At 34.2% G+C, this 43056-nt stretch carries 38 protein-coding genes; 32 read left to right on the forward strand and 6 right to left on the reverse strand.

The features are described 5' to 3' along the window. The first annotated feature begins 195 nt into the window (after positions 1 to 195). The 21 genes from EKG35_RS12375 to EKG35_RS12475 all read left to right on the forward strand — a co-directional run bounded on the left by EKG35_RS12375 (position 196) and on the right by EKG35_RS12475 (position 23419). Positions 196 to 567 (forward strand): CpsB/CapC family capsule biosynthesis tyrosine phosphatase, encoded by a 372-nt coding sequence (locus tag EKG35_RS12375; RefSeq protein WP_126294773.1) that lies wholly within the window; start codon positions 196 to 198, stop codon positions 565 to 567. Between the two features lie 360 nt (positions 568 to 927). Further along, a complete protein-coding gene (locus tag EKG35_RS12380; RefSeq protein ID WP_126294774.1) occupies positions 928 to 2157 on the forward strand; it encodes a GNAT family N-acetyltransferase in 1230 nt (409 codons plus the stop codon). A 418-nt stretch (positions 2158 to 2575) separates the two neighbouring features. Beyond that, on the forward strand, positions 2576 to 3928 hold the full coding sequence (locus tag EKG35_RS12385) for a UDP-glucose dehydrogenase family protein (RefSeq protein WP_126294775.1): 1353 nt from the start codon (positions 2576 to 2578) through the stop codon (positions 3926 to 3928). Further along, on the forward strand, positions 3928 to 4623 hold the full coding sequence (locus EKG35_RS12390; RefSeq protein ID WP_126294776.1) for a sugar transferase: 696 nt from the start codon (positions 3928 to 3930) through the stop codon (positions 4621 to 4623). The genes EKG35_RS12385 and EKG35_RS12390 overlap by 1 nt, the downstream gene beginning before the upstream one ends. A 77-nt stretch (positions 4624 to 4700) precedes the next feature. Next, the gene (locus tag EKG35_RS12395; protein ID WP_126294777.1) at positions 4701 to 5798 is read left to right on the forward strand and encodes a glycosyltransferase; all 1098 of its coding nucleotides are present in this window, start codon (positions 4701 to 4703) and stop codon (positions 5796 to 5798) included. Positions 5799 to 5824: 26 nt separating this feature from the next. Next, on the forward strand, positions 5825 to 6937 hold the full coding sequence (locus EKG35_RS12400; protein ID WP_126294778.1) for an EpsG family protein: 1113 nt from the start codon (positions 5825 to 5827) through the stop codon (positions 6935 to 6937). A 31-nt stretch (positions 6938 to 6968) separates the two neighbouring features. Further along, a complete protein-coding gene (locus EKG35_RS12405; protein ID WP_185807744.1) occupies positions 6969 to 7787 on the forward strand; it encodes a glycosyltransferase family 2 protein in 819 nt (272 codons plus the stop codon). Positions 7788 to 7977: 190 nt separating this feature from the next. Continuing rightward, complete coding sequence (locus tag EKG35_RS12410; protein ID WP_126294780.1) at positions 7978 to 8859, forward strand: ATP-grasp fold amidoligase family protein; 882 nt, start codon at positions 7978 to 7980, stop codon at positions 8857 to 8859. A 55-nt stretch (positions 8860 to 8914) separates the two neighbouring features. Beyond that, positions 8915 to 9793 (forward strand): ATP-grasp fold amidoligase family protein, encoded by an 879-nt coding sequence (locus tag EKG35_RS12415; protein ID WP_126294781.1) that lies wholly within the window; start codon positions 8915 to 8917, stop codon positions 9791 to 9793. Between the two features lie 113 nt (positions 9794 to 9906). Further along, positions 9907 to 11160 carry a flippase gene (locus EKG35_RS12420; protein ID WP_281274616.1) on the forward strand — a complete coding sequence of 418 codons (1254 nt, stop codon included), beginning with the start codon at positions 9907 to 9909 and terminating at the stop codon, positions 11158 to 11160. 65 nt (positions 11161 to 11225) lie between these two features. Beyond that, the gene (locus EKG35_RS12425; protein ID WP_246020338.1) at positions 11226 to 12536 is read left to right on the forward strand and encodes a glucose-6-phosphate isomerase; all 1311 of its coding nucleotides are present in this window, start codon (positions 11226 to 11228) and stop codon (positions 12534 to 12536) included. A gap of 25 nt (positions 12537 to 12561) precedes the next feature. Next, complete coding sequence (galU, locus tag EKG35_RS12430; RefSeq protein ID WP_126294783.1) at positions 12562 to 13452, forward strand: UTP--glucose-1-phosphate uridylyltransferase GalU; 891 nt, start codon at positions 12562 to 12564, stop codon at positions 13450 to 13452. Positions 13453 to 13492: 40 nt separating this feature from the next. Next, positions 13493 to 14464 (forward strand): UDP-glucose 4-epimerase GalE, encoded by a 972-nt coding sequence (galE, locus tag EKG35_RS12435; protein ID WP_126294784.1) that lies wholly within the window; start codon positions 13493 to 13495, stop codon positions 14462 to 14464. A gap of 164 nt (positions 14465 to 14628) precedes the next feature. Continuing rightward, the gene (locus EKG35_RS12440) at positions 14629 to 15354 is read left to right on the forward strand and encodes a YveK family protein (protein WP_126294785.1); all 726 of its coding nucleotides are present in this window, start codon (positions 14629 to 14631) and stop codon (positions 15352 to 15354) included. After that, on the forward strand, positions 15355 to 16071 hold the full coding sequence (locus EKG35_RS12445; protein ID WP_126294786.1) for a CpsD/CapB family tyrosine-protein kinase: 717 nt from the start codon (positions 15355 to 15357) through the stop codon (positions 16069 to 16071). A gap of 308 nt (positions 16072 to 16379) precedes the next feature. Next, positions 16380 to 17177: a TIGR00282 family metallophosphoesterase gene (locus EKG35_RS12450; RefSeq protein ID WP_126294787.1), complete on the forward strand. Its 798-nt coding sequence runs from the start codon at positions 16380 to 16382 to the stop codon at positions 17175 to 17177. 165 nt (positions 17178 to 17342) lie between these two features. Then, a complete protein-coding gene (locus EKG35_RS12455; protein WP_097072367.1) occupies positions 17343 to 17609 on the forward strand; it encodes a stage V sporulation protein S in 267 nt (88 codons plus the stop codon). Between the two features lie 309 nt (positions 17610 to 17918). Next, positions 17919 to 19658 carry a 2-oxoacid:acceptor oxidoreductase subunit alpha gene (locus EKG35_RS12460; RefSeq protein WP_126294788.1) on the forward strand — a complete coding sequence of 580 codons (1740 nt, stop codon included), beginning with the start codon at positions 17919 to 17921 and terminating at the stop codon, positions 19656 to 19658. After that, entirely contained in the window at positions 19658 to 20524 is an 867-nt protein-coding gene (locus tag EKG35_RS12465; protein ID WP_126294789.1) for a 2-oxoacid:ferredoxin oxidoreductase subunit beta, read from the forward strand. The genes EKG35_RS12460 and EKG35_RS12465 overlap by 1 nt, the downstream gene beginning before the upstream one ends. 153 nt (positions 20525 to 20677) lie before the next feature. Next, positions 20678 to 22228, forward strand: coding sequence for a methyl-accepting chemotaxis protein (locus EKG35_RS12470; protein ID WP_126294790.1), 1551 nt, complete (start codon positions 20678 to 20680; stop codon positions 22226 to 22228). Between the two features lie 102 nt (positions 22229 to 22330). Then, on the forward strand, positions 22331 to 23419 hold the full coding sequence (locus EKG35_RS12475) for a glycosyltransferase (protein WP_126294807.1): 1089 nt from the start codon (positions 22331 to 22333) through the stop codon (positions 23417 to 23419). A gap of 221 nt (positions 23420 to 23640) precedes the next feature. On the opposite strand, the gene EKG35_RS12480 is transcribed toward EKG35_RS12475, so the two are convergent. The 6 genes from EKG35_RS12480 to EKG35_RS12505 form a co-directional block, all read right to left on the reverse strand. Then, on the reverse strand, positions 23641 to 24747 hold the full coding sequence (locus EKG35_RS12480) for a polysaccharide pyruvyl transferase family protein (protein WP_126294791.1): 1107 nt from the start codon (positions 24745 to 24747) through the stop codon (positions 23641 to 23643). A gap of 24 nt (positions 24748 to 24771) precedes the next feature. Then, on the reverse strand, positions 24772 to 25806 hold the full coding sequence (locus EKG35_RS12485; protein WP_126294792.1) for a glycosyltransferase family 2 protein: 1035 nt from the start codon (positions 25804 to 25806) through the stop codon (positions 24772 to 24774). Continuing rightward, the gene (locus tag EKG35_RS12490) at positions 25807 to 26292 is read right to left on the reverse strand and encodes a hypothetical protein (RefSeq protein WP_126294793.1); all 486 of its coding nucleotides are present in this window, start codon (positions 26290 to 26292) and stop codon (positions 25807 to 25809) included. It abuts the gene before it with no gap. 72 nt (positions 26293 to 26364) lie between these two features. After that, positions 26365 to 26739, reverse strand: a complete 375-nt coding sequence (locus EKG35_RS12495; RefSeq protein WP_246020340.1) for an alpha-helical endospore appendage domain-containing protein — start codon at positions 26737 to 26739, stop codon at positions 26365 to 26367. Positions 26740 to 27184: 445 nt separating this feature from the next. Next, a complete protein-coding gene (locus EKG35_RS12500; protein WP_126294794.1) occupies positions 27185 to 29305 on the reverse strand; it encodes an alpha-helical endospore appendage domain-containing protein in 2121 nt (706 codons plus the stop codon). Between the two features lie 488 nt (positions 29306 to 29793). Further along, entirely contained in the window at positions 29794 to 30096 is a 303-nt protein-coding gene (locus tag EKG35_RS12505; protein WP_126294795.1) for an alpha-helical endospore appendage domain-containing protein, read from the reverse strand. 262 nt (positions 30097 to 30358) lie between these two features. On the opposite strand from EKG35_RS12505, the gene EKG35_RS12510 reads away from it, so the two are divergent. The 11 genes from EKG35_RS12510 (at position 30359) to EKG35_RS12560 (ending at position 42912) form a co-directional block, all read left to right on the forward strand. Continuing rightward, positions 30359 to 30724, forward strand: a complete 366-nt coding sequence (locus tag EKG35_RS12510) for a hypothetical protein (protein WP_126294796.1) — start codon at positions 30359 to 30361, stop codon at positions 30722 to 30724. A 152-nt stretch (positions 30725 to 30876) separates the two neighbouring features. Further along, positions 30877 to 32409, forward strand: coding sequence for a tRNA (N6-isopentenyl adenosine(37)-C2)-methylthiotransferase MiaB (gene miaB, locus EKG35_RS12515; protein WP_126294797.1), 1533 nt, complete (start codon positions 30877 to 30879; stop codon positions 32407 to 32409). Then, complete coding sequence (locus EKG35_RS12520) at positions 32409 to 32846, forward strand: YlbF/YmcA family competence regulator (RefSeq protein ID WP_126294798.1); 438 nt, start codon at positions 32409 to 32411, stop codon at positions 32844 to 32846. Before miaB ends, EKG35_RS12520 begins: the two co-directional genes overlap by 1 nt. 259 nt (positions 32847 to 33105) lie before the next feature. Then, the gene (gene cotE / locus EKG35_RS12525; RefSeq protein ID WP_126294799.1) at positions 33106 to 33714 is read left to right on the forward strand and encodes an outer spore coat protein CotE; all 609 of its coding nucleotides are present in this window, start codon (positions 33106 to 33108) and stop codon (positions 33712 to 33714) included. 380 nt (positions 33715 to 34094) lie between these two features. Beyond that, positions 34095 to 36689: a DNA mismatch repair protein MutS gene (gene mutS / locus EKG35_RS12530; protein WP_126294800.1), complete on the forward strand. Its 2595-nt coding sequence runs from the start codon at positions 34095 to 34097 to the stop codon at positions 36687 to 36689. Between the two features lie 103 nt (positions 36690 to 36792). Further along, complete coding sequence (gene mutL / locus EKG35_RS12535) at positions 36793 to 38703, forward strand: DNA mismatch repair endonuclease MutL (RefSeq protein ID WP_126294801.1); 1911 nt, start codon at positions 36793 to 36795, stop codon at positions 38701 to 38703. Between the two features lie 36 nt (positions 38704 to 38739). Then, positions 38740 to 40377 carry a glycerol-3-phosphate dehydrogenase/oxidase gene (locus tag EKG35_RS12540; RefSeq protein WP_126294802.1) on the forward strand — a complete coding sequence of 546 codons (1638 nt, stop codon included), beginning with the start codon at positions 38740 to 38742 and terminating at the stop codon, positions 40375 to 40377. A gap of 12 nt (positions 40378 to 40389) precedes the next feature. Beyond that, positions 40390 to 41304, forward strand: a complete 915-nt coding sequence (locus EKG35_RS12545) for an alpha/beta fold hydrolase (RefSeq protein ID WP_246020342.1) — start codon at positions 40390 to 40392, stop codon at positions 41302 to 41304. Continuing rightward, complete coding sequence (gene miaA, locus EKG35_RS12550; RefSeq protein WP_126294803.1) at positions 41301 to 42233, forward strand: tRNA (adenosine(37)-N6)-dimethylallyltransferase MiaA; 933 nt, start codon at positions 41301 to 41303, stop codon at positions 42231 to 42233. The genes EKG35_RS12545 and miaA overlap by 4 nt, the downstream gene beginning before the upstream one ends. A gap of 51 nt (positions 42234 to 42284) precedes the next feature. Next, positions 42285 to 42521, forward strand: a complete 237-nt coding sequence (gene hfq / locus EKG35_RS12555) for an RNA chaperone Hfq (protein WP_126294804.1) — start codon at positions 42285 to 42287, stop codon at positions 42519 to 42521. A gap of 88 nt (positions 42522 to 42609) precedes the next feature. Next, on the forward strand, positions 42610 to 42912 hold the full coding sequence (locus EKG35_RS12560) for a rhodanese-like domain-containing protein (protein ID WP_126294805.1): 303 nt from the start codon (positions 42610 to 42612) through the stop codon (positions 42910 to 42912). Positions 42913 to 43056 lie beyond the last annotated feature (144 nt).

Consider the following 43056-nt stretch of genomic DNA (forward strand, 5'->3'; position numbering starts at 1 on the left):
TAGACAATCCTTTTTCATTTCTTAAAGTTTTGATACAATTAATTTCAGACATTGCTAGCATCCTTTCAAACCTCCACTGGTAAAATTCGACACTTTAACAGTAGAGTGACTTGGGGTGGCTTGCAAGTCTATTTTTTTGCACTAAAAAAGTGCTAGACTCTGTACAAATTCGTTGCACTAGTCTGCACTTTTATTATGCAATACACACCAATCATTGCCCACCCTGAAAGAAACCATGAAATTTTTGAAAACCCACTGCTTTTAGAAAAGCTAGTTAGAAATGGTGCATTAGCTCAAATAACAGCTGGTAGTTTAACCGGACACTTTGGGCGAAAAGTACAAAAATTTCCCTTAGATTTAGTCAAAGCAAATTTAATACATACCTATGGTTCGGATGTTCATAATTTAAAAGCACGTCCTTTTTTATTTAAGGAAGGGCTATGCTTCTTAGAAAAAAAAGGTCTCTTGGATTATGTTGACATATTGATTGGAAATAATAAAAATATAATAAAAAATAAACAATTAATAATTCTTGAACCAGAGAGGATAAAAAAACGGAGATGGTAAACTTCAACCCTTGAAATGAAATGAAAAATTTTAGTATTCTTGAAGAAGGAGCTTCTCCTAATTCTTTAATAAGTATAATATGAAATTTTAGTTTAGCTTATTCGTATGACCTAAAAGCAATTTACTATCCAATAATAGAAGAAAGTGGAAAATATGTATTCAACTCGAAGTAAATTATTATTTTAATGCCGATATTAATAATAGATGTGATGTTATAATCCATTGCTTTAGGTTCACACAAGTGATTCATGGCTGCTAAACATTTAAATATGTAAAGCAGCTGCTTTTCTAAAGGGAGCTCGAGTTTTTCTTAAAGCAGTATTCACATAAAATAAAATCCAAAAATAATAGGTGATAATAGTGAATCAGCGTAAAGGTTTAGTAATGCGAGAAATTAGAATGGATGAAATGGGACAATCAATTGATTTATTAAATTATGTTTTCCAAATGTCGATGTCCTTAAAAAAAGATCGTCGTTTCGTAACAGAAAAAAGTAGACAATTTAATGTCGGGCATGCACTTGGCTGGTTTGACGGTGATCAGCTTGTATCTCAAATTCTTAGTTTGCCATTTCAAGTAAACGTTTACGGGGTCGCTTATGAAATGGGTGGGATTACTGCAATTGGTACTTATCCTGAGTATTCAAAGCAAGGACTAATGGATCAATTAATTAAAGAAACATTAACGATTATGCGTAACGAGGGTCGTTATATTTCATATTTATTTCCATTCTCTATTCCATATTATAGAAAAAAGGGCTGGGAAATTATGTGTGACATTGTCGAGTTCCAGGTTAAGGACACACAATTCCCCAATTATACTGAATTACCAGGAAAAATTCGTCGTGTAGATACGAGAAATAAACATGTTGTAAATATTTATGAAAAATATGCTTCACGAACTCACGGTGCAATGATTCGAAATACGATTGCGTGGAATGAAAAATTCCATGAAGACTATTGGGAGGAAAAATTCGTCGATACCGATGTACAATTACAGGCAGCGGTTTATTATGATGAAGATGACGAGCCTCAAGGGTATATGTTTTATCGTATTATGGAAGAAAATTTTTATATTGATGAAATTGTTTATTTACAGGAAGAAGCGCGTAAAGGTTTATGGAATTTCGTTTCTGCCCATAAATCAATGGTATACAATGCATACGGAAAAACTGCGGGTAATGAACCTGTTGCCTTTTTGCTAGAAGATAGTGAAATTATTCAAGAAGTATCTCCATATTTCATGGCTCGTATAGTAGATGTAGAAAAATTTCTAGCAACATTCCCATTCGATGAACCGACATTTCATATTCGTTTTACCGTGACAGATCGTTTAATTGAATGGAATAATGGAACATATGATATTTCTTCTACTGATTGGAAAGTAACAGTGAAGAAAGTGGATCATTCCGACGATCAGGAACATATTAACGTCCACATGTCCATTCAAACATTAGCAACAATGTTATTAGGCTATAAACGCCCAAAATACCTTGAAAAAATCGAACGACTAAAAGGAAAGACTGACACAATCTCCGTTCTTGAGGATATACTTCCAGTTGGAATTCCTACGTTTATTGATTATTTTTAAACTCTTCTTTAAACAGTTGTCTGATATCAAATCAGACAGCTGTTTTTATTGTATAGAAGAGCAAACCACCAGTTATACTGGTGGTTTTGACTTTTTTTTGTTAATAAATACAGTCGTGTATGCCTAGTAATTTTTTATTAGTAGTTTAGGCATAAAATTAAAGAAATTTTATATTAATTATATATAGAATGACGAATTATTAAATAATATAAATAATTTTTACCACTAGCCAAGGAATTATGTATTATAAAAAAACATATTGTGTAAAAAGAAAAAAACAAATGAACTATTGATTAGATGATACTTTAGTTAGATTTATATGCAAGTTTTTAAAACCTCCTAAATCGCTTACTTATTATTAGTTCAAATGTTTAGAAGGAAGGCGAAAAAGGCTAAGAAAAATCTCGGAGGGGAAGAGTTGGAGTTAGCAGTAGTAGGTGCAGGATATGTTGGTTTAGTGACTAGTGTATGTTTATCAGAAATCGGACATCACGTGACATGTATTGAACTTGATAAGAGTAAGGTTGACAAATTGAAAAAAGGAATCTCCCCTATTTATGAACCTGGATTAACGGAACTAATGATGAAAAATGTTAATTTAGGTCGTCTCTCTTTTACAACAAATTATTTAGAAGGATTTAAAAACAAGGATGTTATTTATATAGCGGTAGGCACACCTGAGAATGAAGATGGTTCTGCAAATTTATCCTATGTTGATGATGTAGCTAAGATAATAGCTAAAAATGTGAAAAGAGATGCGATTGTTGTAACTAAAAGTACTGTACCAGTTGGCACAAATAATCGAATTCAAACAATAATTAATAATCATAAGCCTAGTTACATATCAATTGAAGTCGTTTCCAATCCAGAATTTTTAAGAGAAGGATCAGCCATTTATGATTCATTTCATGGAGATCGAATTGTTATTGGGGCAAATAGTGAAAAGGCCGCAAAACTAATAGAAGAAATCAATAAACCATTTAACATTCCTATTTATATAACAGGTATTCGAAGTGCAGAAATGATTAAGTATGCTTCCAACGCATTTTTGGCGACGAAAATAAGCTTTATAAACGAAATTGCTAATATATGCGAAAGAGTGGATGCAGATGTGGAACAAGTGGCCTACGGTATGGGGTTAGACCACCGAATTGGCTCTCATTTTTTAAACGCAGGTATAGGCTATGGCGGCTCATGTTTTCCAAAGGATACAAAAGCTTTAATTCAAATTGCTGGAAATGTCGCATATGATTTCGAATTATTGCAAGGTGTCGTTAACGTAAATAAAAAGCAGCAGCGAATATTGCTTGATAAGTTATACGATAGGTTCGGTAATCTGAAGGGCAAAAAAATAGCACTTCTCGGATTAGCCTTTAAACCGAACACTGATGATATGCGGGAAGCACCATCGATTAGTATTTCAAGTGAACTAGTTAAGGCAGGTGCTATTGTATATGCATATGACCCTATTGCCATTGACAATGCAAAACAAATATTAGATTCATCCATTCACTTTGTTTACAACATTGAACAGGCAATTGGAGGTGCTGATGCAGCACTCATACTTACCGAGTGGGATGAAATAAAGAATATGGATTTTAATTTAATAAATACAATGAAATATCCTCTTCTCATCGACGGAAGAAATTGCATTAAATTAAAGGACATAAAACCCTATCAAATAGAGTACCACTCTATCGGGAGATCTAGTGTTAAAAATATAAAATCCAATAATTCAGAAGTAGTATGCCAAGTGGGTGAATCTAAATAATGTCGAAAGATGTGTATGAACCATCCACTTCTCTTTCGCATAATATCAATTCTAAAATTATTCATAAAAAGAGGCTATCAAGGAATTATGCTTTTATAAAACGGAGTATGGATATTGTATTTGCTATTTTAGGATTAATAATAACCTCACCAATTTTCTTAATTCTAGGAACTCTTTATTTTCTCGGAGAGGCTAGAGGGCCGTTATTCTATAAACAACGAAGATTTGGAAAAGGTGGTAAATTATTTTTTGTTTATAAGTTCAGATCCATGGTTGTAAATGCCGATGAGACATTGAAGAGAAATCAATTTCTTTATAAAAAGTATATAGAAAACAATTATAAACTTGAACAAGATGAAGATCCAAGAATAACAAAGCTCGGAAGGTTTTTAAGAAAAACGAGTATAGATGAGTTACCCCAATTAATTAATGTACTTATTGGGGATATGAGCTTAGTAGGACCAAGACCAATTGTTGAGGAGGAATTAATGGAATATAAAGAAAGAAAAAATGTTTTTCTTTCTGTAAAACCAGGCATCACAGGATATTGGCAAGTAAACGGGAGGAGTACTATCGGATATCCTGAAAGGGTAAATGTAGAATTGTATTATGTATATCATCAATCATTAAAGTTAGACATCTACATATTATTAAAAACTATATACGTTGTTATTCAAAAGAAGGGTGCATATTAGAATTTCTTTCATACCTATTGAATAATGAGATTTCAACTACTATTTTTCGTTCTTATAGAATTTTTAGGGGGAAATCTTTGAAAAATATTCTATTATTATGTGAAGCATATGGTGGGGGAGTTAAAACATATGTTGATGGAATATCCTCGAATAAGGATAAATTAAGCAATGTCCAATTAATAGTTCTAGTTAGTACTAAAAGACTTGAAAGTAATGTGCTTAATTCAAATAACGAATTTATTATCGACAATAATCTTTCTTTTAACAAATCTTTTTTTAAGTTTATTAAGGCTTTGAAAACAATTAATAAAATCGTTAAGGAAAAGGATATACATGTAATCCATGCTAATAGCTCAATATCAGGAGTTTTAATCTTTTTTTATAAAGTGTGTTTTAACTCGAAAGTTAAGTTTATTTATACTCCACACGGTTACTTCTCTTTTAAATCAATGGGGAAGATTAAAAAATACTTAGTTAAAAAAGTGGAAAAAAGAATAAATAGTATTTGTCTAAAAGTTATTCATGTGTCAAAAAGTGAAGAACGAATGGCAGTGAGTAATAAAATTGTAAACAATAAAAACTCGATAGTTATTTACAATGGTTCACAATTACCAGAGAAGGATGAAATAAAGAAGTTAAATGGAATTTTTACAATTGTAAATTTAGCTCGAGTAGATAGTCAAAAGAATCCATTTGGATTTATTGAGTTTGCTAAATTTATTATTGAGAGAAATCCTAGTGTCCAATTTGTTTGGGCAGGTAGTGGAGAGCACTTAAACTCTGCTAGAAAGACAGTTGCTGAGCTAAAATTGGAACACAAAATAAAATTTATTGGATATTTAGAAAATAAAAATGATCTACTCTCAAACGCAAATTTATTTTTTTCAACATCATTTTACGAAGGATTACCATTTTCTGTGGTGGAGGCTCTTTCTTATAAGCTGCCAGTACTTTTAAGTGATATTGTCGGTCATCAAGATTTAATAATAGACAATAAAAATGGATTGCTCTTTAATTTCCAAGACTACGAAAAAGTAAATAACTTTATTACCATGTTAATAAATGATAAAGAAAAATATAATTATTTATCATCTAATTCATTTGAAATATTTAAGAATCATTTTAGTCTGGATAAAATGATTAAAAATATAGCAGAACTTTATGAAACGGTTTAAGTATATTAATTGTTAAGGAGAGGTAGATGTTAGTATATACATTACTACCTATATTAGTTTTTTATGGACTAGTGTTGCAACGTTTAACTATTAAAAAGAATTTTTATAATTTGCAGACAGAAAGATATACTTCTCAAAAGAAAAATACATTAATGTTTTGTTTTTTGTTATTATGGCTGTTGGCAGTTTTCAAAGGATTAACAGTAGGTACAGATGCATCGATGTATTACCAATTTTTTAAAAGCGAAAACTATGAAATATTTGAACCTGGAATTTCATTTATATATAATATTGCAAATAAGTACAATAATTATATACTTTTTTCGTTTATTGTTTATTTAATATTTTTATTTTTTATCTCTAAAGGGATTGAGAAGAATTGTCCCAATTATTTAATTAGTATACTTTTCTTTATTTTAACTTATGTATACTTAACCAGCTTTAACCAAGTACGTCAACTAATAGCTGTATCATTGATATTTTGTTTTATTAATTTCCTCTTGTCAAAAAAAGATAGATACAAATTCGTAGTTATCATTTTAATTGCCTTATTATTTCATAGGAGTGCAATATTTTTATTTCTATTATTTCTAGTTCCAAAAAGTAAATTTAATATTAAATATATTATTCCATTTTTTATATTAACTATTATTTTATATTTCATCTCAGATTTTAAAGATTTTGTAGGAAAATTTATTATAAACTTTTCAGGATTTTATGCAGAAAAATATGAAGTTAATACTAAGCATTTTTTTTCTGTGAATAAGGAAAAAGGCATTGTAGAATTAATGCCTGTTATTTTTCAAATGGGGATTCTAGTATTTACCCATTTTTATTTAGATGCAAAAAAAAATCTTAATATAAATTATCATTTGTTTTACTTCTCTTATAATATCATCACTATAAATTTATGCTTATATGCGATAGCTGGTATTGAAGCAGTCGATAGAATCCAATTATACCTCTCTGTTTTTAATATTTACTTTTACTCACTACTTTTTCATCAACTCTTAAATGATACAAATAAATATATGGTTAGGTTAGTACCGTTTCTCATTTTATTATTTTGGTTAGTCTATTATTTCCTCAGAATTTTAACTAATAATCAGGGGATAGTTCCATATACTTTTTTAAATTAGCAAAATATTAAGGGATAAAAGGGGTTATAAGTTGCCGGAAATATCAATCATTTTAACAATCTTTAACGGTGCAAATACGATTAGGGATACATTAAATAGTATTAAATCGCAAACGTTTAAAAATTATGAATTGATTATAGTAAACGATGGCTCAAAAGATAATACAGGTGAACTTGTTGAACAGTTTGTAGAAAATAATAAAATGATGACTATTAAATTTTTAAACCTAAATCAAAATATTGGTAGATCAAATGCATTGAATTTAGCGTTAAAGAACGCATCTTCAGATTTTATTGCAAATATAGATGGAGATGATTTATGGTCAAAAAGACATTTAGAATTACAAGTAAATAATATAAAGACACATTCTGAGTTTGATGTCATATGTTCAGATTACTATTTGTTAATTGGAAATGAGAAAACTATAAATAATTTTATACAAAGTGAAATAGGGGATCGGATGATTGATATTACAAAAAAGGTTGGTAGGTTTAACCCGATAAATCATAGTACAGTCATCTTTAAAAAATTATTAATTGAAAAAGTAGGAGGATATAATGAAGACTTAAAAAAATTAATAGATTATGATTTGTGGTTAAGACTTAAACAGCAAAATGTAAAAATTGGCTTTTTCCCAGTTAAAACATGTATTAAAAGAATACACAAAAATCAAAATTACGAAAATAAAAATCCAGTAGATTATGCTTATAAGATATTCCAAATGTCTGCAAAATCACTTATTAACACCAGAGATTATATTGGGTTTTTCTTTGCAGTAAGCAAATTCTTTTACGGTCTAGCACCCCAACATTTCAGACAATCTTTAAAGAAAGTGCTTTACGGAAAGTAAAAATAAGAGAATCGCAAAGGATCTTTAAGGAATAGGTTAAAAGAAAAATTTAAATTTACACGATGAATATTAACACTAAATCCTCTAAAATTTAATATCATTATTGTTATTATTACGTGATAAAGTTTTAAATTCATTTATAGGAAGTTTAATTAATGAGCAAATGATAACAACATATGTGGGGGATTAAATGTCAATTATAAAAAAGGTATTAAGACCTAGTTTTTCACTATTGGTAAAAACCTCTCCAGTATTTGCTAGTAAAGTTATATACTATAAAACCTTTAGGGAAAAATTAGATTTAAAAAATCCAACAACATTCAATGAAAAATTAATGTGGCTTAAATTAATGGAAGAGGATACTCTCAAAACTAGATACACAGATAAATATTTAGTAAGAGATTATATAAAAAAAAATGGGTATGAAAAAATTTTAATTGATTTATATAAAGTTTACGATAGTGCTGAAGAGATTGATTTTGAAGAATTACCAAATAGTTTTATTTTAAAATGTACACATGGCTCGGGTTTTAATATTATCTGTTCGAACAAAGAAAAACTTGATATAAAAAATACAGTCTTACAAATAAAAAAATGGATGAAAACAGATTATTCTTTAATCAGCTGTGAGCCTCATTACTCTAAAATTAAACCTAGAATAATTGCTGAAAAATTTTTAGGGAACTCAGATGGCAAAGTGCCTATTGATTATAAAATCCACTGTTTTCATGGAGAGCCAAAAATTATAGAGTTAATTTTTGATCGAGGAACTACTCAAAAGAAATGTATTTTGCTAGATTTGAACTGGGACATATTACCCTATAATGAACAAAGTATTAACTTCAAGGAAGAAATTAAAAAGCCTGAAAAATCTAATGAAATGCTGAATATCGCTAGAAAGCTAAGCAGCATATTTACGTATGTAAGAGTAGACTTATATTACTGTAATAGAGAGATTTTTTTTGGAGAGCTTACTTTTACACCGGATGCCTGCTTATTCACAGATTTATCAGATGAAGCAGGATATAAAATTGGCAACTTATTAGATTTGACAAAATCCTGCGTAAAATAATTTTTGTAAGGGGTTAATATCAATTATTAAAAGAACTTTAAGAATAGTTTTTTCAATGTTAGTAAAAACCTCACCAGAGCTCGCCAGTAAATTAATCTATTTTAAAACTTTTAAAAAAAGATTAAATTTAAAGAACCCTAAAACATTCAATGAAAAATTGATGTGGTTAAAACTTAACGAAGACGATTCCTTAAAAACTATTTATACGGATAAGTACCTAGTAAGGCAATATATTCAAGAATTAGGATATTCAAATATATTAATTGATTTATATAAAGTGTATGAAAGTGTTGAAGAGATTGATTTTCGAGAGTTGCCGAATAGTTTTGTATTGAAATGTACACATGGATCTGGATTTAATATTATTTGTTCAAATAAAGAGAATTTGGATAAAGAGCATACTATTCAACAAATAAAAAAATGGATGAAAACCGATTATTCACTTTACTGTTGTGAACCTCATTACTCTAAAATTAAAGCTAGAATAATTGCTGAAAAATTTTTAGGGGGATCTGATGGGAAGCTGCCAATGGATTATAAGTTCCACTGTTTTCATGGAGAACCGAAAATTATAGAATTAATATTTGATCGTGGAACTGCTCAAACAAAATCCATTTTATTCGATTTAAACTGGGACATATTACCTTATGATCAGCAGAGTCTTAGCTTTAAAGAAGTTATTGCACCGCCGGAAAAAGCGAATGAGATGCTGGAAATTGCAAGAAAGCTAAGCAGCGGATTCACTTATGTAAGAGTGGATTTATATTTTTACAATAAAAAGATTTATTTTGGAGAACTTACTTTTACGCCAGATGCCTGCTTATTTACCGATTTATTTGATGAAGCAGAGCATATCATTGGTAATTTAATAGATTTGGCAAAGTCTACTAAAGGAACATCCGGAAAAATGTTAGAACAAAATATAAATTTTTAAATTTAGGATTCTATCCAAAAGTATTACTCAAATAAGTTGATTATAAAATTCTATAAAGGAAGTTTATTATAGTACAGCTTTCATTAGTAAAAAATAAACTTAATACAAAATTTATAAGAAATACTGGTTGGTTATTATTTGAACAGATTTTTAGGATGGGCCTGTCGCTAATAATTACATCACTTATGGCTCGATACCTTGGTGCTCAAGATTTTGGTTTACTTAATTATAGTTTAGCTTATATTATAATTTTTACGACAGTAAGTAATCTTGGAATTGATTGTATAATCGTAAATGAAATTATTAAAAAAAGAGAAGATACTGGCAAGATTATCGGTACAACTATTTATCTTAGATTATTTTCTTCACTAATTTCATTTTTCTTAATCTACTTAATCGTTAGCTACTTAAACCCCAATGATACTATTCTTCTAATTATAACATTACTTCAGTCTATCTCATTACTCTTTATTATTTTTGATACAATCGAATATTGGTTTCAATCAAATTTGCAATCAAAATATATTGTGATTGCAAAATCGACAGCTTTTATTATCGTGACAATTTGGCGGTTAGCTTTAATTATTTTCGAAAAACCTATACAATATTTCGCTATTGCAACGGTGATTGAAGCTATTGTTATAAGTTTATTTATCGTGGTGTTTTATATAAGATTTAACGGGCCAAGACTGCAGTTTTCATATCAAACAGCAAAACGATTGTTATTTCAAGGTTATTATCACTTTATTGCCGGATTACTTATTATGGTGTATACCCAAATCGATAAAATTATGCTGGGACAGATGACTGGTGGTGCAACGGTAGGAATTTATTCAGCAGCACTAACGATATCTAGTTTATGGATGTTTATACCAAATGCACTTATAGAGTCAGCAAGGCCGATTATAATGAATTCTAAAGATCAAAATGAAAAATCATACATTAAGAAAAATAAGCAGCTATATTGTTCCATAATGTGGATAGGGATTGTAGCTTCTGTAGTAATTACTCTACTTGCCAAACCTATCATTTTATTAATTTATGGAAATCAATTTATTGAGTCAATAAATGTACTTATCATATTGATTTGGTCACGAATTTTTTCATTAATAGGGACTACTAAAGCTATATGGTTAACTGTAGAGAATTTAGGAAAATATCAAGTTTACTTTGTAGGAATTGGAGCTTTATTAAATATAGTACTGAACTGTCTATTTATTCCTAAATATGGAGCGGTTGGTGCTGCAATTGCTACTTTATTTGCGGAAATAGTTTCTACACTTATTGCTTGTTTATTTTTTAATAAAACACGTCCTTTGTTTAAATTAATAATTGAATCATTGTGTTTTAAAGATATAAAGAATTAAGCAAAAAGAAATGAATAAAGCTGCAAAAATTGAAAGCAATGTTGCTATATTTCAACAAATAGGAAATGAGGGAAAACTTGACAATTCCATTGCTTCATACTGGTATTTTAAATGAATCATTAGTTTATATTGACTGGTTAAGTTATTCTTCAATGGTAGCTTCAATTCATCATTACATTGAAGGAATAGAAGATGAACAAACAGGTTGGCTTAATTTACCTATCGAAACAGAAGATGATTTGTTGAATTCAATTGGAAATGTAGCAAATGAAATAAAATGCAATGCCGACATATTAGTAGTAATCGGTATAGGTGGTTCATTTTTAGGTGCGCGGGCAATACAAGATGCACTAACTCCATATTTTGGGCAACATCAAAATGGTGTTGAAGTTGTTTATGTTGGTCAAAACATGAGCGGTGCTTATATTCAGCAATTATTAAATAGTCTTAAGTTCAAAGACATATATGTAAATGTTATTTCGAAATCTGGAACAACACTTGAACCTGCTTTAGCATTCCGTGTATTTCGTCAATATATGGAAAAACGCTATGGGGAACAGGCAAAGGAACGTATTATCGTCACAACGGATTCTAAAAAAGGATTGCTAAGAAACATAGCTCAAAATTCAGGCTATCGCCAATTTGTCATACCTTCAAATATTGGCGGACGTTTTTCTGTTTTTACACCAGTTGGACTTTTACCAATTGCGGCTGCGGGGGTGGATATAAATCATTTAATTGAAGGTGCTAAAAAGGCAGCAATACATTTAAAAGAAGAGAAATTAGAAATGAATGAAGCATACCGTTATGCAGTTATTCGACATGCATTATATAAACAAGGCTACCAAATCGAATTGCTCGCATCTTTTGAACCTAGTCTTGCTAGATTACATGAATGGTGGAAGCAATTATTTGGAGAAAGTGAAGGAAAAGATAAAAAAGGTCTTTTTCCTGCAACAGTTAATTACTCTACTGATTTACATGCCATAGGCCAATTTATTCAGGAAGGCAACCCAATACTTTTTGAGACATTCCTTCATTTTAAAGAAATTATAGATGATTATCGAGTACCTTTTGACAATCGAAACGAGGATCAGCTTAACTTTTTATCCAACCTTAGCTTTAATGAAATAAATGCTACCTCTAAAGAAGGGGTTGCTTTTGCACATTCCAATGGGGGAGTGCCTGTTATTCAATTGGAGTTGCAACGTCTTGATAGTTATCATCTAGGATACCTCATTTACTTTTTTATGAAGGCATGTGTAATGAGTGCGTATTTGTTAGAAGTAAATCCATTTGATCAACCAGGTGTTGAGGCTTATAAAAATAAAATGCTTGAATTGTTAAATACAAAATTAGCAACTGAACAAATTTAAAATAACAAATGAGGAGATTAATAGGATGAAAGTTAAGAAAGCAATAATTCCAGCTGCAGGTCTTGGTACTCGTTTTCTACCAGCTACAAAAGCAATGCCAAAGGAAATGTTGCCGATAGTAGATAGACCTACAATTGAGTTTATCGTTGATGAAGCGATTCAATCAGGAATTAAAGATATTTTGATTGTCACAGGCAAAGGCAAACGTGCAATTGAAGATCATTTTGATATAAACCTAGAACTTGAACAGAATTTAGTAAAAAAAGAAAAGCATGAGCAATTAAATAAAATTAAATATTCTTCTGAAGTAGAAATTCATTATATTAGACAAAAGGAACCAAAAGGGTTGGGGCATGCTATTTGGTGTGCAAGGAACTTTATTGGAAATGAACCTTTTGCTGTCTTATTAGGAGACGATATAGTTGAATCACCAAAACCGTGCTTAGCACAATTAATTGACCAATATGATAAAACACAGTCATCGATTGTAGGAGTTCAAAAGGTCTTAGGAAAGGATACTGAACGTTACGGCATTATAAACCCGCTTAGTATGGATGGAAGACTATATGAAGTGCGAAATTTTGTTGAAAAACCAAAACGTGGTACAGCGCCCTCTAATTTAGCTATCGTTGGTAGATATATATTAACTCCCGAAATTTTCCCAATTTTATCTTGTCATGAAATGGATAATAACGGGGAAATCCAGTTGACAGATGCAATTGAAAAACTAAATAAAATTCAAAGTGTTTTTGCATATGAATTCGTAGGAAATCGATATGATGTTGGAGAGAAGATTGGCTTTATTCAAGCTACATTGGAATTTGCTTTAAATAATGAGGAAATTGGTCAAAAAGTAGAAGAGATGTTAAAGGAATTATTAATAAAGAGATTAAGTAAAGACAAAGTAAACTTATAGCGTCTTATATAAATTCTGAATTAGTGAGGGAGATTATTTAATGATTCTTGTAGTTGGTGGTGCTGGTTATATTGGCAGCCACCTAGTAAAAGAGCTGGTAAAGTCACATAAAGTATTAGTTTTAGATAATTTATCAACCGGCCATCAAGAAGCAATTGATGAGAAAGTAATTTTTATACATGGTGAACTAGGTGACCAACAATTATTAAATGAAATCTTTTCAACGTTCTCTATTCAAGCTGTTATGCACTTTGCGGCGAACAGTTTAGTAGGAGAATCTGTTATAAATCCACAAAAGTATTATATGAATAATGTAGTTGCGACACTCTCACTTTTAAATACAATGATAAAACATAAGGTGAAAAATTGTATTTTCTCATCCACAGCAGCTACATATGGCATTTCAAATTCACAACTAATTGATGAAGCTGTCCCCACATGGCCGATAAATCCGTATGGCCGATCTAAACTCATGATTGAACAAATATTATCTGATTACGCACAAGCATATGATTTACATTATGTTATTTTAAGATATTTTAATGCTGCGGGTGCTTATACAACAGGTGAAATTGGAGAAAGCCATCATCCAGAATCTCATTTAATTCCCATCATATTGCAGCACCTTGCTGGCTCTCGAGAAAAAGTATTCATCTATGGCGATGATTATGATACCCCCGACGGTACTTGTATTAGAGATTTTATTCACGTAATGGATTTGGCAACTGCTCACATTATTGCACTTGAGTCATTGTTAAATGGAAAGAACAAGGCTGCTATTTATAATTTAGGGAATGGCACCGGTTATTCAGTAAAGGAAGTTATTAAAACTTGTGAAAAAATCGCTCAATCAAAATGTAATTTTGAAATTGCACAAAGACGTGCAGGTGACCCAGCAATATTAGTGGCTTCTGCAAAAAAAATTCAGCAAGAGCTTGGTTGGAAAGCAGAAAAAGACTTAGAGTCAATCATTGAGAGTGCTTGGAAATGGCATAAACATCAAAAATATTAGCAGGCTAATAAAGTTGGGGTCTCTGTTGTAAAGACACCCCATATTGAAGAATAAACAAACTATTGGGTACATATTAATAATTGTACAAACCATATACTTTTATAATAAATGCTGGATTTCTAAAAGTTTTCTTTTTTAACTATAAGCACTAGGGAGGACACTCATTGGATGAAGCACTTAGTTTACAGGAAATATTAAAAATAATAAAAAAACGACTTTTTCTTATTATTAGCTTTGTTGTTATAAGTGCTGGAGTTACTGCGCTTCTTCTTTTTTATGTAATTCCACCAATCTATTCAGCGCAAACACAAATTTTAATAAATCAAAATAATATAAATCAGGAAGTTTACGGTTGGGCAGAACTTGAAACGGATTTACAATTAATCGATACGTATAATGTGATTATAAAAAGTCCAGCTATCTTGAATAAAGTAATTGAAGAATTAAACTTGGATATAACAACAGAATCGCTTTCAAATCAAATTTCCGTTTCAAATGAAGATAACTCAAAGGTTGTCAATATAATAATAGAAAACAAAGATTATGGACAAGCAGTGATAATAGCCAATAAAGTTGCAGAGATATTTAAAGAGGAAATTCCAACTTTAATGAATGTTGATAATATAAATATTTTATCAAGCGCAACTATAAGTGATACCCCCAGCTCTGTAAAACCAAATAAAGTTTTATATATTGGAATTGCAGCAATTGCAGGATTGCTTCTTAGTGTAGGTTTAGCTTTTCTATTAGAAAATTTAGATTCTACAATTAAGAATGAAAAGGATATTGAAGAAATTTTAAGCTTGCCAGTAATCGGTAGAGTTAGTTTGATGAAACTTGAAAAAAGCCATAAATCCTCTAGCTCGCAATATCATGCAAGGAGGAGTTAAATGTTCAAAAAAAAGAAAAAGAGAAGAAAACTTTCTACTATGCCGCGTATTCTTGTGACTTTATCAGATAATTATTCTTTTGTATCGGAACAGTTTCGAACAATTCGTACTAATATTACATTTTCAATGTCTATTGATGATCAAAAAACTCTTTTAATAACCTCCTCAATTCCAGGAGAGGGGAAAACAACAAATGCTGCCAATATTGCCATCGTGTTTGCCCAAGAAGGAAAAAAAGTATTGTTAATCGACGCAGATATGCGTAAACCAACATTGCATTTAACATTCAATATTTTAAATTTAGAGGGCTTTTCAACAATATTAGCAAGAAAAAAGCAGTATTATGAAGTAATTCAAAATACTTCGGTTGAAGACCTATTTATAATTCCTAGTGGTCCAATCCCGCCCAATCCAGCTGAATTACTATCTTCAAAGGCACTTGATGATATATTAAATGAGATAAAGAAATATTATGACGTTATCATTTTCGATGCACCACCATTGTTATCAGTGACAGATAGCCAAATATTGGCTAATAAAACTGATGGCACTGTGCTTATTATAAATTCAGGAAGTACTGAAAAAGAGGATGTTTTAAAATCAAAGGAAATTCTTCTTGCCTCAAGAGCGAACATATTAGGAGTTGTATTAAACAACTATAAAATACCTCGAAATAATTATTATAGATATCAATATGCATATATAGAAAAGCAATAACTGAATGTCATTCGAATACATTTGAATATAAAACTTGAAACGTAAATCTTTCTTGTGATTTACGTTTTATTTTGCTCTTATCAAACAATGAATGGTAAAATTGAGGGTGTTATTTATCTTATTTATTTAGTGCCACCCCACTAAATAGAGATAAAGCCTCCAGCAAGTTTCGATTTCGGAGAGTTCGTAGGAAATTAGCCAAGTAGTCTCCCTCCAGCAAAGGCGATTTAACCTTATCGGTGCAGGCCCTTTACGATTCCGAAAGCGGACGCTGGTTAGCATGGCGTTGATAGAAAGTAGGTCATTAAATGAAAGTTTTATTTATCGGCGATATCGTGGGTTCAATCGGTCGAGATGCAGTGGAAAAATATTTACCCCGCTTAAAGAAAAAATATGGTCCAGATGTTGTCATTGCAAACGGAGAGAATGCAGCAGCTGGCCGCGGAATTACACAAAAAATTTATCAGCAATTGTTGCAAGTTGGTGTTGATGTAATTACTATGGGCAATCACACTTGGGACAATAAAGATATTTTTGAATTTATTGATGATGCAGAGTATTTAATTCGTCCTGCTAACTTTTCAAACGAAGCACCTGGAAAAGGAATGGTGCAAATTACGAAAAACGGTGTTACGTTATCAGTGATTAATTTGCATGGTAGAGTGTTTCTACCGCCACATGAAGATCCTTTTGCGATGGCTGATGTTTTAGTGGAAGAAGCACGTAAAATATCCCCATTAGTTTTTGTTGATTTTCATGCTGAAGTAACAAGTGAAAAAATTGCCCTAGGTTGGCATTTGGACGGTCGTGCTTCTGCTGTTGTTGGAACACATACACATGTTCAAACAGCAGATGCCAGAATCTATCCAGGTGGAACAGCTTATATTACCGATGTTGGGATGACAGGTCCGTACGATGAAGTTTTAGGAATGAAAAAAGAAAGCGTCATTTACAAATTTCAAACAAATATGCCTTCTCGTTTTGAAGTTCCTAAAACCGGACGAGAAGTACTAAGTGGATTTTTCGTTGAGATAGATGATAAAACGGGTAAAGCATTTAGCTGTGAACGAATTTATATAAATGAAGACTATCCATTTAAAGGTTAAAAATAAATTTTTTTCAGCTCCAAATTCAAATTAGAATAGATTCTAATTTCCTCTTTAGCAACATAAAATGTGATACGGACACTAAGTTGAAGTCCTTTGAATGAATGCCCAAAAATTCAAATGCTTCATTCAACATTTATTAAAGCTATATGGGGAGGAATAATTGTGGATTCATTAAAAGTATCATCTCGCTCTAATCCAAATTCTGTCGCAGGTGCGCTCGTTGCGGTTATTCGAGAGCAAGGATATGCGGAAATGCAAGCTGTAGGTGCAGGTGCATTGAATCAGGCAGTGAAAGCAGTTGCGATTGCGCGCGGTTTTGTTGCGCCGAGCGGAACGGACTTAATTTGTGCACCGGCATTCGCAGATATAACAATTGCTGGTGAGGATCGAACAGCATTAAAGTTAGTAGTTGAAAAAAGAAACCGATAAAAGCGTTTGAACCGGAGCTCTCATTAATTAGCCTTGCTAATTAATGAGAGCTTTTTCAATTTAATTTTTGGTTTTACAATGCTCGGGAAATACTGACACAATTATGACATACTGAAGTAGTGAATCTTTAACTTATAGGGGTCGTCTTATTTTACATAAAGCTATAATTTTCGGTATTTTCTCTATTTCCGTCAAAGGTCTGATTTTCACCAAATTGTTGTATTTCCAATAGTTTATGATATACGTTCATGTTAAACTAATGTAGGAAATTCATATATAAATAGAGTAATAATTTAAGGAGTTGTTAACATGTTACATCAGCTTTCGTGGAAAGTCGGTGGGCAGCAAGGTGAAGGTATTGAGAGTACAGGTGAAATCTTCTCAATGGCAATGAATCGTTTAGGTTATCACCTTTACGGCTATCGTCATTTCTCTTCACGTATTAAAGGTGGCCATACGAATAATAAAATTACAGTAAGACCAACAGAAGTGCGCTCAATTGCGGACGATTTAGATATTTTAGTAGCATTCGACCAAGAAACGATTGAAGTTAACTATAAAGAGCTAACAGAAAAAAGCATCATTCTAGCTGATAGCAAATTTAATCCTACAAAACCTGAAGATTCCAAAGCTCCATTATTTATCGTACCATTTACAGAAATTGCTGCAGAACTAGGTACTTCTCTGATGAAAAACATGGTAGCAATTGGGGCAACTTCAGCTTTATTAAACTTAAATATTGAAGTATTTCAAGGTGTAGTTGAAGAAATTTTTGGACGAAAAGGCGAAGAAGTAGTTAATAAAAACATTGAAGCTATCCAAAAAGGCTATGACGTTATGAGTGAGCTTTTAGGTGAACGAGTAGGTGAATGGGAACTAGCTCCTGCAGATGGAAAACGTCGCATGTATATGATTGGTAATGACGCAGTTGCTTTAGGTGCTCTAGCAGCAGGTGCACGCTTTATGGCAGCATATCCTATTACACCCGCTTCAGAAATTATGGAGTATTTAATTAAAAAGCTACCGAAGCTTGGTGGAGCCGTAATTCAAACAGAAGATGAAATCGCAGCTGCTACAATGGCGATTGGTGCGAACTTTGGTGGTGCCCGCGCATTTACGGCATCAGCAGGACCTGGATTATCACTTATGATGGAGTCGATAGGTCTATCTGGTATGACGGAGCAACCTTTAGTGATTGTCGATACGCAACGTGGGGGTCCATCAACAGGTCTTCCAACAAAACAAGAACAATCAGACTTAATGGCAATGCTCTATGGTACACATGGTGAGATTCCAAAAGTTGTCATTGCACCTTCTACATTGGAGGAAGCGTTCTTTGACACAATTCAAGCATTTAATATTGCGGAAGAACTTCAACTACCAGTTATCATTATGACGGATTTACAATTATCTCTTGGTAAACAAACTACGGATCCTTTTGATTATAAGAAAATTGAAATTCGTCGCGGGAAAATTGTTGAAGGGGATATTGAACCAAACGACAATAAAGACTACTTCAAACGTTATGAAAACACTGAAGATGGAATTTCACCACGCGTTTTCCCAGGAACACCTAATGGTATTCACCATGTAACAGGTGTTGAGCATGATGAAACAGGTAAACCAAGCGAAGCACAAGGAAACCGTGAGATTCAAATGGACAAACGTTTCCGTAAACTTCAACATTTAAAATTCGATAATCCTGTTTATGTAAATGCACCACATGACGAGTCGGATGTATTATTAGTTGGTTTTAACTCTACACGTGGAGCAATTGAAGAAGTACAAGAGCAATTAACGAATGAAGGGCTTAAAGTAAACCATGCACATATCCGTTTACTATTCCCATTCCCATCAGAAGAAATGGCTCCTTTAGTAGCAGGAGCGAAAAAAGTGATTGTTGTAGAAAACAATAAAACTTCTCAACTTGCAAATATTATGAAAATGAATATTGGCGGTCACAATAAAACACTTAGTATCACGAAATATGACGGTACACCGTTCTTACCTCGTGAGCTTACAAATAAAGTAAAGGAGCTGCTTGACTAATGGCAACATTTAAAGATTTTCGTAACTCAGTTAAACCAAACTGGTGTCCAGGCTGTGGTGACTTTTCTGTTCAAGCAGCTATCCAACGTGCAGCGGCTAATGTAGGAATTGAGCCACATGAATTAGCGGTAGTTGCAGGTATTGGTTGCTCAGGACGTATTGCCGGCTATATTAATTCTTACGGGTTCCACGGAATTCATGGTCGTGCGCTGCCACTTGCACAAGGATTAAAAATGGCCAACCGTGATCTCCATGTTATCGCTTCTGGTGGTGACGGCGACGGGTTTGCTATTGGTATGGCTCATACAGTACATGCGATCCGCCGTAACATTGACATCACTTATGTTGTTATGGATAACCAAATTTATGGTTTAACAAAGGGTCAAACTTCACCTCGTTCTGCACAAGGTTTTATTACAAAATCAACACCTGGCGGGGCAATTGAACCTTCATTAAAACCGTTAGAAGTGGCATTATCAGCTGGTGCAACATTTGTCGCACAAGGTTTCTCAACAGATATTAAAGAATTAACAGCTTTAATTGAGGCTGGTATTCAGCATAAGGGATTCTCATTCATTAACGTATTCAGTCCTTGTGTAACATACAATAAGGTAAATACCTATGAATGGTTTAAAGAGCATCTAACGAAACTATCTGAAATTGAAGACTATGATTCTACAAACAGAGAATTAGCAATGCAAACAGTTATGGAAAAAGAAGGATTAGTAACAGGTATTATTTATCAAGAAACGGATACAAAATCTTACCAAGAAAAAGTACCTGGCTACTCTGAAGAACCACTATCAAAAATTGATATGAATTTATCTGAAGAAAAGTTTAATGAATTAGTAAAAGAATTTATGTAATTGCTTCGCAAGGGCTCCTTTTAAAGGAGCTCTTTTACTTGGGGGAAATACCTTGAATATGAAATTTTTACAAACTATTTACATATATCTTACAGTTGCTTTATAAAACTAAACTATGCTCTTACTAGAAATAAAGTAGAGGGGTCGTTTGGATTGCGTTTAAGACGCTATATTAAGGTAAAAGACCGATTACTAGTTTTAATGATTGTTTGTATTATTTCGAACAGTATTTTTGCAATTTTTAGTATTGATTATTTAAGGAAAATGGAAAATAATACAGAAATTATGTATGGAGAGAAGCTTCTAGCCGTTAACACAATCTCAGATATTGAAGTTGCTTTTCTTACCGGAGATTCCAATAGATTGAACGAGATTCAAAATTTACTAGAAAATTATAAGTTTGATTCTAAAATGGAATTTTACATAAAAGATTTAAATAGTAGTTTGGAAAGTGAAGATCATAATAAAATAATCACTACAGTACAAGAAATGAAGCAATATGTAATTGATAGGGCAGAAAGTCAAATGGCATCTTATCAAAAGGATATTTCATTTGGATACAAATTATTGGCTAGTGTGTCAGTTGTGATTATTCTAATTATTATTTATTTCAGTATACGGGCTACAAGAGCCGTAAATATACCGACAAGACAGCTAAAAAAATTGCTTAAAGAGGCTGAACAAGGTGATTTTACAAAAACCGCTACATATGATTCCAAGGATGAGCTAGGCGAGGTCATGCTAAGCTACAATCAAATGGCAACGGAAGTGAAGGAACTATTAAGGGTTGTACAAGAAAGTGCTGCTTCAGTAGATGAAGCAAATGACCAATTGCAACGTGCATCAGAAAAAACAACAGAGGCATCAATCCATATTTCACATGATGCTACCGATTTAACAAAAGCTACCATTCGATCAACAGATCAATTAAAAGTTAATACAAATGCACTTCAAGGGATTGCTGAGGGTATAGAAGTTATCGCAGAAGGTATTGAGTATATAGAGAAAACGATTCAACATACCGTATATGAAGCAAATGAAGGGGTTCAATTTGTCAACTTAAATATTGGACAAATGAATGAAATTGAACAAGCCGTAAAGCAAACGAACGATATGATGCAGGTGTTAGTTGCGCATTCAAAAGAAATTGAAAAAGTGGTTCAAATGATTAATGAAATCGGAGAACAAACGAATCTACTAGCATTAAATGCAGCTATTGAAGCAGCAAGAGCCGGGGAATATGGAAAAGGCTTTAGCGTAGTTGCTGACGAGGTTCGTAAACTTTCAGAACAATCAGTTCGATCAACTCGGGTAATCGAGAATATAGTCAAGCAAATTCAAAGCGACACAAAAGAGTCAGTACGTTTCATGGGAGTTGCTATTGAATCTGTCCAAACAGGTCTTGATACTACGAATCAAACAGCTGCAAAATTCCAACAAATCGTATCATCTGTAAATGAAATCGGACCGCATATTGGCGAGGTTTCTTCAACAATAAGCTCAATCACAGAAAGCACAAAAGAAGTTGCTCAAAATTCATTACAATTAAGCGAAGTATCAAAGCAAAATGCATCCAGAATAGAGCAAGTGTCAAAATCAACAAATGATCAGCTGGAAGCAACACGTGAAATGCACGAGGAAATTCAAAAAATTACCAAAAATATTCGTTCATTAACAAGTGCAATTAAGCGATTTACGGTTTAGTTTTTAATATTTTGTTAAAAATTGGTGCATTCATCATGTTCACTCAAATTTTCTATTCATATAGTAATGAATATGAATACGAATATATTTGGTGGTGAACGAATGGTTAAAATTAGTTTATGTATGATAGTGAAAAATGAGGAAGAAGTTTTACATCAATGCTTAAATAGTGTAAACGATCTTGTGGATGAAATTATAATTGTCGATACTGGCTCAACAGACAAAACGAAGGAAATTGCAAGTCAATTTACAGAAAAGATTTTTGATTTTGAATGGGTTGATGATTTTTCTAAAGCAAGAAATTTTGCCTTTAGTAAAGCAACGATGGATTACATTTTTTGGATGGATGCAGATGATGTTTTGCTAGAAGAGGATCAGGTAAAGTTTCAACAATTAAAGGATTCTCTTGCAAATAAAGTGGATGCAGTTTCCATGCTTTATCATATAGCTTTTGATGAATATGATAATCCAACATTTAGTTTTAGAAGAAATCGACTTGTAAAAAGAGCGCGCAATTTTCAATGGTATGGAGCAGTTCACGAATATTTGCAAGTGGGTGGAAATATAATTTCATCAGATGTTGCCATTACACACCGAAAAAAAGATAAATCAATCAATCGACCACAAAGTGATCGGAATTTAAAAATTTATGAGAAACGATTAGAGAAGGGGGAAACATTTACCCCAAGAGATTTATTTTATTATAGTAATGAATTAAAGGATCATGGACAATATGAAAAAGCAATTCAATTTTATAATAAATTTTTGTCAGAGGACAAAGGATGGGTAGAGGATAAGATTCGAGCTTGTATTAATTTAGCTGCATGTTATCGAAGTTTAGGTGATGCAGAAAAAGAAATTGATGCACTTTTAAAATCACTTGTATACGATGTACCAAGACCAGAAGTTTCTTGTCGTATGGGCGACTTATATAAAGAGCAAAAACTTTATGAGAAGGCCATTATTTGGTATCATTTAGCAACTAATGTTTCAACAGAAAATATTATGGGATTTAGACAGGAAAGCTATTCAACTTGGTATCCGTATTTACAGTTATGTGTTTGTTATTGGAATATTGGTGAAAAGGAACTTGCTGTTGAATATAATAACAAGGCAAAAGCATATCGACCACATGATCCTGCAGTCCTAAAAAATGAAGAATTCTTTAATAGTTATTTTGCAAATAAATAATTGAAAAAAAGTGTCCAGTATTATCTGGACACTTTTTTTCATAAATAGTAATTTTAGTGATATTTTGTTGCTTCTCCAGTAAATTTTCATATTTATTGCTATCAAAACTAGTAGAGTAAATCTTACTTAATTATAAAAAAGACTGTAAACAAAATCAGCGTTTATTGATTTTGCCTACAGTCTAAAATGGAGAATCCCGTCTAGTTATTTTATTTATTTTTTTATATATACAACCCATTGTTAAAAGGTTCAATAATCTTCTTTCGAAAATTAGTTTGATGTACGTTCAAATTTGAAAGGATAGTACTTCTATTATTAATAATGTCTGATTCCAACTGTGAAATTTGTTCACTTATATTTTGTTCATCAGTTGAGACCAAGTATTTTTCATGATTAATTGACTTAACAAAATCAAATACTTTAAAGCGATAACCAAAAGCAATAAAAGGAACATTTGCTGCTAATGAAATAAAATTAGCATGTAATTTAAAATTAATAGTAAAGGTGCAATTTTGTAAGATGTCCATCAACTCATACTCATTGTAGAGATTTCGGTCCAAAATCACTTGAGACTTATTATCAAGCTTTGAGTAAAGACGTTCTATAGATGGGAAATCCTGTCTCCAAACAGAAAATAAATAAATAAAGTACCCATTTTCAATGAACTGGTTCAAGCTGACTGCTAATTGATCTTCTACAGTGATTTCATCTTCCCCATAAATATTATTAAAGCTTGTTCCCCAATTCACACCTATAATTTTTTCATTATGTTGAAGAGTAGATTGTAATTTATTTATTTGTTCATTTTTAGAAATTACCTGAGGTTTTAGTAAAAATCCAGGATCTCCGCTTATATGAGCATCCTTTCTAACCCCATACTGTTCTAACACTTTTAATGTTAACGGACCTCTAACACCAGACCAAACACTTTCCATAAAGACCTGTTTAATTTTAGCGCTAAAATTATTTGAAATTAATATTGGAATTTCCACATTATTTTCTAATCGTTCAATATAATCTTTTGGAGCCCAGTCTATACCAGATCCCCAAATCATTATTTTTTTATTTATTGTTAAGCAATTATACAAATACTCAATGATATATGGATGGATTAAGTTTCCATTTCCACTTAGTATGGAACCGCCACCTAAAACAATGAGGTCATACTGATTAGGGGAGACATTTTTTAAATATTTGTGTTCAATATTAACAAAATCAAGCTTGTACGATTCTCCTAATATAGAAAACTGTTGCTTGAATATATCGGCCATTAATTCATCGCCTAAATTTTTATAGCCAATCCATCCAATATAAAGAACCTTTTTCAAACAGTCACTTCCTTAATAAAGAAACTAGTTGTTCTTCTTTGTTGAATTGATTTTTTTTAAACATAAATGCTTATATTCTGTAGCTTTAAAGCTCCCTGAACCCCGAAGAATAAGGTATTCTGTATGACCTTCACCTAATTCAAGACATTTTTCAAAGGAAGCTAGTGCATCAGAGTACTGTTCCTTTTGATATAGGATAAGACCTTTCATAAAATGAAGATCGACATAATCAGGATAAAGGAGAATTGCTTTTTCAATAGCAGGCCAAGCCCCGTCAAAACTATTCATTTCAATTAACATCCCATATTTTAAACGATAAAGTAATGCTGGTGGTTTTAAACCTTGGTAAAGAAAACCTAAAATCGCTTCATTTATATAAAGAAAAGCAGTATTGTACTCCTTTTTTCGGTAATATTCACTTGCTAAATGATATTCAATCCAAGGACTGTGGTTAGGTTGTTCGTATTCTATGAGAAGGGTTTGGAGATTGCGCTGAGACTTATTTTTTTGTTTTGTAATTTCTTCTATATATCCGTAATGATGGATTGGAGCTTTTAGGCTTTCAATTGACTCTGTGACCTCGTTTTTATTAGAAAGCATTGGGGTTTCATGGATTTGATTGTAAAATTTAACCCCTATATGATTTCGAAACAAACGTGGTTGATAATACAAATAGGCTTGTTGCTTCTTAACTGGAAATGTCTCTCCATAATAATTGATAATTGGCATTAACAGCATAGCAGCATTTGTCTTACTAATGCTTTCTATTATCATTTGTTCATTGCCAGCTTCTAATTCTTCGTCTGCATCAAGCCATAAAATCCAATCACCGCTTGCTTTCGATAAACCAAAATTTCTTGCATCTGCAAAATTATTCGTCCATTTAAATGAATAGATGGAAGCCTTGTATTTTTCGCAAATATTAATTGTTTCGTCCGTTGAGCCTGTATCAACGATAATAATCTCTTGAACAAAGTCATTGACGCTTTTTAAGCATTGCTCTATAAATTGCTCTTCATTTTTTACAATCATACATAATGAAATTGTCGGAGCTGTCATTTAGACTTTCACTTCCTTATTCAAAATGTTTGATTGTTCTCTTGGCTTCCAAGGCTTTGGAAGTGGAGATGTAATTTTAATTTTAATTGAGTTTGTATTATGAGAATAGTAGTTTAAAATTTGAGACAAGTTGTTTTGGCATTGAATTTGATTTTCTTCATCTAAAAAAGGATACTTATGCATCAATCTATCTAAACCTTTTAATAACTGAAAAAGTGTATCCGTTTTAGTATGATGAAATGGGTGGAATTCTTCAGGAAACGAAACGATTTGCTTATAAAGTTTATATCGAGAAAAAAGATAGAAATGTATTTTTTCAATTAAAAACAAGGAATGGGTCATTTGATTTTCAGTAAAAGAATCGTTTTGATTAGAATTTTGACCAAAATAATGAGTAATTGATTGTACGAATGACTCTAAAAAATTTATATAATTGATATCACTTTCTTTAACTGTTTCTTTTTTAAAGGTATATTTCTCCTGCAATTAATCTCCCCCTTTCAACTAATAATCTTTTTATAAATTTTCAAGAATGCCTCGTTAAATTTTTACTCTAGGTTATAAGTGTTTTTTATCTTTTTCTAATTTTCCGAAGCAAGAACTACATTTAGTTGGATGATCATGATGTTCAGAACAGTTATGACAACCCGAAAGTAAATTAAGTGTTACAACATCTTCAAGTTTAAGCTGTAGCAATAGTTGAGATTTAATAATGGTACGTAGTGTATTATTTATGCTGTTATTGATTTTTAAATAATCATGGTAGTTTTCTGGGCATGTTTTTAAAAAATATTGAAGTTTTTCACCTTCAGCATTCAAAATATGAGAAAGACCGATTTCTTCTAAAGCAATGGAAGAAAGTAGTAAGTTTATCGTATCACATCGTTCCAATGAAATTTTGGGTGTGATATTAGGGATATTCGGTAAAGACATTTGATTCCTCCTAAATTGATTTATTTATCATTTGGCAAAGTCTGGACCAATAGCATGACAAGGTTTAAAGTGTATTTAAGTTTTTATAATCGTTACTGATTGCTACGAAGATGGATAGAGAGTTTTTCATATGAACAATAAGGATATGCACCAGGTACTGTTTAGTGCAGACTATTACAATGGATCGAATGAAATGAGTTTTAGAATTATTAGGTGAATGACTACATAGGTCCTTTAATAATTTATTAAAGCGTTGTTGATTACGTGCTTGTTTCATATGAAATTTATGACTTAACTATTTGGATTTTAAATTTTATAGAATAATTCAATGTTTTTATTAATTGAGGAACCTCAAATTATATGTTATTAAGAGTAACAAAAAGCTGGATACATTATATGCATCCAGCTTTCAGCGAGTGTTATAAAGCTTGTTATAATTATTTAATTAAATTGTATCTGTAATTTGGTGTACTGACCAAACAATTCCAGAACCAGGTCCACCAATATCTATTCCGATTGTTAAACCATCAGATTCATAGAATAAGCCAATTTGATCTCCTGCATTCAATGCTACTTCTCCTGTTAGAGTAACAGTACCATTTCCGAGAATTGCCCTTAGTGTGAGTATTAATGCGACGTTTACATTTAATACAGGGAATAATCCAGTGATTAAGTCCTCCGCAGTATTAATTCTACGAACAACAAATGCTGGATTAACATCCGGTCCTAAACTTACAGTAAGTGCAGCCGTTGTTGTATAGTTGATTGTTGCTGAAATTGCATATCTTCCAGTTTCAGGGATTGTGTAAGTTCCCGTCGCTGGGTCAAAGTTTTCTCCTGGATAATACGGTGGTGCAACTGTCCAACCGCCAATTTGTGTAGGCCCTGTTACATCACTTAAGGCTGCTGCTTGTGCAGAGAATCCTTCCTCAGCAAATGCAGGCCCAGTCGGCCCAGTAGGTCCAGTTGGCCCAGTCGGCCCAGTTGGTCCAGTCGGTCCAGTCGGTCCAGTCGGTCCAGTCGGTCCAGTCGGCCCAGTCGGTCCAGTCGGTCCAGTCGGCCCAGTAGGTCCAGTAGCACCAGTCGGTCCAGTCGGCCCAGTAGGTCCAGTTGGCCCAGTAGCACCAGCAGGTCCAGTTGGCCCAGTAGCACCAGCAGGTCCAATCGGTCCAGTCGGCCCAGTAGCACCAGCAGGTCCAGTCGGCCCAGTAGGTCCAGTCGGCCCAGTAGCACCAGCAGGTCCAGTCGGCCCAGTAGGTCCAGTCGGCCCAGTAGCACCAGCAGGTCCAATCGGTCCAGTAGGTCCAGTCGGCCCAGTAGGTCCAGTTGGCCCAGTAGCACCAGCAGGTCCAATCGGTCCAGTCGGCCCAGTAGCACCAGCAGGTCCAGTCGGCCCAGTAGGCCCAGTAGGTCCAGTAGGTCCAGTAGCACCAGTCGGTCCAGCAGGCCCAGTAGGTCCAGTCGGCCCAGTAGCACCAGTTGGTCCAGCAGGTCCAGTCGGCCCAGTAGCACCAGCAGGTCCAGTCGGCCCAGTAGGTCCAGTAGCACCAGTCGGTCCAGCAGGTCCAGTCGGCCCAGTAGCACCAGTTGGTCCAGCAGGTCCAGTCGGTCCAGTAGCACCAGCAGGTCCAATCGGTCCAGTCGGCCCAGTAGCACCAGCAGGTCCAGTCGGTCCAGTCGGCCCAGCAGGTCCAGTCGGTCCAGTAGCACCAGTTGGTCCAGCAGGTCCAGTCGGCCCAGCAGGTCCAGTAGCACCAGCAGGTCCAGTCGGCCCAGTAGGTCCAGTCGGCCCAGTAGCACCAGTTGGTCCAGCAGGTCCAGTCGGCCCAGTCGCACCAGCAGGTCCAGTCGGTCCAGCAGGTCCAGTAGCACCAGCAGGTCCAATCGGTCCAGTCGGCCCAGTCGGCCCAGTCGGTCCAGTCGGTCCAGCAGGTCCAGTCGGTCCAGCAGGTCCAGTCGGTCCAGCAGGTCCAGTCGGTCCAGCAGGTCCAGTCGGTCCAGCAGGTCCAGTCGGTCCAGCAGGTCCAGTCGCACCAGCAGGTCCAGTCGGTCCAGCAGGTCCAGTCGGTCCAGCAGGTCCAGTTGGCCCAGCAGGTCCAGTCGCACCAGCAGGTCCAGTCGGTCCAGCAGGTCCAGTCGCACCAGCAGGTCCAGTCGGTCCAGCAGGTCCAGTTGGTCCAGCAGGTCCAGTCGGTCCAGCAGGTCCAGTTGGCCCAGCAGGTCCAGTTGGCCCAGCAGGTCCAGTCGGTCCAGTTGGCCCAATTACTCCATTACCAGTCAATTGAGCCACTTGTCTTAATCTATTGTCCAGTAACAATTCCTTCTTTATAGCCATCGAAAGTGTATCTTGAACACTAGAATTCACATCAAGGATGTCATCTAATGTGGCTGGAGGTGTTAAGCCAGGAATTGTCCCCAAAGCATACTGGATTTTTTCTCCCTCAGCATTAAGAATATGTGCTAAACCTATTTCTTCCATCGCAATCGATGCTAACAATAGGTTAATAACAGAATTTCTACTAAGGGTGATTGTTGGGGTAATATTTGGCAAATTCGGTTGAGACATTTCACTTCCCCTTTCTATTAAATTTAGAAAAGAACTCGTTTCGCCTAATTCCTATCGAATCCTCGATAAACCGATCGGCAACGTGTTCTTTAGTAAATTATTCAAATGGTAAAGAAAGGTATAAACACTCGCCCGATTTTCATAATAAATATAAAAAATTCGGTAAAAAGTAATATAAATAGTTGGTTTTCTAGAATAGAAGAAAGATAATTAATATCTATGGTCCCCGAAAATATAATATTCTTGTTAAAGGTTAGGAGAATTTCCTTTAACTTCTGGAGATATGGAGGTTTAATGAAGAAAGAAATAATATGTATTTAAAAGAAAATGAGTAGCAAAAGGGTTATCAATTGGAAGGATACAAAAAGAATGAGTACTACAAGTTTAGTAGAACTCACTCTATCGTGATGTTAAGTATTATATATTACAAGTGATTTCACAATAAGTAACATCGTACTACTTGACTTCAACATTTTGATCGACCGCTATTAGCTATTTGAAATTAACTGAATTATTTGTTTTAATTTAATATCAAGCAATAGTTCTTTTTTAATCGTGGTAGTTATTGTATCTTGAACACTATTATTTATTTTTAAAATATCTTCAAAAGAGGCTCTAGGGGATAGACCAGGAGCTGACCCCAGCGAATATTGTATTTTTTCTCCTTCTGCATTAATGATATGTGCTAAACCTAATTCTTCCATAGCTATTGATGCAAGCAGTAAATTAATAGCATCATCTCGATCAATGGTAATTGCAGGGCTTATATTCGGAATATTTGGTTGAGACATTCAACTCTCCCTCCATAAATTTCATACCAGATATAATGTGTTATATGTAATTTATTTAAATTGGGTGCGCAAAAATGGGTTTTCGCCCAGTTTTACAATTATTTATAGAAAATCTTGAAATCAATTAATTGAAACTTAATGAGATTGGTGGAAAAATATGAACTGGGAGTAGAACAACCAAATTGGAAAAGTAAATAGTTCTAGACAAAATAATACATTAACATTACCTACTAATGAAAAATGATAAAATGAGGGGACTATTTTGAAAAACGTTATTGATTTCATATCGATTAAAAAAAGCAAGCAGAGTGAACAACTTGAAAAAGTGTTTAGAAAAGGGAATTCTTTAAAAAGTCCGATAGAAATAAATAAGCTTGTGGAAGAAAAGTCCCTTGTACTACAAGATCATAAACTTTTTCTTGCCTTTCTCGGATACTTGAGGGAAAGAAAAATTGAACCATCAACTATATTTAAAGATGTTTTAAAATATCCAAAGCATCAATTTGAGCAGAAGTATGAGATGAAGTGGTCTTCAGTTGTTCAGTTTTGTTTTACATTCCTTACAATTTTAAAAGAAAATGACCCAAAACAATATGAATTATTCATTACAAATATTTCGGATAAGTAAACCCAATATATTTTGTTGAAAAATAGTACAAGTTCATATTATATCTATAACTTTTCAATTCCCTATATTGTTCTTTCTACCTATCATTCGTTATAATAATAAAATGGGATTCGAATGTGCGAAACCAATCTTGAAAGGAGTTTCTAGATTCAATGAATGAGGAACAACGACTGGCTAGTCAACAAGTAAAACAACCAAAACCAGAAAAAGATTATAGCAGTTATTTTGAACGAGTAGTTACTGCTCCTTCATTAAAAGAAGCGAAAAAACGTGGGAAAGAAGAAGTAAAGTACCATAAAGACTTCGCCATAGATGAACAATTCAAAGGTATGGGAGTAGGTCGCAAGTTTTATATTCGTACGTACGGATGCCAAATGAATGAACATGATTCAGAAGTAATGGCTGGTATTTTTATGCAGCTAGGTTATGAACCAACAGATCAAATTGATAAAGCTGATGTTGTGCTGTTAAATACTTGTGCAATCCGCGAAAACGCTGAAAATAAAGTATTTGGAGAGCTCGGCTTCCTAGTAAAATATAAGCGTCAAAATCCTGAAATGTTAATCGGCGTTTGTGGCTGTATGTCACAAGAAGAGTCGGTTGTAAATAAAATTTTAACAACATACCAACATGTAGATATGGTATTTGGTACACACAATATTCACCGTTTGCCACATATTCTAAAGGAAGCATATATGTCCAAAGAAATGGTCATCGAAGTTTGGTCAAAAGAAGGAGACGTAATTGAAAACCTTCCGAAACAACGTAATGGTGCCATTAAAGCTTGGGTAAATATTATGTATGGTTGCGATAAATTCTGCACGTATTGTATAGTTCCTTATACACGAGGTAAGGAACGCAGTCGTCGACCAGATGAAATTATCCAGGAAGTACGTGAACTGGCTGCTCAAGGATATCAAGAAATTATGCTTCTTGGTCAAAACGTAAATGCTTACGGAAAAGACTTTACTGATATTGAGTATCGTCTAGGTGATTTAATGGACGAGTTACGTAAAATCGATATCCCAAGAATTCGTTTTACAACAAGCCACCCTCGCGACTTTGATGATCATTTAATCGAAGTATTAGCTAAAGGCGGCAATCTAGTGGAACATATTCATTTGCCGGTTCAATCTGGGTCAAATAAAATTTTAAAGATTATGGCCCGTAAATATACTCGCGAGCACTTCCTAGATTTAGTACGTAAAATCAAAGAAGCAATTCCTAATGTTGCTTTAACAACTGATATTATTGTAGGTTATCCTAATGAAACAGAGGAACAATTCCAGGAAACAATTGACTTATATCGTGAAGTTGGATTCGAAACAGCATTCACGTATATTTATTCTCCTCGTGAAGGAACGCCTGCTGCAAAAATGAATGATAATGTTCCACTAGAAGTTAAAAAAGAGCGTCTTCAACGTTTAAATGCAGTAGTTGAAGAATTTTCATCTGCTGCATTGAAAAAATATGAAGGTCAAGAGGTTGAAGTATTAGTTGAAGGAAGCAGTAAAAAACGTGATGATGTTTTAGCTGGATATACTAGAAGAAATAAATTAGTGAACTTTAAAGGTCCTAAGGAATTAATTGGAAAGATTGTGAAAGTAAAAATACTCGAGGCGAAATCTTACTCTCTACGTGGTGAGTTTGTAGAAGTCGTCAATCGACATGGGGTGGAAGTATAATGACAACAAAGCTTTATACAAAAGATGAAATCGTTGCAAAATCTAAAGAAATTGCACATATGATCGCTAATACAGAAGAAGTTGAATTTTTCAAAAAAGCAGAAGCGCAAATTAATGAAAATCAATTTGTTCGTGAAAAAATTGCTAGCCTTAAAACATTGCAAAAACAAGCTGTAAATTTCCAACATCTTGGAAAAGAAAAAGCTTTAAAATTAATTGAAGAAAAGATTGCAAAAGTTGAAGAAGAGATCGATACACTACCAATCGTGCAACAATTTAAACAATCTCAAATGGATGTAAACAATTTATTGCAGCTTGTTTCAAATGCTATTGCCAATACTGTGACAACTGAAATTATTGAATCAACAGGCGGCGACCTTTTACGTGGCGAAACAGGTTCAAAAATACGGAATTCTCAACCTGGAAGCTGTTCATAAATTAACATTAAAACTGTCTCATTAGTTTTTATAAAACTTTGAGGCAGTTTTTTTATTTCCATGGGAACACTATTCGCCCATCTTTAATACTATAAGTTGTCAAAACCAATAAAAATCAAAAAAAAAATAAATAACAATTCTATTATCTATAGTTAAAATACCTTTTCTTCAAAAATTTAAGAGAAATTTATCCATGACATTTCACCAATTAGGCATGTGCCGCATACTATAGTTCGAAAATGTAAAGGAGGAAAGTACGTTGAAACGTTTGCGTCAAATAGTGACAAAAGCGATTGTCGCGAAGGGTAAAAAACGAGTTGAAAGTAGTGAAGTTATACGCCCGTCCAATGTTCCAACGAGCATTTTAGGTTGCTGGGTAATTAATCATCACTATAATGCGAAGAAAGTAGGCAAATATGTAGAGGTTTCAGGTAAGTTCGATGTGAACGTGTGGTACGCGTATAATAATCACTCAAAAACTGCAGTACACACTGAGACGGTTCAATACAAAGATCGTATAAAACTTCATTACCGTGATGACGATGTTATTGATTCAAATGATTGTCATGTACGTGTATTACAACAGCCAAATTGTATAGAGGCAGTAATTACATCGAATGGGGACTGCTTCAAAGTTGTTATTGAACGCGAATTCTTAGTAGAAGTAGTAGGAGAAACAAAAGTAGTTGTATCGGTTCATCCAATAGAATATGAAGAAGAATGGACATTTGAAGAAGAAAAAGAAGAAAGTTCATCTTCTTCTAGCTCAAGTTCAAGCTCGAGTTCAAGTTCAAGCTCAAGCTCTAGTTCTTCATCAAGTTCAAGCAAATATGACAATATAAGCGACGAATCGTCATCATATCATTAATAAAGTTGAGAGCGCCATCTACTAAAAAGAAGTAGTGAAGTAGGCGCTCTTCTTTAATTTGTGGATAGGAAAGTATAAGTTAGAAGAGTAATCTTTTCTATTATATAAATAAAATTTATTGCATTTTGCACATGCTATCTGGCCTTTCTATGCTGTGATCTGCCCCGGTCAAAAAGCTGGAAAAAAATTTATCGATATTTTATCGATATTGACTTTCAACAACGCACATAGATGTTCAAGTACGACAATACCACATAATGTGGCGCTTTCTAAATAGAGGGGCAAAACGGAGCCTTGCGCTTTTCTAAGTAGGATTCCTCGTTAATTAATAGATTTTTGTTATAATAAAAGATAACTAGTAATACATGTGAGGGAATAAAATGACGACATATACACCAATGATGCAACAATATTTATTAATTAAATCAGAGTACAAAGATGCCTTTCTGTTTTTCAGATTAGGCGACTTTTATGAATTGTTTTTTGATGATGCCATATCCGCATCACAAATTTTAGAAATTACATTAACTAGCCGTGATGCTGGGAGCACGGAGCGTGTTCCGATGTGTGGAGTACCCCATCATTCAGCCCAAGGTTATATTGAGACACTTGTTTCAAAAGGTTATAAAGTAGCAATTTGTGAACAGACAGAAGATCCTAAGCAGGCAAAAGGCGTTGTGAAGAGAGAAGTAATTCAGCTTATTACGCCAGGAACTTTAACAGAGGGAAAAACGATTGACGGGAAATCAAATCATTATATTGCTGCTGCCGAACAATTATCCGAAAATAGCTTTGCATTAGCCTATTTAGATGTTTCAACAGGTGAAACTAACACCTTGTTAGTTGAAGGTGGGACTAAATCCTTGTTGCAGCAATTGATGGCATTTAATATTCGTGAGCTCGTTGTGACAGAGTATCTTCAAGTTTTATTAGCTGAACAAGCAGCCAATTTAGGGATAGTTCTTTCTCTTGAAAATGAAGAGGGGACTGACGAAAATTCAATACAGTATGTAAGCAATTTGCCGAAATCGCTGCAAGGAGCTGCTAAATGTTTATTAAAATATGTTGAACGCACTCAAATGCGCTCACTTACTCATATTCAACCATTTACATATACAGAAACAAAAAAGCTTTTACGAATTGATACGAACTCAAAACGAAATCTAGAGCTGCTTCAGTCAATTCGCGGTGGTGATCAAAAAGGGACTCTTCTTTGGTTGTTAGATGAAACTGTTACAGCAATGGGTGGGCGAAAATTAAAGCAATGGATGCATCAACCTCTTGCTGATAAGAGTGCAATAGAAGAGCGCCTCTCAATTGTGACAGACATTCTAGATGAATTTTTCATTAGAGACGAATTAAGAGAGCTTCTTAGAAAAGTGTATGATTTAGAACGTTTAGCTGGACGAGTTGCATTTGGCAATGTAGGAGGGCGTGATTTAGCACAGCTACGTGAATCACTGCGCCAAGTACCATCGATTAAAGAACAATTAATCAGCAGCAATAAAGCAACTTTGGTGAAGCTCGGTGAAAAACTGGATGAATGTACGGATATCGAGCAGCTCTTATCGAAAGCGATAACTGATCATCCTCCAGTAGCAATTAAAGAGGGGGATGTTATTCGTGAAGGCTATGATGATAAACTTGACGAATTGCGATTTGCGGCGCGCAACGGCAAGGATTGGATTGCCCAATTAGAGCAGAAGGAACGTGAAATTACAGGCATAAAAAACTTGAAAATCGGTTACAATCGGATATTTGGTTACTATATTGAAATTACAAAATCCAATATTGCCAATGCGGATTTAACTCGTTATGAACGAAAACAAACATTAGCAAATGCCGAGCGCTATATTACCGAAGAGTTAAAGGAAAAAGAAGCGGTTATTTTAAATGCAGAAGAACAAAGTTTGGCACTTGAATATGATTTGTTTGTCGAGCTTCGTGAACAATTAAAGCAATATATCCCCCGTGTACAAGAGCTTGCATCTGAAATTAGTGAACTTGATGTTTATATTAGCTTTGCTGTCGTATCGGAAAAATATCGTTTTGTGAAACCAACATTTCATGATGGAAGGGCGTTAAAAATCGTAGGAGGACGCCACCCTGTTGTAGAAAAAATGTTAAATAAACAAATGTATGTTCCAAACGACTGTATACTAACCGATGAAAAAAATATGATGTTAATTACTGGGCCTAATATGTCAGGTAAAAGTACATTTATGAGACAAGTTGCTTTAATTGTCGTGCTTGCACAAATGGGCTGTTATGTTCCAGCTGATGAAGCAGAACTTCCAATAACTGACCAAATTTTCACACGGATAGGTGCGGCAGATGACTTGGTTGCAGGTCAATCAACATTTATGGTAGAAATGCTTGAATCGCAAAATGCAATTATGAACGCAACAGACAAAAGTCTTTTATTGTTTGATGAGATCGGCCGAGGTACTTCAACTTATGACGGAATGGCGTTAGCTCAAGCAATGATGGAATATATTCATGATAAGATTGGTGCAAACACATTATTTTCAACACATTATCACGAGCTAACAGCACTTGAACAACAATTACAGCGCCTTCAAAATGTTCATGTTAGCGCAACGGAACAGGACGGCAAAGTAGTCTTTTTACACAAAGTGAAACAAGGTGCAGCTGATAAGAGCTACGGTGTTCATGTAGCTCAACTTGCAGAAATGCCTGAAGCAATTATTGAACGTGCAAGAGTTTTGCTAGAACAATTCGAATCAAAGGATTGTCAAACTACTAAAGAGGTAAAAGAAGATGCACTTCAATTATCATTATTTGAAGAGATAGAGAAACGTAAGGAAGCACAACTTTCTGCTACAGAAAAAGTTTCACAGGCTGAGTGTGAAGTATTAGAACGACTTGAAAAAATGAATATCATGGGCACATCTCCAATTCAAGCAATTAATGTACTGTATGAGCTGCAACAACTATTGTTAAACAAGAAATAAAGCTTGGCGGATAAAATTAGAAAAATGGTGGATAAAACTCCAAAATTAACGGATAAAATCCCCAATAAACCAATCAAACAGAACGCAAAGGAGGTTCTTCCAAATGGGAAAAATTCAAATTATGGATGAATGGTTATCAAATAAAATTGCAGCAGGTGAAGTGGTGGAACGACCTTCCTCTGTCGTAAAAGAACTTGTTGAAAATGCCATTGATGCAGGCAGTACATCAATTGAAGTTTTTCTCGAAGAAGCAGGATTAACCTCCATCCAAGTAACAGACAATGGTAGTGGGATGGATGAAGAAGATGCATTAAAGTCATTCTCCCGCCATGCTACATCCAAAATCTCAAAGGAGCAGGATTTGTTTCGCATAAGAACTCTCGGATTTAGAGGTGAGGCATTGGCATCCATTGCATCTGTATCAAAGGTTACATTAAAAACTTCTGATGGAGAAAGCAGTGGGATGGAGCTTCGGCTTGAAGGAGGGCATATTGTTTCTAAGAAACCAACTTCTTTTCGAAGAGGAACTGATATTACAGTTTCGCAACTATTTTTCAACACCCCTGCGAGATTAAAATATTTAAAAACAATTCAAACAGAACTCGGTCATTCAATTGATTATATGAATCGTCTAGCATTGGGTTATCCAGAAATTGCGTTTAAACTTGTACATAATGGGCAAACACTTCTCCAAACAAATGGTCGAGGGAATGTGCAGCAAGTCATCGCAGCAATCTACGGAGTTCAAAATGCAAGAAAAATGATTTCTTTTAATGCTGAATCTAAAGACTATAAAGTACACGGATTTGCCAGCCTACCTGAAGTAACACGAGCTTCAAAAAATTATATGTCTTTATTTGTAAATGGAAGGTGGGTCAAGCATTACTTAGTTCAAAAAGCGATTGTTGATGCATATCATACGTATTTGCCAATCGAACGTTTCCCAATTGTTGTGCTTTATATTGAGGGAGATCCTTATTTGACGGATGTAAACGTTCATCCAGCAAAGCTCCAAATAAGATTAAGTAAAGAGCAAGAGCTGTTGCCACTTATTGAAGATGCAGTTCGCCAAGCGATTCGCTCTGCTATTCATGTTCCGTTGGCAGAAAAGAAAGAGAAGCCAGTACGTGTTCCGAGTGAGCAAATAAATTTTTGGAAACCAACTCCTACCTTTGATGAAACAAAAATGAATCAAATTGTGGAAAAATTAAATGCTCAGCAGTCGGTTGTAAAAGAAACCTCAAAGGAAGTTGAAACAGCAACCAATCCAAAAGATGTGCTCAGTGAGGACATTACTTCTGAGTTTTTGGAACAATGGAATGAAACAGACATAACATTGCCGCATGATGAGAAAAATGAAATGACTTCAACCATTCTTGAGGATAATAAACAGGAATTGGGAGCAACTGTACAAAAGGAAGAAAAAGAACCATTCCCACAGCTTGAAATTGTCGGTCAAATTCATGGTACGTATATCGTTGCGCAAATGGAGGATGGATTTTATTTAATCGACCAGCATGCTGCACAAGAAAGAATTAAATATGAATATTTCCGCGACAAAGTTGGAGAAGTCAATGCAAATGAACGACAATCTCTTTTGTTGCCGTTAACCTTCCATTATTCAGCTGATGAGGCATTGATATTAAAAGAGAACCTTAGTGCACTTGAAGAAGTTGGAGTTTTTTTAGAGGACTTTGGCCAATCTTCTTTTGTAGTTCGGGAGCATCCAACATGGTTCCCGAAAGGTTTTGAACAGGAAATTATTGAAGAGCTAATTGAACAAGTTCTGAAAACTCGAAAAACCGATGTGAAAAAGTTAAGAGAAGAAGCCGCAATTATGATGAGCTGTAAAAAATCAATTAAAGCAAATTACTTTCTAACAAAGGAACAAATGATCGCATTACTAGAAGATTTGCGAAAAGCTGACAATCCATTTACTTGTCCGCACGGAAGACCTGTTATGATTCACTTTTCAACATATGAAGTTGAGAAAATGTTTAAACGTGTCATGTAACATCCAATAATTCGATAGCAGAAGGAGATATACTCGATGTTTTCATTTAAAGATCGTTCCAAACTATTAAATATCTGCAATAGTTATTCATTTGATGTTCTTGTTATTGGTGGAGGGATTACGGGAGCTGGCATCGCTCTTGATGCTGCTTCTCGTGGTCTTTCAGTTGCGCTTGTTGACATGCAAGATTTTGCTGCTGGTACTTCAAGCCGTTCCACTAAATTAGTTCACGGAGGGCTTCGTTATTTAAAGCAATTTGAAGTTGGATTAGTTGCAGAAGTTGGCAGGGAGCGTCAAATTGTCTATGAAAATGCAGTTCATGTAACAAAACCTGAATGGATGCTCCTTCCTTTGTATAAAGAGGGAACTTTAGGAAAACTAACAACGAAAGCTGCTTTAACAGTTTACGATCGGCTTGCTCAAGTACAAAAAAATGAACGGAGAAAAATGCTTTCTGCAAAAGAAACTCTTCAAAAGGTTCCTTTATTGAAAGAAGAAGGGCTGCTTGGTGCAGGGTACTACGTGGAATATAAAACAGACGATGCAAGATTAACGATAGAAGTATTAAAGAAAGCAGTGGAATACAAGGCTGTTTGTTTGAACTATGCGAGAGTTACTGGCTTTGAATATAAGGGTGCAAAAATAGTAGCAGCAAATGTTCGTGATGAAATCTCGGGTGAACAAATTACTATACATGCACACCAAATTGTTAATGCTGCGGGTCCTTGGGTTGATGAAGTGCGAAAAATGGATAAAATTCATCATAACAAACATATTCGACTTACTAAAGGAATTCATATTGTCATTGATCAATCAAAATTCCCGCTTCAGCAAGCTGTTTATTTTGATACAAAAGATGGCCGTATGGTTTTTGCAATACCTCGTGATGGAAAAACGTATGTTGGAACAACGGACACTTTTTATAATGATGATCCGATTCAGCCTGTTGCAACAAAAGAAGACATAAACTATTTATTAGATGCAATTCAGTATATTTTCCCTAAGGTTCATATTACATCCAGTGATATCGAATCAACTTGGGCAGGTGTACGGCCACTAATTTCTGAAGAGGGTAAGGATCCATCTGAAATTTCTCGCAAGGATGAAATTTGGACTGCTCCTAGCGGATTAATAACAATTGCAGGAGGGAAATTAACCGGCTATCGCCAAATGGCACAAACGATTGTTGATAAAATTGTGAAGAAACATCGGTTTAAACATGCTTCAGAATGTATTACGAAAGAATTGGCATTGTCAGGTGCAAGGGGTTTGAATTCGCTCAATTTTAAAGATTATATTGTAAATAAAGCAAAAGAAGGCGAAATGCTAGGGATTCCGAATCATGAAGCGAAGCAGCTAGTTGAAAGATACGGGACAAATGTCGATGAAGTATTTCAATTTGCTAGATCAGTTATCGATAATAGCGTAAGTCTGCCAATAGCGTTATACGCACAGCTATTATATTCAATTTATCATGAGATGACGATCACCCCTAGTGATTTCTTTATTCGCCGAACTGGCTATCTTTATTTTAATATAGGTTTAGTTGAACGATATAAAATAACAGTAATCGATTTAATGAGCAATATTATCGGCTATTCTGAAAGTGAAAAGGTCTTTTATCAAATGCAGTTAGATCAATTTATTGATGAAGCAAAAAATCAAACAATGTAAGGTGTGAGTGCTTTGGCAAAACTTTCTAGGTTTTTGCAAATGAGTGATGGACATCAGATTTTTGTTCGACTATATGAACCGAAAGAAACAGCTATTGGGCATTTCTATATTTTACATGGAATGGCCGAGCATGGTGGTCGTTATGACGCGTTTGCCGATGCACTTTGTGAGCTTGGGTATTTCGTTACGATACATGATCACCGTGGTCATGGAAAAACTGCAGAAATGAATGGAAGACAAGGATACTTTACAGACAACAATGGCTTTCATCGTGTTGTTCAAGATGTTTATGAATTAATTCAATATTTTCAGATGGAACATGAAGTGCGTGAAACGATATTATTCGGTCATAGTATGGGTTCCTTTTTAGCACGGAGATTTATACAACTTTATAGTCAAGAAATTGATAAATGCATTTTGTGTGGAACTGGTGCAACAACAGTTCTTCATAGCTTGGGAAATATACTGGCCAAAACTCTTTCACTTGTTCAGGGGAAGACAGTGAAAAGTTATCTAATGAATGAGTTGAGCTTCGGAAGCTTTAACAAACAATTTGCAAATGTAAAGACGGCATTTGATTGGCTATGTACTAATGAAGATGAAGTACACACTTATATTAACGACCCATTTTGTGGGTTTGTACCGACAAATCAATTTTTTGTAGATTTAACAGAAGGATTATTATTGATTAATCGAAGGAATGAAATTGCAAACATTCGAAAAGATTTGGCTGTACTATTAATAAGTGGAAGTGAAGATCCGGTAGGAAATAAAGGTGTTGGTGTTTATAAAGTTGCAAACCAATTGAAAAGAGCTGGATTAAACAATGTTGTCGTGTACCTTTTTGAAGGAATGCGCCACGAAATATTAAGAGAAAAAAATAAAGAGCATGTGTTTCATGTCGTATCGCGGTGGTTGAGTAAATGATAGAAAAGAAACGTATTGAGGTTGTAGCTATTGTTGGGCCAACAGCCTCAGGAAAAACAGCATTAAGCATTCGAATGGCAAAGGAATTTAATGGTGAAATTATTAATGGGGATTCGATGCAAATCTATAAAGGCCTCGATATTGGAACTGCAAAAATAACGGAAGAAGAAATGGAAGGTATTCCACATCATCTACTTAGCTTTAAAGATCCAACAGAAAGCTTTTCAGTTGCTGAATATCAGGTATTGGTAAGAAAGAAAATTAGTGAAATTCAAAGTAGAGGGAAGCTGCCCATCATCGTTGGGGGAACAGGGCTATATGTACAGGCCGCATTATATGACTTCCAGTTTACAAAAGAGGAAGTAGAACTAGAAGCTCGGAAAAAATATTATGATGAGTTGGCTACTATTGGACCAGAGGCAATGCATAAAAAATTAGCAATGCTTGACCCGGAAATTGCAAATTCAATTCACCCGAATAATACTCGTCGTGTTATTCGAGCACTTGAAATGATTGAATTACATGGTGTGTCAAAAGCAGCTGAGGAGTATAACCGAGGAAATATTCCACTGTATCACCATTTGATTATCGGTTTGGACATGGATCGAGAAAAGTTATACGAACGCATTAATTTACGAGTAGATTTAATGATGGAAAATGACCTGCTTGATGAAGTGAAAAGTTTGTGGGATAAAAAAATTCGCAATGTGCAGTCTGTTCAAGCAATTGGATATAAGGAGCTATACGCATATTTTGATGGTTTAATCACTCTTGAAGAAGCTATTGAACAATTAAAACAGAATTCAAGAAGATATGCGAAGCGACAATTGACCTACTTTCGAAACAAAATGGATGTTAAGTGGGTTGGAAACGATTGGGATGAAATTAAAAAGTTTTCTAAAATTTTTAATATTAAAGAAGGGAATTAATTTCCACTTGCCGAATACGTACTAATAGAATAAATAGACGAGGTGTACGGCATGAAATCAATCAATTTACAGGATACATTTCTTAACAATCTTCGTAAAAACAATACATTTGTCACTGTGTTTTTACTAAACGGTTTTCAACTAAAAGGGTTAGTAAAGTCGTATGATAATTTTACTGTATTGTTGGAGTCAGAAGGGAAACAACACTTAATTTATAAACACGCAATTTCAACTTTTGTACCATCAAAAACAGTGCAACTCGGTTCAGACGGCGAAGACAATAATTAATATTTAAATCGGCGAAGTTAATATACTAGCCGATTTTTTACTTATTTACTATAATGGCATAGTAAATGGAAAATTTGGAGGTCTGTTCATGAAAACAATGACAACGGATGAGTTAATTAACCTATTGGACGCGAATGAAGATTTAAATATTATTGATGTACGTGAAGATTTTGAAGTTGAAGAAGGCATGATTCCTGGAGCAGTTCATATCCCGTTAGGTTCAATTCCCGAACGTGCAGCTGAACTAGATAAATCAAAGGAATATATTATGGTTTGCAAAGCTGGCGCTCGCAGTGCAAGCGCTTGCGAATATCTTGAATCACAAGGCTTTGAAGTCATCAATCTTGAAGGTGGTATGATGGCTTATGATGGTGAACTGGAGTTTAAATAATACTATTTAAAGTCTAAAAAATGGGTTCTATGTCAAATGTTGGGGTGAAGTGATATTACACGGCACCCCGATTATCCTAAATGAATCCCAATTTTCTTAGATAAATTATTTAATAAAATTTTCGCTTTAAAGTGTTCATAGCTT

The sequence above is a fragment of the Lysinibacillus telephonicus genome (assembly GCF_003966145.1).
Lineage (GTDB): Bacteria > Bacillota > Bacilli > Bacillales_A > Planococcaceae > Ureibacillus > Ureibacillus telephonicus.

Coding starts and splice junctions, on each gene's coding strand:
- EKG35_RS12415 (WP_126294781.1), top strand. CDS start 8,915: ATGTTAGTAAAAACCTCACCAGAGCTCGCCAGTAAATTAATCTATTTT.
- EKG35_RS12520 (WP_126294798.1), top strand. CDS start 32,409: ATGACAACAAAGCTTTATACAAAAGATGAAATCGTTGCAAAATCTAAA.
- EKG35_RS12450 (WP_126294787.1), top strand. CDS start 16,380: ATGAAAGTTTTATTTATCGGCGATATCGTGGGTTCAATCGGTCGAGAT.
- EKG35_RS12495 (WP_246020340.1), bottom strand. CDS start 26,739: ATGTCTTTACCGAATATCCCTAATATCACACCCAAAATTTCATTGGAA.
- EKG35_RS12425 (WP_246020338.1), top strand. CDS start 11,226: ATGAGGGAAAACTTGACAATTCCATTGCTTCATACTGGTATTTTAAAT.
- EKG35_RS12485 (WP_126294792.1), bottom strand. CDS start 25,806: ATGACAGCTCCGACAATTTCATTATGTATGATTGTAAAAAATGAAGAG.
- galU (WP_126294783.1), top strand. CDS start 12,562: ATGAAAGTTAAGAAAGCAATAATTCCAGCTGCAGGTCTTGGTACTCGT.
- EKG35_RS12400 (WP_126294778.1), top strand. CDS start 5,825: ATGTTAGTATATACATTACTACCTATATTAGTTTTTTATGGACTAGTG.
- EKG35_RS12475 (WP_126294807.1), top strand. CDS start 22,331: ATGGTTAAAATTAGTTTATGTATGATAGTGAAAAATGAGGAAGAAGTT.
- EKG35_RS12505 (WP_126294795.1), bottom strand. CDS start 30,096: ATGTCTCAACCAAATATTCCGAATATAAGCCCTGCAATTACCATTGAT.
- miaB (WP_126294797.1), top strand. CDS start 30,877: ATGAATGAGGAACAACGACTGGCTAGTCAACAAGTAAAACAACCAAAA.
- EKG35_RS12445 (WP_126294786.1), top strand. CDS start 15,355: ATGTTCAAAAAAAAGAAAAAGAGAAGAAAACTTTCTACTATGCCGCGT.
- EKG35_RS12540 (WP_126294802.1), top strand. CDS start 38,740: ATGTTTTCATTTAAAGATCGTTCCAAACTATTAAATATCTGCAATAGT.
- galE (WP_126294784.1), top strand. CDS start 13,493: ATGATTCTTGTAGTTGGTGGTGCTGGTTATATTGGCAGCCACCTAGTA.
- EKG35_RS12410 (WP_126294780.1), top strand. CDS start 7,978: ATGTCAATTATAAAAAAGGTATTAAGACCTAGTTTTTCACTATTGGTA.
- EKG35_RS12500 (WP_126294794.1), bottom strand. CDS start 29,305: ATGTCTCAACCGAATTTGCCAAATATTACCCCAACAATCACCCTTAGT.
- EKG35_RS12460 (WP_126294788.1), top strand. CDS start 17,919: ATGTTACATCAGCTTTCGTGGAAAGTCGGTGGGCAGCAAGGTGAAGGT.
- mutL (WP_126294801.1), top strand. CDS start 36,793: ATGGGAAAAATTCAAATTATGGATGAATGGTTATCAAATAAAATTGCA.
- mutS (WP_126294800.1), top strand. CDS start 34,095: ATGACGACATATACACCAATGATGCAACAATATTTATTAATTAAATCA.
- hfq (WP_126294804.1), top strand. CDS start 42,285: ATGAAATCAATCAATTTACAGGATACATTTCTTAACAATCTTCGTAAA.
- miaA (WP_126294803.1), top strand. CDS start 41,301: ATGATAGAAAAGAAACGTATTGAGGTTGTAGCTATTGTTGGGCCAACA.
- EKG35_RS12465 (WP_126294789.1), top strand. CDS start 19,658: ATGGCAACATTTAAAGATTTTCGTAACTCAGTTAAACCAAACTGGTGT.
- EKG35_RS12560 (WP_126294805.1), top strand. CDS start 42,610: ATGAAAACAATGACAACGGATGAGTTAATTAACCTATTGGACGCGAAT.
- EKG35_RS12390 (WP_126294776.1), top strand. CDS start 3,928: ATGTCGAAAGATGTGTATGAACCATCCACTTCTCTTTCGCATAATATC.
- EKG35_RS12375 (WP_126294773.1), top strand. CDS start 196: ATGCAATACACACCAATCATTGCCCACCCTGAAAGAAACCATGAAATT.